54 protein-coding genes (2 of these 54 cut by a window edge) are annotated in these 56,691 nt (G+C 61.8%); 24 read left to right on the forward strand and 30 right to left on the reverse strand.

Going from position 1 to position 56,691, the window contains the following annotated elements; all coding sequences use genetic code 11:
- Positions 1-30, reverse strand: partial view of an Sjogren's syndrome/scleroderma autoantigen 1 family protein gene (locus tag FGW20_RS06650; protein WP_301677304.1) — the 5' end (the start) only. Its footprint begins 345 nt before the window's first position; 30 of the gene's 375 nt are visible here — the first part of the coding sequence; its start codon is at positions 28-30; the stop codon falls past the left edge of the window.
- Between the two features lie 66 nt (positions 31-96).
- Between FGW20_RS06650 and FGW20_RS06655 the strand changes: the two genes are divergently transcribed.
- Positions 97-360: a stationary phase-response protein gene (locus FGW20_RS06655; RefSeq protein WP_301677305.1), complete on the forward strand. Its 264-nt coding sequence runs from the start codon at positions 97-99 to the stop codon at positions 358-360.
- A 115-nt stretch (positions 361-475) separates the two neighbouring features.
- Here the strand turns inward: FGW20_RS06655 and FGW20_RS06660 are convergent, their stop codons facing one another.
- The 8 genes from FGW20_RS06660 to FGW20_RS06695 form a co-directional block, all read right to left on the reverse strand.
- Entirely contained in the window at positions 476-889 is a 414-nt protein-coding gene (locus FGW20_RS06660) for a secondary thiamine-phosphate synthase enzyme YjbQ (RefSeq protein WP_301677306.1), read from the reverse strand.
- Positions 890-1,377: 488 nt separating this feature from the next.
- Positions 1,378-3,807, reverse strand: coding sequence for a DNA gyrase subunit A (gyrA, locus tag FGW20_RS06665; RefSeq protein WP_301677307.1), 2,430 nt, complete (start codon positions 3,805-3,807; stop codon positions 1,378-1,380).
- A complete protein-coding gene (gyrB, locus tag FGW20_RS06670; RefSeq protein WP_301677308.1) occupies positions 3,797-5,767 on the reverse strand; it encodes a DNA topoisomerase (ATP-hydrolyzing) subunit B in 1,971 nt (656 codons plus the stop codon). The genes gyrA and gyrB overlap by 11 nt, the downstream gene beginning before the upstream one ends.
- A gap of 197 nt (positions 5,768-5,964) precedes the next feature.
- Positions 5,965-6,279 (reverse strand): hypothetical protein, encoded by a 315-nt coding sequence (locus FGW20_RS06675; protein WP_301677309.1) that lies wholly within the window; start codon positions 6,277-6,279, stop codon positions 5,965-5,967.
- Positions 6,280-6,840: 561 nt separating this feature from the next.
- The gene (gene cbiQ / locus FGW20_RS06680) at positions 6,841-7,656 is read right to left on the reverse strand and encodes a cobalt ECF transporter T component CbiQ (protein WP_301677310.1); all 816 of its coding nucleotides are present in this window, start codon (positions 7,654-7,656) and stop codon (positions 6,841-6,843) included.
- On the reverse strand, positions 7,653-8,486 hold the full coding sequence (locus FGW20_RS06685) for an ATP-binding cassette domain-containing protein (RefSeq protein ID WP_301677311.1): 834 nt from the start codon (positions 8,484-8,486) through the stop codon (positions 7,653-7,655). The genes cbiQ and FGW20_RS06685 overlap by 4 nt, the downstream gene beginning before the upstream one ends.
- Before the next feature lie 111 nt (positions 8,487-8,597).
- The gene (locus tag FGW20_RS06690) at positions 8,598-8,888 is read right to left on the reverse strand and encodes a hypothetical protein (RefSeq protein ID WP_301677378.1); all 291 of its coding nucleotides are present in this window, start codon (positions 8,886-8,888) and stop codon (positions 8,598-8,600) included.
- Positions 8,888-10,054: an NAD(P)/FAD-dependent oxidoreductase gene (locus FGW20_RS06695; RefSeq protein WP_301677312.1), complete on the reverse strand. Its 1,167-nt coding sequence runs from the start codon at positions 10,052-10,054 to the stop codon at positions 8,888-8,890. The genes FGW20_RS06690 and FGW20_RS06695 overlap by 1 nt, the downstream gene beginning before the upstream one ends.
- A gap of 602 nt (positions 10,055-10,656) precedes the next feature.
- Between FGW20_RS06695 and pth2 the strand changes: the two genes are divergently transcribed.
- On the forward strand, positions 10,657-11,019 hold the full coding sequence (gene pth2 / locus FGW20_RS06700; RefSeq protein WP_301677313.1) for a peptidyl-tRNA hydrolase Pth2: 363 nt from the start codon (positions 10,657-10,659) through the stop codon (positions 11,017-11,019).
- Complete coding sequence (gene truD, locus FGW20_RS06705) at positions 11,016-12,287, forward strand: tRNA pseudouridine(13) synthase TruD (RefSeq protein WP_301677314.1); 1,272 nt, start codon at positions 11,016-11,018, stop codon at positions 12,285-12,287. The genes pth2 and truD overlap by 4 nt, the downstream gene beginning before the upstream one ends.
- Before the next feature lie 34 nt (positions 12,288-12,321).
- Here the strand turns inward: truD and FGW20_RS06710 are convergent, their stop codons facing one another.
- Positions 12,322-13,002, reverse strand: a complete 681-nt coding sequence (locus tag FGW20_RS06710) for a RibD family protein (RefSeq protein WP_301677315.1) — start codon at positions 13,000-13,002, stop codon at positions 12,322-12,324.
- 143 nt (positions 13,003-13,145) lie between these two features.
- Here FGW20_RS06710 and FGW20_RS06715 point away from each other — a divergent pair, with 143 nt between their 5' ends.
- Positions 13,146-13,778, forward strand: coding sequence for a CDP-alcohol phosphatidyltransferase family protein (locus FGW20_RS06715; protein ID WP_301677316.1), 633 nt, complete (start codon positions 13,146-13,148; stop codon positions 13,776-13,778).
- A 351-nt stretch (positions 13,779-14,129) separates the two neighbouring features.
- Here the strand turns inward: FGW20_RS06715 and artA are convergent, their stop codons facing one another.
- Entirely contained in the window at positions 14,130-14,954 is an 825-nt protein-coding gene (artA, locus tag FGW20_RS06720) for an archaeosortase A (RefSeq protein ID WP_301677317.1), read from the reverse strand.
- A 125-nt stretch (positions 14,955-15,079) separates the two neighbouring features.
- Between artA and FGW20_RS06725 the strand changes: the two genes are divergently transcribed.
- The 4 genes from FGW20_RS06725 (at position 15,080) to mreA (ending at position 19,009) form a co-directional block, all read left to right on the forward strand.
- Positions 15,080-15,394: a transcription factor S gene (locus FGW20_RS06725; protein WP_301677318.1), complete on the forward strand. Its 315-nt coding sequence runs from the start codon at positions 15,080-15,082 to the stop codon at positions 15,392-15,394.
- 377 nt (positions 15,395-15,771) lie between these two features.
- Positions 15,772-17,670, forward strand: a complete 1,899-nt coding sequence (gene acs / locus FGW20_RS06730) for an acetate--CoA ligase (RefSeq protein WP_301677319.1) — start codon at positions 15,772-15,774, stop codon at positions 17,668-17,670.
- A gap of 42 nt (positions 17,671-17,712) precedes the next feature.
- On the forward strand, positions 17,713-18,276 hold the full coding sequence (locus FGW20_RS06735; RefSeq protein ID WP_301677320.1) for a TATA-box-binding protein: 564 nt from the start codon (positions 17,713-17,715) through the stop codon (positions 18,274-18,276).
- A gap of 352 nt (positions 18,277-18,628) precedes the next feature.
- The gene (gene mreA / locus FGW20_RS06740) at positions 18,629-19,009 is read left to right on the forward strand and encodes an MreA family transcriptional regulator (RefSeq protein WP_048113275.1); all 381 of its coding nucleotides are present in this window, start codon (positions 18,629-18,631) and stop codon (positions 19,007-19,009) included.
- Here the strand turns inward: mreA and rpiA are convergent.
- Positions 18,998-19,681 carry a ribose-5-phosphate isomerase RpiA gene (gene rpiA, locus FGW20_RS06745; protein WP_301677321.1) on the reverse strand — a complete coding sequence of 228 codons (684 nt, stop codon included), beginning with the start codon at positions 19,679-19,681 and terminating at the stop codon, positions 18,998-19,000. The genes mreA and rpiA overlap by 12 nt on opposite strands.
- 21 nt (positions 19,682-19,702) lie before the next feature.
- Positions 19,703-20,494 carry a 5'/3'-nucleotidase SurE gene (gene surE / locus FGW20_RS06750; RefSeq protein ID WP_301677322.1) on the reverse strand — a complete coding sequence of 264 codons (792 nt, stop codon included), beginning with the start codon at positions 20,492-20,494 and terminating at the stop codon, positions 19,703-19,705.
- Positions 20,495-20,577: 83 nt separating this feature from the next.
- Here surE and FGW20_RS06755 point away from each other — a divergent pair, with 83 nt between their 5' ends.
- Both FGW20_RS06755 and FGW20_RS06760 read left to right on the forward strand, forming a co-directional pair.
- Complete coding sequence (locus FGW20_RS06755) at positions 20,578-21,465, forward strand: ATP-grasp domain-containing protein (RefSeq protein WP_301677323.1); 888 nt, start codon at positions 20,578-20,580, stop codon at positions 21,463-21,465.
- A complete protein-coding gene (locus FGW20_RS06760) occupies positions 21,462-22,391 on the forward strand; it encodes a hydantoinase/oxoprolinase family protein (protein ID WP_301677324.1) in 930 nt (309 codons plus the stop codon). The genes FGW20_RS06755 and FGW20_RS06760 overlap by 4 nt, the downstream gene beginning before the upstream one ends.
- Positions 22,392-22,441: 50 nt before the next feature.
- On the opposite strand, the gene FGW20_RS06765 is transcribed toward FGW20_RS06760, so the two are convergent.
- The gene (locus FGW20_RS06765; RefSeq protein ID WP_301677325.1) at positions 22,442-23,041 is read right to left on the reverse strand and encodes a hypothetical protein; all 600 of its coding nucleotides are present in this window, start codon (positions 23,039-23,041) and stop codon (positions 22,442-22,444) included.
- Positions 23,042-23,483: 442 nt separating this feature from the next.
- Here FGW20_RS06765 and fdhF (FGW20_RS06770) point away from each other — a divergent pair, with 442 nt between their 5' ends.
- The 4 genes from fdhF (FGW20_RS06770) to FGW20_RS06785 all read left to right on the forward strand — a co-directional run bounded on the left by fdhF (FGW20_RS06770) (position 23,484) and on the right by FGW20_RS06785 (position 30,228).
- The gene (gene fdhF / locus FGW20_RS06770) at positions 23,484-25,550 is read left to right on the forward strand and encodes a formate dehydrogenase subunit alpha (RefSeq protein WP_301677326.1); all 2,067 of its coding nucleotides are present in this window, start codon (positions 23,484-23,486) and stop codon (positions 25,548-25,550) included.
- A 2-nt stretch (positions 25,551-25,552) separates the two neighbouring features.
- Positions 25,553-26,704: a Coenzyme F420 hydrogenase/dehydrogenase, beta subunit C-terminal domain gene (locus FGW20_RS06775; RefSeq protein WP_301677327.1), complete on the forward strand. Its 1,152-nt coding sequence runs from the start codon at positions 25,553-25,555 to the stop codon at positions 26,702-26,704.
- 213 nt (positions 26,705-26,917) lie between these two features.
- Positions 26,918-28,987, forward strand: coding sequence for a formate dehydrogenase subunit alpha (fdhF, locus tag FGW20_RS06780; RefSeq protein WP_301677328.1), 2,070 nt, complete (start codon positions 26,918-26,920; stop codon positions 28,985-28,987).
- 2 nt (positions 28,988-28,989) lie between these two features.
- Positions 28,990-30,228, forward strand: a complete 1,239-nt coding sequence (locus tag FGW20_RS06785; RefSeq protein WP_301677329.1) for a Coenzyme F420 hydrogenase/dehydrogenase, beta subunit C-terminal domain — start codon at positions 28,990-28,992, stop codon at positions 30,226-30,228.
- Positions 30,229-30,912: 684 nt separating this feature from the next.
- Here the strand turns inward: FGW20_RS06785 and FGW20_RS06790 are convergent.
- Both FGW20_RS06790 and FGW20_RS06795 read right to left on the reverse strand, forming a co-directional pair.
- Positions 30,913-31,407, reverse strand: a complete 495-nt coding sequence (locus FGW20_RS06790; protein WP_301677330.1) for a hypothetical protein — start codon at positions 31,405-31,407, stop codon at positions 30,913-30,915.
- A gap of 173 nt (positions 31,408-31,580) precedes the next feature.
- Positions 31,581-32,552, reverse strand: a complete 972-nt coding sequence (locus tag FGW20_RS06795; RefSeq protein ID WP_301677331.1) for a DUF1616 domain-containing protein — start codon at positions 32,550-32,552, stop codon at positions 31,581-31,583.
- Positions 32,553-32,724: 172 nt separating this feature from the next.
- On the opposite strand from FGW20_RS06795, the gene FGW20_RS06800 reads away from it, so the two are divergent.
- Positions 32,725-33,285 (forward strand): flagellin, encoded by a 561-nt coding sequence (locus tag FGW20_RS06800; RefSeq protein ID WP_301677332.1) that lies wholly within the window; start codon positions 32,725-32,727, stop codon positions 33,283-33,285.
- Entirely contained in the window at positions 33,263-33,841 is a 579-nt protein-coding gene (locus FGW20_RS06805; protein WP_301677333.1) for a flagellin, read from the forward strand. Before FGW20_RS06800 ends, FGW20_RS06805 begins: the two co-directional genes overlap by 23 nt.
- A 9-nt stretch (positions 33,842-33,850) precedes the next feature.
- Here the strand turns inward: FGW20_RS06805 and FGW20_RS06810 are convergent, their stop codons facing one another.
- Entirely contained in the window at positions 33,851-34,537 is a 687-nt protein-coding gene (locus FGW20_RS06810) for a metal-dependent hydrolase (protein WP_301677334.1), read from the reverse strand.
- 89 nt (positions 34,538-34,626) lie between these two features.
- On the opposite strand from FGW20_RS06810, the gene FGW20_RS06815 reads away from it, so the two are divergent.
- A complete protein-coding gene (locus tag FGW20_RS06815) occupies positions 34,627-34,818 on the forward strand; it encodes a hypothetical protein (protein ID WP_301677335.1) in 192 nt (63 codons plus the stop codon).
- On the opposite strand, the gene FGW20_RS06820 is transcribed toward FGW20_RS06815, so the two are convergent.
- From FGW20_RS06820 to FGW20_RS06845, 6 genes are all read right to left on the reverse strand, one after another.
- Positions 34,803-35,516, reverse strand: a complete 714-nt coding sequence (locus FGW20_RS06820) for a DUF5714 domain-containing protein (RefSeq protein WP_301677336.1) — start codon at positions 35,514-35,516, stop codon at positions 34,803-34,805. The two genes, FGW20_RS06815 and FGW20_RS06820, sit on opposite strands and share 16 nt — an antisense overlap.
- Before the next feature lie 46 nt (positions 35,517-35,562).
- On the reverse strand, positions 35,563-37,404 hold the full coding sequence (locus tag FGW20_RS06825; protein ID WP_301677337.1) for an ABC transporter ATP-binding protein: 1,842 nt from the start codon (positions 37,402-37,404) through the stop codon (positions 35,563-35,565).
- A 99-nt stretch (positions 37,405-37,503) separates the two neighbouring features.
- Positions 37,504-38,190, reverse strand: a complete 687-nt coding sequence (locus tag FGW20_RS06830) for an amino acid ABC transporter permease (RefSeq protein ID WP_301677338.1) — start codon at positions 38,188-38,190, stop codon at positions 37,504-37,506.
- An 8-nt stretch (positions 38,191-38,198) separates the two neighbouring features.
- A complete protein-coding gene (locus FGW20_RS06835; protein WP_301677339.1) occupies positions 38,199-38,954 on the reverse strand; it encodes an amino acid ABC transporter ATP-binding protein in 756 nt (251 codons plus the stop codon).
- A gap of 3 nt (positions 38,955-38,957) precedes the next feature.
- Complete coding sequence (locus FGW20_RS06840; RefSeq protein WP_301677340.1) at positions 38,958-39,635, reverse strand: amino acid ABC transporter permease; 678 nt, start codon at positions 39,633-39,635, stop codon at positions 38,958-38,960.
- A 104-nt stretch (positions 39,636-39,739) separates the two neighbouring features.
- Positions 39,740-39,892 (reverse strand): hypothetical protein, encoded by a 153-nt coding sequence (locus FGW20_RS06845; RefSeq protein ID WP_301677341.1) that lies wholly within the window; start codon positions 39,890-39,892, stop codon positions 39,740-39,742.
- On the opposite strand from FGW20_RS06845, the gene FGW20_RS06850 reads away from it, so the two are divergent.
- Both FGW20_RS06850 and FGW20_RS06855 read left to right on the forward strand, forming a co-directional pair.
- Positions 39,886-40,806 carry a beta/alpha barrel domain-containing protein gene (locus FGW20_RS06850; protein ID WP_301677342.1) on the forward strand — a complete coding sequence of 307 codons (921 nt, stop codon included), beginning with the start codon at positions 39,886-39,888 and terminating at the stop codon, positions 40,804-40,806. The genes FGW20_RS06845 and FGW20_RS06850 overlap by 7 nt on opposite strands.
- A gap of 4 nt (positions 40,807-40,810) precedes the next feature.
- Positions 40,811-41,845 carry a 6-phosphofructokinase gene (locus FGW20_RS06855; RefSeq protein ID WP_301677343.1) on the forward strand — a complete coding sequence of 345 codons (1,035 nt, stop codon included), beginning with the start codon at positions 40,811-40,813 and terminating at the stop codon, positions 41,843-41,845.
- Between the two features lie 18 nt (positions 41,846-41,863).
- Here the strand turns inward: FGW20_RS06855 and FGW20_RS06860 are convergent, their stop codons facing one another.
- Both FGW20_RS06860 and FGW20_RS06865 read right to left on the reverse strand, forming a co-directional pair.
- Entirely contained in the window at positions 41,864-43,009 is a 1,146-nt protein-coding gene (locus FGW20_RS06860; protein WP_367617927.1) for a DMT family transporter, read from the reverse strand.
- Between the two features lie 42 nt (positions 43,010-43,051).
- Positions 43,052-43,852: an ABC transporter substrate-binding protein gene (locus FGW20_RS06865; RefSeq protein ID WP_301677344.1), complete on the reverse strand. Its 801-nt coding sequence runs from the start codon at positions 43,850-43,852 to the stop codon at positions 43,052-43,054.
- Between the two features lie 315 nt (positions 43,853-44,167).
- Here FGW20_RS06865 and FGW20_RS06870 point away from each other — a divergent pair, with 315 nt between their 5' ends.
- Together FGW20_RS06870 and FGW20_RS06875 are read left to right on the forward strand one after the other, a co-directional pair.
- On the forward strand, positions 44,168-44,416 hold the full coding sequence (locus FGW20_RS06870) for a DUF2795 domain-containing protein (RefSeq protein ID WP_301677345.1): 249 nt from the start codon (positions 44,168-44,170) through the stop codon (positions 44,414-44,416).
- A gap of 171 nt (positions 44,417-44,587) precedes the next feature.
- Positions 44,588-45,262 carry a glycerophosphodiester phosphodiesterase gene (locus tag FGW20_RS06875; protein WP_301677346.1) on the forward strand — a complete coding sequence of 225 codons (675 nt, stop codon included), beginning with the start codon at positions 44,588-44,590 and terminating at the stop codon, positions 45,260-45,262.
- Positions 45,263-45,277: 15 nt separating this feature from the next.
- On the opposite strand, the gene FGW20_RS06880 is transcribed toward FGW20_RS06875, so the two are convergent.
- Complete coding sequence (locus tag FGW20_RS06880; protein WP_301677347.1) at positions 45,278-45,976, reverse strand: alpha/beta hydrolase family protein; 699 nt, start codon at positions 45,974-45,976, stop codon at positions 45,278-45,280.
- Positions 45,977-46,127: 151 nt separating this feature from the next.
- Here FGW20_RS06880 and FGW20_RS06885 point away from each other — a divergent pair, with 151 nt between their 5' ends.
- Positions 46,128-47,183 (forward strand): S1C family serine protease, encoded by a 1,056-nt coding sequence (locus FGW20_RS06885; RefSeq protein ID WP_301677348.1) that lies wholly within the window; start codon positions 46,128-46,130, stop codon positions 47,181-47,183.
- A 339-nt stretch (positions 47,184-47,522) separates the two neighbouring features.
- On the opposite strand, the gene FGW20_RS06890 is transcribed toward FGW20_RS06885, so the two are convergent.
- Positions 47,523-48,110: a nitroreductase family protein gene (locus FGW20_RS06890; protein ID WP_301677349.1), complete on the reverse strand. Its 588-nt coding sequence runs from the start codon at positions 48,108-48,110 to the stop codon at positions 47,523-47,525.
- Between the two features lie 241 nt (positions 48,111-48,351).
- On the opposite strand from FGW20_RS06890, the gene FGW20_RS06895 reads away from it, so the two are divergent.
- The gene (locus FGW20_RS06895) at positions 48,352-50,100 is read left to right on the forward strand and encodes a PAS domain-containing protein (protein ID WP_301677350.1); all 1,749 of its coding nucleotides are present in this window, start codon (positions 48,352-48,354) and stop codon (positions 50,098-50,100) included.
- Between the two features lie 634 nt (positions 50,101-50,734).
- Here the strand turns inward: FGW20_RS06895 and FGW20_RS06900 are convergent.
- From FGW20_RS06900 to FGW20_RS06910, 3 genes are all read right to left on the reverse strand, one after another.
- Complete coding sequence (locus tag FGW20_RS06900) at positions 50,735-51,088, reverse strand: type II toxin-antitoxin system PemK/MazF family toxin (RefSeq protein WP_301677351.1); 354 nt, start codon at positions 51,086-51,088, stop codon at positions 50,735-50,737.
- A 96-nt stretch (positions 51,089-51,184) separates the two neighbouring features.
- Entirely contained in the window at positions 51,185-52,027 is an 843-nt protein-coding gene (locus FGW20_RS06905) for a PKD domain-containing protein (protein WP_301677352.1), read from the reverse strand.
- A gap of 97 nt (positions 52,028-52,124) precedes the next feature.
- Positions 52,125-54,188, reverse strand: coding sequence for a copper-translocating P-type ATPase (locus FGW20_RS06910; protein WP_301677353.1), 2,064 nt, complete (start codon positions 54,186-54,188; stop codon positions 52,125-52,127).
- A gap of 423 nt (positions 54,189-54,611) precedes the next feature.
- On the opposite strand from FGW20_RS06910, the gene FGW20_RS06915 reads away from it, so the two are divergent.
- Positions 54,612-56,691 carry the 5' portion of a PAS domain S-box protein gene (locus FGW20_RS06915; RefSeq protein WP_301677354.1) on the forward strand. Its footprint extends 320 nt past the window's final position, so the window shows 2,080 of its 2,400 coding nt (coding positions 1-2,080); it begins with the start codon at positions 54,612-54,614; its stop codon lies beyond the right edge, outside the window.

A 56,691-nucleotide genomic window follows, 5' to 3' on the forward strand; every position in this document is an offset into this window, starting at 1 on the left:
CATGACTTCGTCAGCCTGATCAGCCGTCATTTTGTTGAACTCCCTTAATGAACTTATATATGTCTGGATGCCATTAATAATAGAGGGGTAATTCTAATGGCAAGTCCAGACGAAACAATACGGATCTGCATCCAGATGCTGCAGAATATCAGTGAGGATTCCACCATTCCAAGAAATATCCGGCGCGTCGCAGACTCGACCAAATCGATTCTCCAGGATGACTCCAGGAGCATTGGTCTTCGCGCCGCAACCGCAATCTCTATGATCGACGAGATCAGCAACGATCCGAACATGCCGGTCCACGCGCGGACTCGCATCTGGGAACTGGTATCTCAACTCGAAACGGTACCTCTTGACTAAATCACTCATTCTTCCCGAGCGATTCCGGTGAAGGCCGGAAGCAGGGCGATACTATCCGGGTTGCCGGCAACACTGTACCCCTTTTGCCCGTCTTGCGGTAATCGGGCCGTGTACCTCAGCCCGTGACAGTGACGTAGACCGTCCGCTCGCGTCTCGACCGCACGTCGAGTTCCAGGAGGACGATCTGTTGCCAGGTGCCGCACGCGAGCGCACCGCCGATGACCGGGACGGTGAGCGACGGGCCGACGATCGCTGCCCTGACGTGGGAGCGGCCGTTGCCGTCGCCCCACGCCGCATCGTGGGCGTAGGGGATATCGGCCGGGGCGATGACCGAGAGCGCCCGGGAGAGATCGGAGAGCACGCCCGGCTCGTACTCAATGGTGGTGACGGCGGCGGTCGAGCCCGCGACGAAGACGTTTGCGAGCCCTTCCCGAACACCGCTCTCGGTGACTGCCTGCGCCACCCTGGGCGTGAGGTCGACAATCTCCCCCTCGCCGTGCGTATCTACTTTTATCGTCGTACGAAACATCACAGACACCTCATCCGAACGTCCTGTTGTCCTCCGGCCGGATAAAACCCGCGGAAAAGATGGTGGTACGGCGTGCCAGATCCGGCACGTTACGGGGACGGTTCCCGGTGCGGAGTGCGACGGGTCATGGGGCCGGAGCATGAGCACCGCAGGTGCGGGGAACGACTGCCGGGAGCGTAGCGGACGGCGGGAGTTTGAGCACCGCAGGTGCGGGGGAGGAGGCCGGAGGCCAGGAGGAGTGCGACGGGCCATGGGGCCGGAGCACGAGAAAAAAGGTCGTCCCGGGGACAGGCCAGGTCTGGCACCAGCCTCATCAGGGAAAGGATGAAGATCGGAACAGGGTTTCAACAGAGCCGAATTCTAACCTTTTTGGGAGGGTCTCGGCTCGAGACCGTGCCCTTCAGTCCGTTGCATCCTCTGTTTACCGGTCTCACCGGGCCGAGAAAAAGAAGTTTTTGTGGTATTTTCAGGCTGGGGATGAAGAGGCATCACGCCTCTTCCCCGTTCTCCTCGGTATCCAGGATCGTGAACCCGATGACTCTATCGCCTTCGTCGAGTTTCATGACCCGGACGCCGCGGGTGCCGCGCTTCTGGATCGAGATCTCGGAAACCTTCGTCCGGATCACGATGCCGGACGCACTCATCACGATGATCTCGTCGTCGTCGGAGACCGCCATCGACCCGATGACGTTGCCCGCCCGGGCGTCGACGACGATGTTTCGCACCCCGAGCGTACCCCTGCCGTGGCCGCGGAACTCGTCGAACTCCGTCCGTTTCCCGTAGCCCTGCTCCGTGATGGTGAGGAGATGATCCTCCTCGACCACCGCCACCGCCTGCAGCGCGTCGCCGTGGCGGAGTTTGATCCCCCGCACGCCCATGGCGTTCCGGTGAACCGGGCGGACGGCCTCCTCGTGGAACCGGAGGCTCTGCCCGAACTTCGTCGTCAGGATCAGCTCCTGGTCGCCGTCGGTCGCCTTCACGTCCACCAGCGCATCACCGTCGCGGAGGTTGATGGCATTGATCCCGGTCTGCCGGGGCCGCGAGAACTCGTCGAGCGCCATCTTCGCGACCGTTCCGCTCCTGGTCGCAAAGAAGAGGAAGCGGTCGGGCCGGAACTCCCGGACCGGGATCACCGCGGTCACCCGTTCTTCGCCGGCAAGGTTCAGGAGATTGACGAGGGCCTTGCCTTTGCCCGTCCGCTGCCCCTCAGGAAGGTCGTAGACCTTCAACCAGTACATTCTCCCCCTGTCGGTGAAGCAGAGGAGGTTATCGTGCATGTTCGCGACGAAGACCCTCTCGACGCCGTCGTTGTCTTTCATCGCCATGCCGATGATGCCGCGCCCTCCGCGCCGCTGGTTCCGGTAGGTGTCGAGGTCGATCCGTTTTACGTAGTTCGAGGAGGTGAGCGAGACCAGCATCGGTTTATCCTCGATGAGGTCCTCCCTGTCGAACGCCTCGGCTGCCTGCGCAATCCGGGTTCTCCGTTCGTCGCCGAAGCGCGCACCGATATCGACGAGTTCTTTCCTGATCTCGGCGAGAATGCTCGCCTCGCTCGCCAGGATCGCGGACAACCGCTCGATCTCCGCCGCAATTGCATCGCGCTCGTCCAGGATCTTCTGGTGTTCGAGTGCCGCAAGCCTCCGGAGTTGCATCTTCAAGATGGCATCCGCCTGCACCTCATCGAGCGCAAACTTCACCACCAGGGCCTTCTGCGCCTCTTCGGTCGTCCCGGAACCCCGGATGGTCGCGATGACCGCGTCGATGTTGTCGAGCGCGATGAGGAGGCCGCGGAGGATGTGCATCCGATCCTCGTTCTTCGTGAGGTCGAACTCGGTCCTCCGCCGGACCACGTCCACCCGGTGCTTGAGGAACTCGTGGATGATCTCCTTGAGGTTCAGGGTTCGGGGCTGGCGTTCGACGATTGCGAGGTTGATGACGCCGAAGGACGACTCGAGCGCCGTGTGCTTATAGAGGAAGTTCAGTATCACCTGGGGCGCGGCTCCCCTCTTGAGTTCGACCACGATCCGCATACCGTCGCGGTCGGACTCGTCGCGGATGTCGCCGATCCCCTCGATCTTCTTGTCGCGAACAAGGTTCGCGATATGCTCGATCAGGCGCGCCTTGTTCACCTGGTAGGGGATCTCGGTGATGATGATCTGCTGTGTCCGGCCCTCTTCCTCGATCTCCGCGACGCCCCTGACAACGCACTTTCCGCGACCGGTCAGGTAGGCGTCGCGAATGCCCGCGGTGCCCATCATGATCCCGCCGGTCGGGAAGTCCGGTCCGGGCATGACCTGCATCAGCTCCTCCGTGGAGATGCCCGCATCGTCGATGACGCGGCAGATCGCCTCGCAGACCTCTCTGAGGTTGTGGGGCGGCATGTTCGTCGCCATGCCGACGGCAATCCCGCTCGACCCGTTGACGAGGAGGTTCGGGATCCGGGCGGGGAGGACGTTGGGCTCCTGGAGCGACTCGTCGAAGTTCGGGACGAAGTCGACTGTCTTCTTGTCGATATCGGCGAGCAGTTCCTCCGAGACCTTCGTGAGCCGGGCCTCCGTGTAACGCATGGCGGCTGCGGAGTCGCCGTCGATCGACCCGAAGTTCCCCTGGCCGTCCACCAGCATGTGGCGGTAGGAGAAGGGCTGGGCCATCTTCACCATCGTGTCGTAGATGGCCGAATCGCCGTGCGGGTGGTACTTACCCATCACGTCTCCGACAACACGGGCGCTCTTCTTGTAGGGCTTGTCGCTCGTGTTGCCCATCTCCCACATCGCGAAGAGGGTGCGGCGATGAACCGGTTTCAAGCCGTCTCTCGCGTCGGGGATGGCGCGGCCGATGATCACGCTCATCGCGTAGTCGATGTAGCATGATTTCATCTCCTCCTCGATGTTGATCGGGACAACCCCTTCAGATGTCAAGGTTGCTCACCTCCTTTGCATGCCTGCGGATGAAATCTCTCCGGGCGTCAACGTTCTCTCCCATAAGTTTCTCGAATATCTCGTTCGCGTAAGCAGCGTCCTCGATCTGCACCTGTTTGAGGACCCGGTTCGCCGGATCCATCGTGGTGCTCCAGAGCTGCCCGGCGTTCATCTCACCAAGACCCTTGTACCGCTGGAGCGAGACGCCTTTCTCGCCCCATTCGGCGAGGGTTTTTCGCATCTCCTCTTCGCGGTAGACATATTGTTCCTGTCTGCCCTTCGCCACCCGGTAGAGAGGCGGCTGGGCGATGTAGATGTAGCCGTTCTCGACGAGCCCCACCATGTAGCGGTAGAAGAACGTGAGGAGGAGCGTCCGGATGTGCGCTCCGTCGACATCGGCATCCGTCATCAGGATGATCCGGTGGTACCGGGCCCGTTCCGCATCGAAACTGTCGCCGACTCCGGTGCCGATAGCGGATATCAGCGCCTGGATCTCGGCGTTCTTCAGGATCTTGTGCTCCGACGCCTTCTCGACGTTCAGGATCTTCCCTCGGAGGGGGAGGATCGCCTGGAACTTCCTGTCCCGCCCCTGTTTTGCGGAACCGCCTGCAGAATCTCCTTCCACGATGTAGAGTTCGCTCTTTGCCGGATCGCGCTCCTGGCAGTCGGCGAGCTTCCCGGGGAGGCCGGTCGACTCCAGCGTGCTCTTTCGCCGGGCGAGTTCGCGCGCGTTCCTGGCGGCTTCCCTGGCCCGGGCGGCTGCCATCGCCTTGTCCACGATCGTCTGGAGGGTTTTCGGGTGCTCCTCGAAGTACTCGGTGAGCGACGAGTAGACGAGCGAGTCCACGATTCCCCGGACGTTGCTGTTCCCGAGGCGCATCTTGGTCTGTCCCTCGAACTGAGGGTTCGCCACCCGGGTGCTGATGACGGAGGCGAGCCCCTCCCTGACGTCTTCACCCTTGACCTGCGCGTCGTTGTTCTTGAGGAGGTTGTTCCTGCGTGCTGCGCTGTTGATCGCCCGGGTGATGGCGCTCCGGAACCCTTCGAGGTGGGTGCCGCCCTCCCGGGTGTTGACGCTGTTGACGTAGGTGTAGATCGTCTCCGAGTATGAGTTGTTATACTGCAGGGCGACCTCGACCTCGACCAGGCTCTCGGGATCGCGTTTCTGGAAGTAGATGATATCGTCGTGGAGGCTCTCTTTCCCCTCGCCGAGATGAGCGACGAATTGCCGGATCCCGTCCTCAAAGCAGTAGGTGACAGAATCCCCGGTGCGCTCGTCCCGCAGAACGATCGTGAGGCCGCTGTTTAAGTAGGCGAGTTCACGGAGCCGGTGATCCAGCACGTCGTAATCGAACTCGACGGTCTCGAAGATCGATCGGTCGGGCTGGAACGTGATCCGGGTTCCCTGGAGCCGTTTGTAGTCGAGCTGTTGTCCGTCCAGGGCGCCGTATCGCTCTTCGTACCGCACCTCCATCTCGTGCTCGGTCTCCGGGCGGCTCGCGAGCGGCTTTGCGACCAGACCCTGCCGGAACTGCATCTCGTAGACGTTGCCGTCCTTGAAGACTGTTGCATCAAGCCAGCTTGCGAGAGCGTTGACGACAGAGACGCCGACACCGTGCAGCCCGCCGGACACCTGGTAGGTATTCTTGTCGAACTTTCCACCTGCGTGGAGCACGGTGAGGACGATCTCGAGTGCGCTCTTGTCGTATTGGTGCATGAGGTCGACCGGAATACCGCGCCCGTTGTCGTCAACCGAGACCGAGCCGTCCCGGTGAACGGTTACGAGGATCCGGTCGCAGAACCCGGCGAGCGCCTCGTCTACGGCGTTGTCCACGACCTCGTAGACAAGGTGGTGCAGCCCTCGGCTGTCCGTGCTGCCGATATACATGGCGGGCCGCTCCCGCACAGGCCTCAGGCCTTCCAGTACCGTGATGTGTGATGCATCGTAGGTATCAGTCATCTGTGACCTCCGCTGAACAAGCGGTGTCCTGAATCGCAGCAAAATTCACAGTATATATTGGTTTTATAAGCACTTATATTGTATGGCTCTGAGAAATCCTCTGATTTGAGGATATCCTGCAACTTTACGATTAGATGGGGCTCCGATGCAGGTGTGCCCGGGAAGCCCCGGTTATGGACGGAGAGCATACGCTCCCGTTAATCGTATTTTCCCGTATCCGGATCGGGTATCCCGAGTTCTTTGTCGACCGCGATCGCGAGCCGGTTGAGAACCCGTTTCACGTCGGCCGCATCTTCCTTGTCCAGTGTGCCGGGCTGGTGCCAGATCACCTGTTTGCGGAGCCGCTCGACGAGTTCCTCGATCTCGGTTCCCCGGAACTGCTCCGGCACCATGAAGTCGTTGAGATGATCTGCGGCGCCGTAGAACGCTCGCTCGGGAGGCAGACCGAAGTGCCGTGAAAGCAGCATCAGGTTGACGACGAACCCTCTGCCGAATTCGCTCTTTGGGGGCATACTATCCCTATACATCGCCGGGGAATATGAACGATCTGGTTTTTCTCGTATGTCGAAGGTGTCCCGGGAAACGGTTCCGGGTCTGCGATGTTGCTCATGCTTCTGCATTTGCATTCGGTTGTCTCTTTTAATTGCACCTGGCACGGATTTCGAGGGGGCTGCGCACTTCGCACCTGGCGGTGCTCACGCTCACTGTGTTCGCGCCTCTAAGCCTCACGGCCTCTCGTGCTCCCGCCCCCGCACCTGACGGTGCTCAAGCTCCTATCCTACGCGCAGTCTACATCCCGTGCACGGCTTCCCAGTGACTATCGCCATTTGGGGAGGGGCTGACGGGGAGGGGGGAATATTCCCCCCTCCCCTGTCCCCACCCCCCTGCGTGGCGATAGCCACCACGGTCCACTGGATCGGGCTTTTCCTCGCTATAGTTGCATTGTTGTCGTTGGTATCCCGGAATCGCTTTGACGAGAAGAGGTAATGCCTGCAACACGCAAGTAAGCCATTTCAGGCTCTGGACGCTTCAACAGGGACCGAATTTGATTGGCAAGGTAACATCGCACTCACCTACGGCTGCCCATAGATCAGCACCGTCGAAAGCACGATGAAACCCAGCGTCGCGGCGAAGAAGACGGTCTCTCCGGTGCGGAGGGGTTTTTTCCTGATATACAGACTGGCGTTTGCCCCGTATCCCCGGCAGAGCATGCTCGTGTAGGTGCGCTCGCCCTGCTCGTAGGACCGGATGAAGATCGTCCCGACCGTGTAGCCTACCTGGTGCAGCCGGTATTGATAGGGGAGGGTGCGGTCGAGGGGATCGAAACACCGGGTCGCCATTGCGGTCCGTATCCTCGTAAACATCTCGGCAAAGACGAAGATGTAGCGGACCGTCATCACGAGCGTGAGGGTGAACTCCCGGGGCAGGCCGAGCCTCCCCGCCGCCTCGATCATGTCCTGCATCTTTGTCGTCGACGAGAGCAGGATGATGAACGATACGCTGACGACGAACTTCACGAGGAGGATCGACGCGAACTCCACCGACTCCGCGTAGACCTCGATCCCGAAGGGAAGGGTCGCAACTGTATGGAAAACATCGTAATATGGATTTTTTACGAATACTTGGAACGCGACCAGGAAGATGCCGAACAGCAGGATGAGCGCGAGCCTTTTCAAATAGATAACCGGTGAGAGGCGCGATGCGGCCCAGAGTACGGCGACGAGAGCGAAGAGGACGGCACCGACCGCGTAGACCCTCGTCGAGTACGGCACGGCTACGATGGCCACGATGGCGGCGAGGGCTATGAGGAGTTTTATCCGTGCATCCAGCCGGTGGATGATGCTTGTTCGGTAAGCATACCTCTCGATGAAGTAGAGGTCGTCGATCATGCTCTTCTCACGTAGGCGTCGAGGAACGACTTCTTCGCGTCCTCGTAGGTGTAGGCCATCTCGATGGCGACGCCGTTCTCCCGGAGCGACCGGATCAGTTTCGGTATGGGCGGCACGTCGAGCCTTGTCCGGGTGAGGAGTTCCGGCCGGGTGAAGACCTCTTCGACCGTCCCGGAGCCCACGATCGTTCCCCTATCCATTACGTAGATGTAGTCCGCCATCTCCGCAACGAGGCCGAGATGATGGGTCGAGAAGACCACCGTCATACCGTACTCCTCGGGCAGCCGGTTGACGAACGCCACGAGATCGGCGACACCCTGCGGATCGAGCCCCGCGGTCGGTTCGTCGAGCACCAGCACCTGCGGCTCCATCGCGAGGATGCCGGCAATGGCAACCCGTTTCTTCTCGCCGCCCGAGAGGTGGTGCGGCACGCGCTCGCGCAGGTCCTCGATCCCGAGGAGGTGCAGGGCCTCCTCGATGCGGTGGGTGACCGTCTCGTCGTCGAGACCGAGGTTCGTCGGGCCGAACGCAACGTCCTGCTCCACGGTGGGGGAGAAGATCTGGTCGTCGGGGTTCTGGAAGACAAGCCCGACAAGTTTGCGCACCTCGCGGACGTTCTCCCTCGTGATAGGCTCGCCCCTGACCAGCACCTCGCCGGACGTGGGTTTGAGGATGCCGTTGAAGTGCTTGAAAAGCGTGCTCTTCCCTGCACCGTTCGGCCCGATGACGGCGATGCGGGACTTTCGCTCCGCAACGAAGTTCACGCCCTCGAGGGCGCGGACGTCGCCGCGGTAGATATGGGTGAGGTCGCGAGTCTCGAGCAGGTGCATGATGGCAAAATGTGGGTTTTCAGGTATCTAGTTATCGGGCCGTGCGGAGACCCTGGCAACGGTGAATACCAGCACCAGCGCCAGAATCGTGCCGATCACGGCCGCAAGCATTTATCCGGGCTTATCCATGCCGGGGATGTTGTAGTCTGGTATGAACGCTTCGTACGAGAAGTCGTTCTCGGTCGCGGCGATTGCCTGCTCCTCTGCGGTGCCGGCGGCGACCACGGCGACCACGGCGACCACCGGTATCTTCTCCTCTCCCACCGAACGCCGTGGCCACCGCCGGGCGAGAGCGATGAAGATGAGGGCGATGACCCATTGGTATAAATGCGTCAGGATATGCTCAGTGCACCTGATTGTATTGCTTCTTTGTGCAAATACTGTCAGGCAATACGCCAGCATCAATCAGTGAGAATCCGGCGTACCCCTGATGCGAAAAGTATGCCCATTGCCCTGGCCAATGCGGGTTTCAGGGCGAGTTTGCGGAGCAGGGTGCCCGGCCGATCCATGTCGCCGTGCTCCACGATCGTCCTGATGAGGTCCGGGTTGTCGAGGGCCCGGCAGAGGCGGTCGATATCCTCCGGGGTCATCTTCTGCCGCATGCGAAGCGCCTTCATCCCGATATCGAGTTCTTTCCCGAAATCATCCTTCCAACGCCGCTCGTAGTCGCGGAGGCTCCCGTCGTCGAACGCCCCGCGCGCTACGCACTCCGCCGCGACGGCGGCGGCGTGTTTCGCCGACCGGATGCCGGTGTAGACCCCTCCGCCCGACGTGGGCTTCGCGAACCCCGCCGCGTCGCCGACGAAGAGTGCCCGGCGGCCATAGGTCTGCGGCATGACTCCGAGCGGGATGACTCCGCTCGCGAGGTGGAGCGAATTTTGCCCGTACCGGGAGATGAACCGGTCGAAGTGGTCTTTCGCGTGCTCCCGGGCACAGAGGCCGATACGTGCCCGGGTCGCCGAGACCGGGATCACCCACCCGAAGAAATCGGGCGAGGCGTTGGGGTGGAGTTCCACGTAGCGCGGGTCCATCTCGTGGGGAACCTCCGCCTGCACCCCGGCGAGGTAGAGCACAGGGCGCTGCAGGCCAAGCATGCGGGCGACGGAACTCCGCGGCCCGTCGGCGGCGATCAGGAGGCGGAACGGGATCTCCTCGCGCCCGCGGACGCCCCGGGTCAGGAGTGAGGAGCCGCTGATGCCCGACGCGCTGGTCTTCAAGCGGAACTCCACCCCGGCGTCCGCCGCCTTTTTTGCCATCTCCCGGTCGAGGAGGCACCGGTCGACGACGTAGGCCTTTGTGACCCCCGCATCGAAGAGGAGTTCCCCCCCAAGACCCGAGACCATCCGGGCGCCGGTCACCTCGTTTGTGATCGGGCGTTTCGAAACATCGCATTCGGTAAAAGCAGATGCGGAGAGCAGTCCCGCGCACTGCACGGGGTAGCCGATCGTTCCGTGCTCCTCGATACAGATCGTCTTGAGCCCCTCCTCCGCGCACGCCCGCGCCGCGGCGCTCCCGGCAGGCCCCGCGCCCACAACGACAACATCCCAGACCAGAGTATCATGCCCCACACACGTGAGTTTCCGGTGCCGGTTGCCTGTCCCTGTGGTGCAGGCCGGCGGGCCGGTTCCTGAGTAGAGTGGACGTTCGGTGACTTAAAAGGGAGCGGATGGGGTGGGGACGTTACATGTCACATCCAGGCATGCGATCCATAGGGAGTGCGACGCCTGGGAACGCAATAGACCGGTCGCCCGAAATAGGGGGAGGTCTTCGTTTTTTTGTGGGTATTAGCGGGAAGATAAACCGTGGGAAATCCCGTAGAGTGGATCTTGGGAATATCGCCGTTGGGGGGTGGGGACAGGGGAGGGGGGGCATGCCCCCCTCCCCGTCAGCCCCTCCCCTATGGCGATATCCAATGGAAATCCGTGTACTGGGGTTTGCAATGTTCCAACGAACGGCTGGAGTATATAGGCACAACCCCCTCTGGTCCCTCGCTGCACGGCTCTCCACATGGCCTAGAGAGGTGCGATCGTGTGCCCCCCGCCCCCGCACCTTCGGTGCTCCTGCTCCGTTCCGTCGGAACGTCGCACCCTCCGGCCCATCGCACCCCATGGCCCGCCAACCTCGTCTCCACAGCTGCGTATTTGACGGATCATGCCCCAAGTAGTACGAAATGCCTGATATACGGGAGTTCAAGTGGAAGCAGTGCCTGATCGTGCGCGGCGACATCAAGATGAGTTGCGGCAAGAAGTGCGCGCAGATCGCTCACGCCGCCATCGGGGCATATGAGAAGGCCGACAAACTTGCGAGGAAGGCCTGGTTCGACGAGGGGCAGAAGAAGGTGGTGCTGAAGGCTTCGGCCGAGCGGCAGCTTTTTGAACTCAAGACGATCGCGGATCGGGCGGGCATACCCGCGTCGATCATCCAGGACGCCGGGATGACCGAGATCCCGCCGGGAACCGTGACGGCGCTCGGCCTCGGCCCCGCCCGCTCCGAAGACCTCGACCGGATCACCGGAGACCTCTCCCTGCTATGATGCCCTCACCCCATCCTCTCGAGCAGGACCTCGGGATGCGCTACTACGCGTCCGATGCTCCCGGTATCGGCGGGCGGCTCCGGGCCAGCCCCGCCGACTTCGTCGTCGATGAACTCCCGCTCCCGATCGCCGACCCGGACGGCCCCTACCTCATCTGCAGGCTCACCAAGACGAACTGGGAACTCCAGCGGGCGGTCAAGGAGATTGCAAAGCGGCTCAGCGTCAGCCACCGGCGGATCGCCTGGGCAGGGACGAAGGACAAGAACGCGGTGACCACCCAGCTCATATCGATCTACAACCTCACGCCGGAGGCCGTCGGACAGGTGCACCTTGCGGACATCTCGCTCGAGGTCGTCGGGCGGTCGCAGCACGCGCTTTCCCTCGGCAGCCTCGCGGGCAACCGGTTCGATATCGTCATCCGCGACTGCATCGAAGACGGCCTCCCGGCGCGGGTGCAGGCGGCGACGGAGGTGGCGTCCACCGGGATACCGAACTACTACGGGCTGCAGCGGTTTGGCGTCGTCCGGCCGGTCACGCACCTGGTCGGTGAGAGGATCCTCAAGGGCGACTACGAAGGCGCCGTGGTCACGTATATCGGCCGGGCCTACCCCCGGGAGCCGGAGGAGGTCGGGCGCGCCCGGACGCATTTTGCCGAGACCCGCGATGCACGAGCGGCGCTCGCCGACCTCCCCGTCCGGATGACCTACGAGCGAGCGATGGCGAACCACCTCGTCGCGAACCCCGGCGACTACGCCGGCGCGCTCCGGGTGCTCCCCCCGAAACTCCTCTCGCTCCTCGTGAGCGCATACCAGTCCTACCTCTTCAACCGCGCACTCTCTTCGCGCATAGACGCCGGCATGTCGCTCACCGAGCCTGAACCTGGCGACCGGCTCCTCTTTTCAGGCGGCCGCGAGGATATCGTCTCCGTGCGGAACCGGCAGGCGGCCCTGATGCATGTTCGCCGCGGTCGGTGCCGGATCGCCCTGTTCATCCCCGGAGCCGAACCGGTAGTATCGCACGGGCCGATGGATGAGATCCTGCAGGAACTGATGACCGAGTCGGGCATCGATGCCGGGGACTTCGAACGCGCCTCCCGGTTCGTGAAGACGGCGTTTGCCGGTGTTCTGAGACCGATCAGCCTCTCCGCCGACGTGGAGACGGACGTGTCCGGTGTGGACGTCCGGCTCAAATTCACGCTCCCTCCCGGCCACTACGCGACGACGGTCTGCCGGGAGTACATGAAGGCCGATCCGTACGTGATGATCTAGGCTTCAGTGTCAAAAAAGGATTATTCGTGGGGGACTAGGTGGAATACAACACGTCCCACTCGGTGACCAGGTTGCTCCCGCACATGAAGTGGCGCTTTAAGGAGAGCCGGAACATCTCATCTTCGGTCTCGATATGCATGCCCCCGACGAGCGACGGGGTGTCGGCGCCGCCGACGATGAACGGCAGGTGAATCAGGCGTATCTCGTCGACGAGGCGGTGGTTCAGCATCGACCAGTTCAGCGTCGGCCCTCCCTCGATCATCATTCGGTCGACGCCGTAGTCTCTTTTCAGACTGCTCATCAGTTCCGGCAGGTCGACGTCTTTCTCGCCAACGACGACGACGTCGACGCCGCGTTCGCGGAGCCGGGCAACATTCTCCGCCGGCGCGGCCTCGCTGACGGCGACGACCGTTTTTGCGTCAGGCCCGAGGACGTTTGCGTCCGCCGGGATATCCGCCCGGCTGCTCGGAATGACGCGGAGCGGGCTTTTTCCCTCGACTAGCCTGACCGTCAGGAAGGAGTTGTCGATCCTGATGGTGTTTGCCCCTACCATGATGGCGTCGTATTCCGCCCGGGTCCGGTGAAGGAGGAGTTCGGTTTCAGGAGCCATATACTTCATGAGGATCTTGCTCGAAGCCCCGCGTTTCAGGGTGAGTTTCCCGTCGACGGTGATCTCCGACATCATGAGCACGTGCGGCCTGTCGTGTTCTGGCATTGGAATTCGTTCCCGGTGATCTATCTGGCGGGAGCGTTTATGAATTTGGTGATTTTAGCCCGTAAACGGTATTCCGGGTGAAGTGTTGCGCTCTCGTCCATCAGAGCAAAGGTTAAACTCCTTTCGAGCAGATAAAATATGCGATGAATATAACCTCCCTGCGGCCGAAATTCATCAAATATACGGAGCCAATCGCGTCGTTTTTTATACGGCTGGGTGTTACGCCGAACCAGGTCTCGGTGCTCTCCGTGCTCTTCGGTTTTTCGTGCGCACTTGCCTTTGCCGGTCGGCACTTCCTCGCAGGCAGCCTGCTCCTGTTCGTCTCGGCGATCCTCGACCTGGTGGACGGCAACGTCGCCCGGAAGAATCACACTGAGAGCCGGTTCGGGGCGGTCTTCGACTGGATCGCCGACAAATACGTCGACGCGGCGGTCATCCTCGGCGTGGGGTTCTCCGGCATCCCCATTGTCAGCCATCTCATCGACGTCCCGCCGGTTGCCGACTTCGGTGTCGTGGGGCTGGCGCTCGCGGGATCGCTGATGAACACCTTCATCAAGCCGGTCACATACGCGGAGATCGGGTATTCCGAGAGGATCGCCGGGAAGATCGAGGATCCCCTTGAAGGAGTCGGTTTCTTCGGCAGGCCCGAGACGATCCTCGTGCTGGTTCTCGGCGGCGTGACCGGACTCCTCTGGGTCTCGGTGCTCCTCATCGCGGTTTGCACGAACCTCTCCGCGATCCAGCGGGTCTTCTACCTCTACCGGCGGTATTCCTGACCGGCTCGCAGATCTTTTTTGGGCCTTGAGGAAGCGTGGCGGATGGGCGTTGCAGCCCGCATCCCGACGCTGCTCAAACTGTGCCCCTTCAACTTTCGCGGCTTCGCGTTCTTCGAAGACCTTCGGTCTTCTCAAACTCCGGATGTCCCATCCGTCGCACTTCGCGTGAGGCCGTATCATCGCCTATAAACTGTTAGCTCACGCGAAGTGCGACTGGCCGAAGGGTGCGACTGCCGGAACGGCAGGAGCATGAGAAAACGCGAAGCGTTTTCGGGGCAGGAGCATGAGAAGACCGAAGGTCTTCGAAGAACGACACTCAGGATGCGGCTGCCGGGCACTTCCCGCCCGGCATCAGCGTTTGGTCTTCCCAGCATTTGGCCGGACAATCCGCTCCACTTCGTCGCGGTAGAGCCGGTAGAGGTTCTCGGCGAGGGTGCCGAGCTGGGGCAGGATCATGAAGAGAGCGTACGCGAGGATCACGAGAAAGATGAGCGCCCCAAGTTCTGCCATGACGTTGTGCGCCCAGAAGAAACTCTCGTACCCGAATTCACCGTTGCCGGCGATATCGGGGAGGTAGGGGAACCACTGTTCGGTGTAGGCCGTGATCACGAAGACGTTCCGTACGATATTGAGGATGTAGATCGTCGGGAAGACAATGAAGAAGCCGGCGATCTTCTGCTTCAATGTCGACTGCACGCCCCAGGCGACCCCGAGCATGATCGCGATGCTCTGGATGCCGGTGCAGGCAAGGATGATCTCGGTCTGGAACCCGTTGCGCTCCATCAGGTTCCAGGCCTGGAAGGTTACGGGGTAGCCGACCGCTGCGAGCGCCGCCGAGGTCTGGTCGGAGACGACAGCAATCAGCCAGTCCCCGAGTGCAGGTATGTAGCCGAAGGGAGCGTAGATCAGGAATGCTACGGCAGCTATCGTCGAGATCTGCATCACCCGGGGGTCATCACGGAGCAGGTATTTTCCGGTGATGTAGAGGAAGGGTACCGAGAGGACGGCTATCGCCGGGTACATGAAGTTATTGAGGGAGAAGTAGTGGGGGAGTTCGAGGAAGAGATATCCGACGATACTTGCCCACCCGCCGAGTGCAAAGTACTTCCTGAACCTGCCCGGGATGAGAAAGACGAGAAAGCAGATGCAGGAGATCAGCACCAGGTAATCCTTCATCCTTTACCCTTCGGCGTATCCGGCTATAATTATTTGTGCACCAGTTCAGCCCGGGTCGCCTGTCGTGCAAACTGATCGTGCGGCATGACCAAGAATTAATTGCGATTGCCGCCCTATTCATTATAATGATGTTCTGTCCACAGTGCAAAGGTCTGATGATATCGTCTGGTGGTCAGCTGAAATGCAAAAAATGTGGCTATATTCGGGATATTGATGACTCGGACCGGTTAAAGAAGACAGACAAACGCGTGGAGAAAGAGATCACCATCGTCGACGAAGAGGACAAGATAGCGACCCTCCCTACCGCGACCATCAAGTGCCCGGAGTGCGACTGCACGACGGCTTTCTGGTGGCTGCGACAGCTGCGTGCGGCGGATGAGAGCGAGGTCAGGTTCTTCCGGTGCACCGCCTGCGGCAAGACCTGGCGCGAGTACGATTAGGCTGGAGCCGTTTAATTGATGTTGCCCCTTTAGGGGCGTATTTTTCTTCCGATCGCGGTTTGTACTATGTAGCGGCATCTGTCCCGCGAACCCATTTTCCTACAGGTTCCACTTTTCACTCGCGCATCACATTCTGCTTTCGGGAGCCACCTGTTGTTCGCCTGCATCGTTCTCAGGGATTCTGCGGCGCGCGGGCCCGTTAGGATGCCCGCGTCCACGAGCGCATCAAGTATCCACAATGTCCCGTGGCATTCCCCTCCTCCTGGTGCGGTCCCGGCAATCATTCCCGGCCACGACCGCTCTGCCGAATCCGTCCTCTCAACCAGAATGTTGATATATAATATACATTATTAATAATGTATAATTGAGGTACACGGATGGCGGAAAATTTTGATATCAAACTCGAGGAGGCGAAGTACTATACCCCCCAAGCCCACTGCAGGGAACAGTCCTGGATCGGGGACTACAACCAGGCCTACCAGGAGTTCCTTGCGGACCCTGACGGGTTCTGGGACTGCGTCGCCAGAGAGTTAGAGTGGTTCCAGCCCTGGGATCGGGTGAAGGAATGGAACTACCCCTACGCCAGGTGGTTCCTCAACGGCAAACTCAACATCACCCACAACTGCCTGGACCGCCACGTCTACGATCAGCGGCGCAACAAGGTCGCGATCATGTGGCGGGGAGAGACCGAAGAGGAGGAGCGGATCCTCACCTACCGCCAGCTCTTCCAGGCCGTCTGCCGGTTCGCAAACGGCCTGAAGCGTCTCGGTGTCGGGAAGGGCGACCGCGTCTGCATCTACATGCCGGTGGTGCCCGAACAGATCGTCGCCATGCTCGCCTGCGCCCGGATCGGGGCGATCCACACGGTCGTCTTCGGCGGGTTCGGCGTCAGTGCACTCAACCAGCGCATCACGGGCACCGATGCAAAGGTGGTCGTCACCGCCGACGTCACCTACCGGCGCGGTAAGGCAATTCCGCTCAAGAATATCGTCGAGGAGGCGGTCGTCAACGCGCCCTCCGTCGAGCGGATCGTCATCCTCCGGCGCGACGACGACAAGCCCGTGGAGCTCCACCCTGAGATGGAGGTGGACTACTACAACCTGATGGAGGGCGTCGAGCGGGAGTGCCCGGCCGAACCGATGGATGCGGAAGACCCACTCTTTATCCTGTATACGAGCGGCACCACCGGATCCCCGAAGGGCATCGTCCACACCTGCGGGGGCTACATGGTCGGCACCTACTACACCACCCGCAACGTCTTCGACGTCAAGGACAACGACATCTACTGGTGCACCGCCGACCCCGGATGGATCACCGGCCACAGTTACGGCGTCTACGGCCCGCTCCTGAACGGCGCCACCTCCCTCATCGCCGAGGCCACCCCTGACTACCCGGACCCGGGCACCTACTGGGACCTCATTGAGGAATACGGCGTCACCATCTTCTACACCGCCCCGACCGCCATCCGGATGTTCATGCGGGTGGGCGAAGAGTGGCCGAACCGCTACAACCTCTCGTCGCTCCGCATCCTCGGGTCGGTCGGCGAACCGCTCAACCCGGAAGCGTTCGAGTGGTACTACCACATCATCGGCAAAGGCCGGTGCCCGATCGTGGACACCTGGTGGCAGACCGAGACCGGGATGCACATGGTGACCACAATGATCGGCGAGCCGATGCGTCCCGGATTCGCCGGAAAGCCGATCCCGGGCGTCGTCGCGGACGTCGTCGATATGGCGGGCAACCCGTGTCCGCCGGGCACGGGCGGCCTCCTGGTCGTTAAGGAGCCCTGGCCGTCGATGATGCGGACGATCTGGAACGACGACGAGCGGTACTGCAAGTACTGGAACACCATTCCCGGATGCTACACCGCGGCCGATCTCGCGGTGAAGGACAAAGACGGCTACATCATGGTGATCGGGCGCTCCGACGATCTGATCGTCGTCGCCGGGCACAACATCGGGACGGCCGAGGTCGAGAGCGCGCTTGTCTCCCACGAAGCCGTGGCGGAGGCCGCCGTCATCGGGAAACCCGATGCCCTAAAGGGGAACAGCATCAAAGCCTTCGTCATCCTCAGGAACGGTCGCGATCCGGGTGAGAAACTGAGAAACGATCTCGTCTACCACGTCAGGATGACGCTCGGTCCCATCGCCATCCCTTCCGAGATTGACTTCGTCGAGTCGCTCCCCAAGACCCGGAGTGGTAAGATCATGAGGCGAGTCTTAAAAGCACAGGAACTGGGTATGGACCCGGGTGATATATCGACCCTGGAGGAGTAGAAAACCAACTCTTTATATACCTTTTTTAAGCATGCTATATATATGAATGAGCACAGACCAGAGGAGTCCCTCAAGATAGAAAATATCGTCGCTTCCGCGAAAGTGACGGAATCCCTTGATCTGCCTTCTCTTGCGTCCCGGCTGAAGGACGCGGAATACAATAAAAAGCGGTTCCCCGGCGTCGTTCTCCGGATGCAGGACCCGAAGATCGCCGCGCTCGTCTTCGGTTCCGGTAAGGTCGTCCTGACCGGTGCGAAGAGCATCGACAGCCTCTCGCGCGGCCTGGATATCCTCGCCGACCAGTTGCGGGCGCTCGGCATCGACATCCCCGAGAACCCGGAGTATAAGATCCAGAACATCGTCACATCCGCAGACCTCGGGACGCCGATCAACCTCAATAAGATTGCCGTGGGCTTCAACCTGGACAAGATCGAGTACGAGCCCGAGCAGTTCCCCGGGCTCGTCTACCGGCTCGACGATCCCAAGGTGGTCGTCCTCCTGTTCGGGTCCGGCAAACTGATCATCACAGGCGGCAAGGTTCCTGAGGATGCCCAGCGTGCGGTACAGCGGATTCTCTCCGAACTATCCAGTCTCGGTCTTATCTGAAACCCGTTCGATAGCCCTCCTTTTTTTAAATGATTATAAGGGCCTCCGGGCCGTTGGTGCCCCCCAAGGGCCGTTTCGGATCCCGACGGAACCGGGTAGCCACTGTTTTACCGGCCGGTGACTTGACCGCTGTCTTTTGGCCTCCCTGCCATCCCGTTCGCCATCTCTCTTCTCCGGAGAGCGCCGTCTTACTGCCTACGAAAGGGCGATCCGGTGAAGAAAAGACCGTTCTCACAGGTTTGATGGTTCATCTATTCACTTAAAACAAACACAATCGCCGGATCTCCCATTGAAATAATAATATTTTTATAGTTAGATTTAAAACAATAGATAACTATCTGATGGTGAATGGATGAGGTCCGATAAGGTACGGTATTTTACACCACGCGATGAAGAACTCGCCGAACTCCTGATGGGTATCGGTATCAAACGAAACGTCTCCAAAGTGCTCGTATACCTGGCAAATACCGAGGAAGCGACATCCCGGGACATCGAGCGCGGCACCGATCTCCGCCAGCCCGAAGTCAGCATCGCCATGCGCTACCTCAAAGAATGCGACTGGATCGATACCCGCGAGAGCAAGTCGGAGAGCAAGGGAAGGCCGGTGAAGATCTACACGCTCTCGCGCTCAATAACGGAGATCATGGATACAATCGAGAAAGAAAAGAAGAAGGAAGCCCGGCATCAGTTAGACCTTATCCAGAAGATGCGGGAATGCATCTCAATGCAGTGACACGACACTGCAACCCGTCTCCTCACCGACAATAACCGTTATCTTTTTTCCGTAGGCACAGAACAGGCCGCACTCCAGTGCACCGGGGATCGAGGCGATCTCTGCCTCCAGGTGTCCGGGGTCCGCGATCGTCCCGAAACTGCAGTCGACGATGAAGTTGCCGTTGTCGGTGACGACCGGTCCGTCTTTCTTCACCCCTTCCCGGAGGACCGGGTCGGCGCCGAGCGCCGCAATCCGGCGCGAGACCGCCTCCACGGCGAACGGGAGCACCTCGACCGGCACGGGCGCGTCCAGGGTCTCCACCATCTTTGTCCCGTCGACGACGATGACCGCTCTTTGTGCCGCGTCGCAGACACACTTCTCCCGCAGAAGCGCGGCTCCGCGCCCCTTGATCAGGCGGAGAGCCGGGTCGATCTGGTCGGCGCCGTCGATGGCGATATCGAGTTCGGGGTGCTCGTCGAGGCTCGTGAGGGGGATGCCGTACCGGCGTGCCCGGATGGCCGCCTGGTAGGACGTCGGGACGCCGGCAATGGCAAGCCCGTCCTCTGCTATCCGCTCGCCCAGCCGTTCCATCGCGAAGAAGACGGTCGACCCGGTGCCAAGCCCGACGACCATCCCGTCCTCGACCTCTTCCGCCGCCCGGTAGCCTGCGTTCCGCTTTGCTGCACTCATGCTGTACTCTTCTCCTCCCGTTCAGATATGCATGCCGTCGAAGATGGCCTTGAGTTCGTCCGCGGCGGCATACGCCGTGCAGTCGAGGGTGATCGGCGTGATGGAGACGTTGCCCCTCTGCACCGCGTGCACGTCGGTGCCCTCCTCCGCATCCTCGTACAGCGGCCCGTCGATCCAGTAGTAGGGACGGCCGCGCGGGTCGAGGCGCTCCTCCACGCCGGTGTAGAAGAGTTTCTCGGCAAGGCGGGTGATCTCGTATCCGCCGCGCACCTGTGCCGGGATATTCACATTGATGACGTGAGCTTTTCCAGGGAACCCGTTTGCAAGCACCCTCTCGCAGGTCTCGCGAACCACCCGCTTCGCGTCGGAGTACCGGTCGGTGATCCGCGAGGGGTCGTCGAACTTGTCGCCCTGATCCTCCACCTGGAGCGAGAAGGCAAGGGACGGCACCCCCTGGTTCGACGCCTCGAGCGCGGCCCCGACGGTTCCCGAGGTCATGATCGACTCGAACGAGAGGTTCTCGCCGATGTTGACCCCGCTGACCACGAGGTCGGGGTTCAGGTGCAACGCGAACAGCCCGATGATCACGGCATCGGTCGGTTTCCCGCCGACCGAGTAGGCGGTCACGCCGTTCATCGTCACCTTTGTCGCGCGTATCGGCTCGAAGATGGAGATGGACCTTCCTACGGCGCTCTGCTGGGTGGCGGGCGCGACCACGGTGACGTCGGCAATCGGCGCGAGCGCGTCGTATGCCGCCCAGAGTCCCGTAGAGGTTATCCCGTCGTCGTTGGTGAGCAGAATCTTGGGCTTCATCCTTGTCTATAGGGATGGTTTCCGCGCATCAAAAACCTGCCCGATCGTCAGGGTCAAGTTCTTTGTAGCTAACCACTACTGCAATGAAGGTCTTTCTCGCCGAATACTCCGTATGCAACGACCCCGAGCTTGCGCCCGAGGGCGCCGCCATGCTCGCCGCCATAAGCGGGAGTTTTGAGCGGTGCGGCTACGATGTGGTGACGCCCGAGCGCCCCGACTTCGAGGGCGAGATCAAAAGACTCGCGCCGGAGTGCGACGTAGGCATGGTCATCGCGCCGGATCACCTCCTCTTCCGGTACACGCACCTCCTCGAACAGTTTACGCATAATGTCGGGTGCGGGAGCATGAACGCGGCGGTCTGCGCCAACAAACAGCGGACGGCAGATATACTCTCCCGGAACGGTATGGACGTCCCTCCCGCTGCCGGGGAAGGGAAGAGAGTCGTCAAACCGATCACGGGCTGCGGCGCCCTGGGTGTCCGGCTGACGGATGAGGAGCCGGGAGCCGGCGAGTTCGCACAGGCATACGTCGAAGGAGAGGCGCTGAGCGTGAGCCTGGTGGGGAGCCGGGTGACCGGCAACGTCTGCGAGTTCTACACGGGCGCCCCGCCGCTCCTGCTCGCCGTCAACCGGCAGGATATCTTCGTTGCGGACGACGGGAGGTTCCTCTACCGGGGGGGAGAGACGCCTGTTCATCCCGACCGCGAGGAGGAGATCGTTGATGCCGCTGTCCGGGCGATGAACGTCCTCGGGTGCCAGGGGTATGCCGGGATCGACGTCGTCGTCGGTGACCGGATCTACGTCGTGGACGTCAACCCGAGGCCCACGACCAGTCTGGTCGGCATCGCGGCCGTCATGGAGGAGGAGATCGCCGATATCCTCGTCAAAGCATCGCACGGCGGGGCCCCGGCGGAGGTGCACCTCTCCGGGAGGGTGCGGTTCGACAAGGACGGGGGGCTTCACCGGCTATGATCGGGATCGATATCGGCGGCGCGAACCTCAAGATCATCGACGGCGCCGGCGTGCATATCCACTACTGCCCGCTCTGGCAGGGCGCACCGCTCGCCGAGCTCCTCAAGCAGTATGCCGGAAATCCCGCCGCTGTGGTGATGAGCGGGGAACTCGCCGACTGCTTTGCGAGCAAGATGGACGGCATCCGGTGGATCGTCGAGGCGGTGCAAGAGGTTCTCCCCGGCGCCGTCTTCTACGGCACCGATGCAGCGTTCCACACCCGGCCGATTCCTGCCCTTGCCGCCGCAAACTGGCTGGCGTCGGCCGACTACCTGCGGGGGGACTACGCCGACGCGGTGCTCCTCGATGTGGGGAGCACCACCGCCGACGTCATCCCCTTAAACCGTTTTGAGGACCTCAGGGGGCTGACCGACACCCGGCGGCTGCAGGAACAGTACCTCGTCTACACCGGCATGCTCCGGACGAACGTCGCGACGCTGGTCTCATCGGTCACGCTCGACGGGATAGTGACCCCGGTGAGCACCGAGTACTTCGCCGCAAGCGCCGACGCCCACCTCGTGCTTGGCCACATCTCTCCGGAGGACTACACTGCTCCTGCGCCCGATGACGGCGAAAAGACCTCTGAAGCGGCACTACGGAGGCTTGCCCGGGTGGTCTGTGCCGATCTCGACGAGATCGGGAGAGATGGGGCGCTAGCGGTCGCCCGGGAGTTCTGGGATGTCCAGCGAACGCTGATCGCCCGTGCAGTAGAGCAGGCAGTATCCCGGAGCGGTGCCGGGCGGGTGATCACAGCCGGGATTGGAGCGGACCTCTTTGCCCGTGAACTCGGCGGCGTTACGCTTTATGAGGAGATCGGAGAGGTCTCGGACGCGCTGCCGGCATACGCTGTCAGGGAGGTGGCGCTACGGCGTTCCGGTGGAGACTGACCCTTCTTCTGCTTGTGGTATCGATCGCCGTCACGGCCGTATCGCTGGCGTCAGGATTCCCGTTCTTCTTTCTTTTCCTGTTCATACCGGTGATCCCGCTCTTTGGGAGATCCCCTGCTGTGAAACGCTGCCCGGCCTGCGGGTGGGAAACCGCAGGCGGCGAGCGCTTCTGCCCCTACGATGGGACGCCGCTCACGGTCGAGGGTGAAGGTGGCAAGGTTCAGCAAGGAGAGCGGTAACAGGAAACCGAAGAGGTCGGTTGCGGGGATCGTCCCGAAGTTGCGGGAGGCGTAGTTTCGGATCGTTCCCCGGTCGACGACGATCCCCATCGCCCGGAGGTGTTGCGCCACCTGGTTGAAGGGCATCTGCTGCGAGAGGAGGAGGCAGAGATCGACAATGGGCGACGCGAGACGGGTTTCGGGGTAGAACGGGGCGTCCGCATAGCAGAGGGCGCCGCAGTCCTGGCAGTAGAACCGTTTTACGAAGACCCGGATAGTGCGTTCTCTCCCGTTATCGAGTATGACGGCAAACCGCTTCGCTCGCATATCGTGCCCGATCACCTGACCCCTGCACGACGGACAGGCATCGAGATCGGCGAATATCACGCCGTCCATCGACGCGAGGGCGTTTCCCACCAGGTCGACGAGCATCGGCGGGATCGGTACTGTCTTCTTTGCTATGGCAATTCTCTCCCGTGCAATTGTATGAGTGGGTATGCATCCACCGATAATAACATCTCCCGTCAAACGGGAGCGGGCGGCATGGTGGATAGGTGCAACCCGCAGGAGAGAGCCCCGAAGAGGGGCCGGTTTTGCTCTCCCGCCGCCCTGGTTTTGGTCCCGGTACAATCGGGCTCTTGAGCGCCCGGAAATGCCGCTGATCAGGCGTGAGTTCAGCACTTATATTTGGTTCAGATCCTGATCGGGGCCGAAGTTTTACTGATTCTCATGCGTGTAAATTCCCGGCTAACGGATTTGGATTGACATTTATCCGCCAATAGTTCTGGGAAATGGTGGGTAAACCTGGTTAACTAATATAATTTAAGTAACTTAACACCAGATATTCGGCTTGCCATAGAGGTGTGGTAAAATTATGACGTTGAAGTATGTTGCCACAACGTGCCCTTACTGCGGTACCGGCTGCAGTTTCAACCTTGTCGTCCAGGACGGCAAAGTTGTTGGAACGGCACCGTACCGCCGCTCACCCGTGAACGAGGGAAAGGTCTGCCCCAAGGGGACCTACGCTCACGAGTTCGTGAACAGCCCGGACCGCCTCACGAAGCCGCTCATCAAGAAGGACGGCAAATTTGTCGAGGCGACCTGGGATGAAGCATACGACCTGATCGCACAGAAATTCAAGTCGTACAAGCCCGATGAGTTCGCGGCGCTTGCATCGGCCCGTGTCTCCAACGAAGAGAACTACCTGCTGATGAAGTTCACCCGCGGTGTGATGAAGTCCCGCCACATCGACCACTGCGCCAGGCTCTGCCATGCATCCACGGTTGCGGGCCTCGCCGCCTCGTTCGGCTCCGGTGCGATGACCAACTCCATCGGTGACATCGCCGAGTCGAAGTGCGTCTTTATCCTCGGGTCCAACACATTCGAGCAGCACCCGCTCATCGGGCGCAGGGTGATGCAGGCCAAGAAAAACGGCGCGAAGATCATCTACGCCGATCCGCGCTACACCGCGACCGCGAAGCAGGCCGATCTCTACATGCCGTTTGTGTCCGGCAGTGATGTCGCCATCCTCAACTGCATGATGCAGGAGATCATCAAGAACGGCTGGGAAGACAAGGAGTTCATCGCCAACCGGACCAAGGACTACGAGAAACTCAAGGAAGTCGTCATGAAAGACACTTACAGCCTTGAGAACGTCTCGAAGATCTCCGGTATTCCCGCCGAGAGCCTCAAGACCGCTGCCGAGTGGTTCGGTACCGCCGAGTCCGCCGCGCTCCTCTACTCGATGGGTATCACCCAGCACACCGTCGGCGTCGACAACGTCCGGTCGACCGCCAACCTCCAGATGCTCACCGGCAACCTGGGCAAGCGCGGCGGCGGCGTGAACGCGCTCCGTGGCCAGAACAACGTCCAGGGCGCCTGCGACATGGGTGCGCTCCCGGTCGTCTTCACCGGCTATCAGAAGGTCATCGACGAGTCCGCCCACAAGAAGTTCGCCGATGCCTGGGGTTTCCCCGACGGCATCTGCGAGCCGAAGAACGGGTATGAGGTCACCGTCATGATGGACGTCCTGACCGACAACCCCGGCGAGCTCAAAGCGATGTACATCATGGGCGAGAACCCGATGCTCTCCGACCCGGACCTGACCCACGTCAAGCACGCCATCGAGAGCCTGGAGTTCCTGGTCGTCCAGGACATCTTCCTGACCGAGACCGCCGAACTCGCCGACGTCGTGCTGCCTGCGGCATGTTACGCCGAGCGCGACGGCACCCAGACCAGCACCGAGCGGCGCGTCCAGATGTGGCGCAAGGCCCAGGACCCGCCTGGCGAGGCGAAGGTCGACTGGCAGATCATCAGCGAGCTCGCCGCGAAGATGGGTTACGCCGACCAGTTCCCCTACCAGAGCGCCGAGGAGATCTTCGACGAGATGGCCGCCGTCACGCCGTCCTACCACGGCATGAACTACGAGCGGCTCAACCGGCCCGAAGCACTCCACTGGCCCTGCCCCGCAGTCGACCACCCCGGCACCCCCATCCTGCACATCGGCAAGTTCTCGCATCCCGACGGCATGGGTGTCTTTGCGCCCCTCGAGTGGAAACCGCCGGCGGAAGTTCCCGACGCGGAGTATCCGTTCGTGCTCACGACCGGCCGTGTCCTCTGGCACTGGCACACCGGCACCATGACCCGCCGGTCTGCAACCCTCGACCATGAGGTCCCCACCGGCTGGATCGAGATCAACCCCGAGGACGCGCAGGCACTCGGCATCAAGGACAAGGAAATGATCCGTGCCATCACCCGCCGTGGGTCCGTCGACGTCCCCGCGAGGGTGACCAGAGACATCATGAAGGGTGTCATGTTCATGCCGTTCCACTTCAAGGAATGTGCTGCGAACGTCCTGACGAACAACGCACTCGATCCCGTAGCAAAGATCCCCGAGTTCAAGGCCTGTGCTGTGAAGGTCGAGAAGATTACGGAGGCCTGAACATGGTAACTAAAGGCGATATGTTCTACACATGGGCGGCAGACGCCGATGTGCTGAAAAAGGGGGAGTGCGGGGGTGCGATCACCGCCCTGCAGCAGTATGCCCTGAAGTCCGGCATGGTGGACGCCGTCCTTGCCGTCAAGAAGGGTGCAGACCTCTACGACGCGGTGCCGACCGTGATCACCGATCCTGCGGAGATCGCAGAGACGGCGGGATCGCTCCACTGCGGAACGCTCCTGCTCTCGAAACTGGTGAAGGACTATCTCGATAACAACAAGACCGCGAAGCTCGGCGTCACCGTCAAGGGCTGTGACACGATGGGCCTTATCGAGCTCGCGAAGCGGAATGCGGTCGATATGGATCGCCTCCTCCTGCTCGGTGTGAACTGCGGCGGCTCCGTCAGCCCGGTCCTGGCCCGGAAAATGATCGCCGACAAGTTCGAGGTCGACCCCGACCTGGTTCACAAAGAGGAGATCGACAAGGGCCAGTTCATCATCGAGTATGAGGGCGGCCATAAAGGGATCAAGATCGACGACCTCGAGGACGAGGGCTACGGCCGCCGCAGCAACTGCCGCCGGTGCCTCTACAAGGTCCCGCGCCAGGCTGACCTCGCCTGCGGGAACTGGGGCGTCATCGGCGATAAGGCCGGTAACGCCACGTTCGTCGAAGTCTGCTCCGACAAAGGCGCGAACCTTCTCGACGCCGCCGCAAAAGCCGGTGCCGTCGCCACCGAGGCCGCGAACCCGAAGGGTATCGAGATCCGCGGCAAGGTCGAAGGCGCCATGCTGAATCTCGGCAACAAGTGGCGGAGGAAGGACTTCGAAGCGCTTGCCTCCGACCTCTGGGGAACCATCGCCCGCGAGACCGGCCGGTGCATCAAGTGCTACTCCTGCATCGAGAACTGCCCGGTCTGCTTCCCGGTAGCGGACGAACTCAAAGGAAACTCCCGGATGGTCACTTCAGGAGAGGTTCCGCCGAACCCGATGTTCCATCTTCGCAGGTTTGCGCATATCTCGGACTCCTGCATCAACTGCGGCCAGTGCGAGGAACTCTGCCCGATGGATATCCCGCTTGCGCTCTTCTCCCACGCCGTCAGGACCGAGGGCGACACTACGTTCGAGCCCAAACTCGGAAAGGCACCCTACACGAACTAACCTTTTTTTCATAATGCTGTATTTCGGGGCGCATCCAGGATCAGGCTGATTTGATGCCCGGGAATGCGTGTTCAAAAGAGGATGGCTGATATTTTGCTGGCCGCCCGGTAAAATGTAGGCTCTACCCCACAGATATTCACCAAAAATGGGGATGTTAATCACTATAATTAAATATTCTGAACCTAGTACTTCTATGTATCCGAGGTTTTAACCATGGATCTCAAGTATGTACAAACCACATGCCCGTACTGCGGTACGGGGTGCAGCTTTAACCTCGTCGTGAAGGACGGGAAGGTTGTCGGCACACAACCTTACAAGCGTTCTCCAGTCAACGAGGGAAAAGTTTGCCCCAAGGGCACTTACGCTCACGAGTTCGTGAACAGCCCGGACCGCCTCACAAAGCCGCTCATCAAGAAGGACGGCAAGTTCGTCGAGGCGACCTGGGACGAGGCCTACGACCTGATCGCACAGAAGTTCAAGTCGTATAAGCCCGATGAAATCGCCTGCCTCTCCTCAGCCCGTGTCTCGAACGAAGAGAACTACCTGCTGATGAAACTGGCACGCGGCGTCTTCAAGACGCGCCACATCGACCATTGCGCCCGGCTCTGCCACGCATCCACCGTCGCCGGTCTCGCCGCCTCGTTCGGCTCCGGTGCGATGACCAACTCCATCCTCGACATCGCCGAGTCGAAGTGCGTCTTCGTCATCGGGTCCAACACATTCGAGCAGCACCCGCTCATCGGCCGCAAGATCGTCCAGGCTAAGCTGAACGGCGCAAAGGTCATCGTCTTCGACCCGCGCTACACGCCGACCGCCAAGCAGGCTGACCTCTACGCCTCCTTCTACTCCGGCACCGATGTGGCCGTCCTCAACTGCCTGATGGGAGAGATCATCAGGAACGGATGGGAGGACAAGGAGTGGGTCTCGAAGCGTGCAAAGGGATACGAGGAACTCAAAGCGACCGTGCTCAAGGATGATTATCTCCCCGAGAACGTCGAGAAGATCTCCGGCATTGCTGCTGCGGACCTCAAGACCGCAGCCGAATGGATCGGTACCGCCGAATCCTCCGCGCTCCTCTACTCGATGGGCATCACCCAGCACACCGTCGGTGTCGACAACGTCAAGTCGACCGCTAACCTCCAGATGCTTACCGGAAACATCGGCAGGCGTGGTGGCGGCGTGAACGCACTCCGTGGCCAGAACAACGTTCAGGGCGCCTGCGACATGGGTGCGCTCCCGGTCGTCTTCACCGGCTACCAGAAGGTCATCGACGAGGCCGTCCACAAGAAGTTCGCCGACGCCTGGGGCTTCCCTGACGGCATCTGCGAGCCGAAGAACGGCTACGAAGTCACCGTCATGTTCAACGTCCTGACCGACAACCCCGGCGAGCTCAAGGCGATGTACATCATGGGCGAGAACCCGATGCTCTCCGACCCGGACCTCACCCACGCAGAGCATGCACTTGAGCAACTCGAGTTCCTGGTCGTCCAGGACATCTTCCTGACCGAGACCGCCCAGCACGCGGATGTCGTGCTGCCCGCCTCCTGCTATGCAGAGAAGGAAGGCACCCAGACCAGCACCGAGCGGCGTGTCCAGATGTGGCGCAAGGCACAGGACCCGCCCGGCGAGGCGAAGGTCGACTGGCAGATCCTCAGCGAAGTGGGGGCCGCCATGGGCTACGCCGACCAGTTCCCCTACCAGAGCGCCGAGGAGATCTTCAACGAGATGGCCTCCCTCACGCCGTCCTACCACGGCATGAACTACGAGCGGCTCAACCGGCCCGAAGCACTCCACTGGCCCTGCCCCTCCGAGGACCACCCCGGCACGCCTATCCTGCACATCGGCAAGTGTTCGCACCCCGACGGCATGGGCGTGATGCACCCCATCGAGTGGAAACCCCCGGCGGAAGTCCCCGATGCGGAGTACCCCTACATCCTCACGACCGGCCGCTGCCTCTGGCACTGGCACACCGGGTCCATGACCCGCCGCTCCGAGACGCTCGATAACGAGGTCCCGACCGGCTGGATCGAGATTAACACAGAGGACGCGCAGGCGCTCGGCATAGCAGACAAGGAGATGGTCCGGGCGACCTCCCGCCGTGGCACGGTGGACGTCCCCGCGAAAGTGACCGACGAGATCAAGAAGGGTGTCATGTTCATGCCGTTCCACTTCAAGGAATGTGCTGCGAACGTCCTGACGAACAACGCACTCGACCCGATCGCGAAGATCCCTGAGTTCAAGGCCTGTGCTGTGAAGGTCGAGAAGATTACGGAGGAGGCCTGAAAATGGCAGCGAAAGGAGACATGGTCTATGCATGGGCAGCCGACGCCGCCTGCCAGGAGAGGGGCGAGTGTGGTGGAGCGGTCACCGCTCTGCTGACGCACGCGCTCGAGTCCGGCATGGTGGATGCTGTCTTTGCCATCAAGAAGGGACAGGACATCTACGATGCGGTCCCCACACTCATCACCGACCCCGCCGAGATCGCAGAGACGGCAGGTTCGCTCCACTGCGGAACGCTCCTGCTCTCGAAGCTGGTCAAGAAGTACCTGGAAGGCGCCGAGAACATGCGGATCGCTGTTCCGGTGAAGGGCTGCGACGCGATGGGCCTCTACGAGCTCGCGAAGCGCAACCAGGTCAACCTGGACAACATCCTGATGATCGGCCTCAACTGCGGCGGTTCCGTCAGCCCGGTCCTGGCCCGGAAGATGATCGCCGAGAAGTTCGAGGTTGATCCCGACGACGTCGTCAAGGAAGAGATCGACAAGGGCCAGTTCATCATCGTCACCAAGGACGGCCAGCACAAGGGCATCTCGATGGACGAGCTCGAGGAAGAAGGCTACGGCCGGCGCAGCAACTGCCGCCGCTGCAAGATGAAAGTCCCGCGCCAGGCTGACCTCGCCTGCGGGAACTGGGGCGTCATCGGCGATAAGGCCGGTAACGCCACGTTCGTCGAGGTCTGCTCTGAGAAGGGTGCAAACCTCCTTGATGCAGCCATAAAGGCCGGAGAACTCAAGACCGAGGCCGCGAACCCGAAGGGTATCGAGATCCGCGGCAAGGTCGAGAACGCGATGCTGAAGCTCGGCGACAAGTGGCGGGCGAAAGACTTCGAGGCACTCGGCGAGGGCAAGGAGCGCCTGAAGACGATCATGGACGCGACGAGCCGGTGCATCAAGTGCTACGCCTGCATCGAAAACTGCCCGATCTGCTACTGCGTCGAGTGCAGCACGAAGAAGGCTTACCTGGTCGAGCCCGGTCAGGTTCCGCCGCCCTTCATGTTCCACCTGATCCGGTACGCCCACATCTCGGACTCGTGTATCAACTGCGGCCAGTGCGAGGAGAACTGCGCGATGGATATCCCGAACGCGCTCTTCATGCACGCTCTGCAGGTTGACCTCCAGGAGATGTTCGGCCACACCCCGGGTGTGGACATGGAGCTCCCGGTGCTCGCCATGGTCGAGGAGCAGACGGAACGCAAGCGTCTCTCCGACACCGGCAGCGACCAGATCTTCAACATCTTCGAGTAAGATCTCCCCCTCTTTTTTTTGATAGGTTACGGCCCGGCAGATGCCGCCTTCTTCTCCGGTCAGCGACTATAGGGGCTCCCATAGTTCGAGGGCCATGCCTGCGGCAGGCTAACCCGGATGCTTTCGTTACGAACCGAATTACGTTGCGCATCAACCCGCGTTCATGACAAAAAAATAGCCTGGGGAGAAGATTTCCATTATCGGACCCCTTTGAAGCCCTATTTCGGCTGTCATTCTTCCCTGACGAGATTGGTGCTGAACTCGGCTCGTCCCGGGACGACTTTTTTTTTCTCGGGCATCTCCGCATGCCGTGGATCGTGGTGGCCTGCGCACCTTCGGTGCTCGAATTCCCGCCGTGCCGCCGGTCGTTTATCGCCATGGGGGTGGGGCTGACGGGGAGTGCGATGTTCCGATAGGAACGGAGCATGAGCACCAATAGGTGCGAGGGGGTCTCCCCCTCCCCTGTCTCGCGCGAAGAACCGCATATCTCAGGCTCCACCCCGCCCGCGCTTCGCGCTCCTCCCCCTTCCTGCGGGCGGGGGCAGTCATGGCGATAAGCGATGGTTCGGAGAACCTGAGCTAGAGCACCGAAGGTGTGAACCCGGTGGAAAGCCGTACCCCGGAGTGCGGCCATCTGGAACAAGCAGTGGGGTTCCAACAAAGCTGAAAAAGAGAGATTTCTGCTCACGCCGTAGCGTGAGAAAGTGCCGGGATGGTACTCTGATCGGAGAAGGTTTCCTCGTGGCCGTCAGGGAACCGGACCACTGTCAGGTCGGGGGAGAAGTCAGCCTCGACAAGCGGCGCAAACCAGTAACTGTCGAGGATCGCCTGTGCCCCGGTGAGGTCGAGGCCCGGTGTCGAGTAGGTTTCCCTGTCGTCGACATCACTGGTCTTTGCAAACCTCGTAACAGAGAACGCGGCAACGTCGCTCTCGGCCGAGGCCACTGTTACGGGAACCCCCAGTGCATCCTCGAGCGCGGCCTTCAGCTCCTGCTCCGGTTCGGCAATCTTGAAGAATACTGCGATCCTCTCGATCCACGAGAGGGTGTAGTTAAAGGTGATCTCCGCACTCCCGTCCTCTTCCACGACAATCACAAGATTGTCTGCACTAAAAGCCCCGGCCGGTGCCGCCATAAATGCCAGGACCAGGAGGGAGGCGACCAGAATTTCGCGTCTCATTCGTGTACCTCAAACAGCCATACGCCGTTTGCATGGATAAATATTTGGAAGAAGCCTCCTCTATCTCACGGCATCTTCCAGCCGCTTCATCCGCGGGCGGCGGGTGGGAGACCCGGCCCGGACCGCGGGGGCCGCGCCCCGCGAGTCCCTCTCCCGGCAGGCATCGCTCGCCGTCAATGCACCCGCAGCCAGAGGTGCAGGTTGCGGTAACCGGCGTCGGTGAGATTGTTTCTGGGGATGTTTTGGGGCGGCGCCTCCTTGAAGAGGAGGAACTCGATCCGGTTCGTATCCGGATCCATGATCCGGAAGGTGTAGGGCTGCTCCACGGTCCGGTTGTGCGGCACCGTGACGGAGAACCGGTCGAGGGGTGCCGCGGAGACGACCGTCGACTGGTTTGTCGCGTTATCGAACCTGCTCTCGACGGCAAACGTCTCCACCGTGTAGGTGATATCGCGGTACTCGTGGTTCCCGATCCCGATGATGACCGTCTGCGGCGTTCGGGACATGAATTCGGTCGGGTAATCGGCCGCTTTTCCTCGTGGTCCGAGGATGTAGAACTCGGTAAACTTCTCGCCCTCTTTCGGGACCACGACGATGAAGACCGTCGTCGCGACGGCCACGAGGACGGCGGCAATGAGGACAACGCTCAAGACCCGATCGAACCGGAATGTAGAATCTCCGGAGAATTCTTTCCGTATCGAAGTCCGGTGCGTGCTGAAGGGAACTGCAAAACGGCTCTCTTCCGGGAGTTCCCGGCGCCGGAACTGGGTGATAAGGGCGATGACGAGACTGAACGCCAGGAGGGTGATGGCGAGGGGGTCGAATCGGATGTCCCAGGGCGTGTAGTTGAGCATGAGGGCGAAGAGCGGTGCGATTGGTATGGAAAGCCCGATCGAGAGGGCGATGCGGTCTAGTCCGGCAAGGTCGCCCCTTGCCGGGAAGAGTGCCGCAGTCAGGAGGTAGCCGGGGATGAAGAGGATGAACGGCAGGACGAATACCACGCGGAGGAGACTCTCACTAATGAGCGGCGCATGCATGCCTGCAAGGGCGAGCAAGACGCACAGGTAGATGCTCTTTAAATCCACCGGGATGGTGCGGGGGTCCAGGGAACCCATGAGGAGCCTTGCGGTGGTTTCGGACGTCATTCTGTTACCCCATGAAAAGCATGCTATAAATAGGTTCTCCGGGCGCAGACTCCTGCTGCAGCAGCCGTCCACTTCGGTTCTGCCTCTACCAGGGCAGTGAGCGGCGTGTTTGCCCGCACGTTCCGGGAAAAATCAGCATCTTTTAATCGAATCGTGACCAACTCGAATTCATATGCCCCCGGGAGACTGTGACGATCGGGCGTTCACCGGACTTGAAGCGGCCATCGTCTTCATCGCCGTTATCGTCGTTGCATCGGTCTTTACGTACGTCGTTCTCGGGATGGGCATGACCACGTCGCAGAAGAGCCAGGAGACGATGCATGCCGCTCTCGGCGAAGCCGGTTCCGCCCTCCGCCCGGGACAGTCGGTCATCGCCAAACTGGATAACGATCAGGGTCTCATCAGGTTCTTGGAGTTCGATCTTGAGACTGCGACCGATCTCGCCGTCATCGATATGGGGAGCATGACCTACACCATCACCACGAAGGATGTCTTCGTCACGTTCCCCCCCGGCGACGACCGCGTAACCGTCACCTGGCGGTATCCGGAAGATGGCGGACCCCTCCTGGAGTCGGGGGAGGTTGTCACGGTGAGACTGGAGATGGAAAGCGTGGAGGTTGGGCGAGGAGATACGTTCACCCTCCAGATAACCGCTGCAGGGGGGGCAACCGCTGCGCTGACCAGAGATGTTCCTGCGGGTATTGCGAAGAATGTCTACGTCGAACTCTTCTGATGCCGGGTTCACCGGCCTCGAGGCTGCGATCGTACTCATCGCGTTCGTCGTCGTTGCAGCCGTCTTTGCGTATGTCGTCCTGGGGGCGGGCATCCTTTTCTCCGAGGAGAGCCGGTCAACCGTTCATCAGGGCATCCGGGAGGCCGGGTCGAGTATCACCGTGACCGGTACCGTCTACGGCGTCAGCAAAACCCCTGGAAAGGTAAATTCCATCCTTGTCCCGGTCAGCCTCACTGCCGGTAGCGAGCCGATCGATATCACCACGATATCCGTCCGCCTGATCGGGTCCTCGCATAAGGAGGTGATTGACCGGAATGAGCCTCTCATCGATGCCGTTCCTATACATGGCCACTGGAGCGTCCAGGAACGGTTCAACGCCGACTCCGATCACCTTCTCGAGGCTGGAGAGCAGTTCATACTGAATATCACACCGGACGGCAAGTCGGATTGCAAGCCGTATCGGACGTTTGCCGTCGAGATCAAACCGGCGGGCAGGGTAGCGCTCCGGGTGGAGAGGACGGTGCCGGGCAGTATCACCGCGATCACCCGGCTTTGACTAACGGCGCTACCCGGCGTACAAGAACTCCTGGTACCGTATCACCCCGATAACCCCGACAGCACTCACCGCTGCAAGCAGCAGGTAATTCTCCGGCCCTGCCCCGACCATCAGGATGCTCTCCGGGCTGCCGGTTGCCCAGGCGAGGAGGGATGCGAGGGCGAGGATTCCGAGGAGCGGGACGGATACGCGGACGAGTGCCGCGGCGAGCCTGGAGATGCCGGGCCCGAAGCCGCGACAGGCGGCAAGAGCGATCCCGGCCGATGCGGCCAGGAATATCCATTCTGAGAGCGAAGAGATCTCGGCAAGGATTGCCCCGCCGAAGTAGTTGGTGAACTCGTATGGCTCGTACGGACCGAGGAGCGGGAAGTACCAGGTGACGGGCATCGCCCACATGGCGTCGAGAACCTGATGGGAAAGGACACCGGCAGTGACGGCGAGGAGCGCAAAGGATTCCCGTCTCCGGTACAGGGCGATGCCCGCAACCGCGAGGATCGTGAGAAAGAGCAGCCCGTGCCCGAAGAGCCGCCCGGAGTTGAGGGATCCCCCCAGAAGGAGGTGGCCGACCGGCTTATCGATCAGGTCGGGGAGGACGGCCCCGAGAGCAGAGAAGCCGATGAGCCGCCGGTCACCGAGGCGTCCGGCGATCGCGAGGCCCAGGACCAGGCCGAGGAACAGGTGGCAGGCGACGAACATTTTTTATAAAGATGATACGACCGGTTATAATCCTGCTGTTCGGGGTAGGGCAAACGATATGAGCGGAGAGAGCCGATAACTCCTGGATTATGGCAACGCTGGACCGGCAGGAGATCCTCATCATCTTCGCCTCGTTCCTCATCGGCAGCGCGGCGGGGTGGTGGAGCCGCATGCACTGGGATGACGGCCTCATCGCCGTCATAGCGACGCTTGCCGGAACCGTTGCCGGCTACCTTATCATCGTAACCGTTCTCCGGGCTGCGGGTCACCCGGTCGGGTAGCCGGCGTGGAAGGGGCACTCCTCCCGCAGGCATTCGCGGTTGATATCGCTGAACTCGCATTGCACCGTTTCCTCTACCGGGAGGTTCACCCCGAACCGCTCGGCAAGGAACGTGACCGCGGTGCGGATGGCAAGCCACGAGTCGCGTTTGCAGCACCGGGGGCCGCCGTGCCGGCCTATCGTCATCAGGCTGCGTGCGGTCATCTGGTTAGCAAGCGACCATTCCTGCTTTTTTAAGGGCGTTGATCCGGTGATCAGGCTCACGAAGATGCCGGTGCCGACCGCCGCCCCACAGGTGCCGTGGGTTCCGCAGGCCCCTCCCGGAACCTCGCCGGCCCTCACACGGGCCCGCCCAAGCAGTTTCCCTTTTCTCCCTGGCTCTCCCCGGTGGTTGCAGTAGGCGGCGATGAGGCACGCGGGCACGAGAAAATGGTGCTCCGGCCCGTGCATCCTGACTGCCGGATACCGCATCAGGATACAGGCGATGGCAAGCGGATCTTCAAGTTCCGTTGCGATGCAGAACTGCTCGATGAGGTCGAGCGCCTCCAGGCCGTGGCACCGGTCGCAGACGAAGTGCCCGGCTTCGCAGGCGACCGTGGTGCTCATGACCTCCCCGCAGACGGCGCACGCAAGGTCGCGGGGCTCCTCGCTGTACACGAGATTCCGGCCGCATATCAGGCATCCTGCCTTATGCTCCATGCCATAGGGTAGGTCGCCGTATCCCATAATCCTCTGGCCCGGCGGATCACGTGGCCGCGGATTGGCCGGAGCGGCGTATGCGGCCGGTATCGGGTTCCGGCGGGAGATCCGTTCCCTGCTGTTCCCGCACCCGTCCGTCTTCGATCGCGACGACGCGGTCGGCGATGGTCAGGAGCGACGGGCGGTGGGTGATGAGAATGGTCGTCCGGTTCCGGACGAGAAGCCGGAGCGTCCGGCAGATCTGCTCCTCGGTCTGCATGTCGAGCGCGGACGTGGGTTCGTCGAGGATGAGGATGGGCGCGTCTTTGAGGAACGCTCTGGCAATGGCGACTCGCTGCCGCTGGCCGACGGAGAGCTGCGTTCCGCGCTCCCCGACGATCGTCCGGTACCCCTCCGGGAACCTCATGATCTCATCGTGGATCTGCGCTTTCCTTGCGGCTTTGACGATTTCCTCGAAGGTGGCCCCGGGCCTGCTGTAGCGGATGTTCTCCTCGATGGTGGTGTGGAAGAGAAAAATATCCTGCGAGACGAGCGACACCTGCCGGCGCAGCCACCTCGGATCGAGCGACGCAAGATCGCGGCCGTCGAGGGTGATCGTGCCTTCCTGCGGCGCGAACGCCCGGAGGAGCAGGTTGATCATCGTCGTCTTCCCGGCACCGGTCCGCCCGACGATGGCGATCACCTCACCTGGATGGATGACGAGGTTTGCGTCAGCGAGAACCGGTTCCGACTCGGTATACCTGAACCAGACGCTGGAAAGTTCTATCCTGCCCAGCACCGCGGCGGGCACGACCCCGCCGCCGGCCGGCTCCCCGTCCATCGAGAAGAGTTCACGCAGGCGGGCGGCGGACGTCGCTGCGGGTTGCATGACGACGGGGAATGCGAAGAAGGTGTTGACGGTGGGCGCGAACGTCACGACGTAGACCGCGAACGTGACGAAGTCCCCGACGGTCATGCCGCCGGCGAGCACCTCGCTCCCGCCGACCCAGAAGACGGCGATCAGCATGAGCGACATCGTGCCGATCCTGAAGTACTCTGAGAGCGCCGAGAGCATCGTGTTTCTGATCCGGGCATCGACCATCCGTGCAAGCGTCCCGGAGACCCGGGTCACTTCCCGCTCCTCTGCGGCGTGCGTCTTTACGGTGTCGATGCCGGAGATCACCTCCTGGATGTCGCGGGAGACGTAGGCCTGCCGTTCGCGCTCCCGGTGGGTGGCGGCGCGGATCCGCCGGATGAAGACGGCGTTGATCAGCAGGTAGAGCGGGATGAAGGCGGCGATGACGAGGGTGAGTTTCAGACTCAGGATGCAGAGGATGGCAAGGGTGAAAGTGACGTAGAGGCCGTTTGCGACGATCAGGGGGAGGTACTGGGAGACGGTGTACTGCAGGATCTGGACGTCGTCGGAGAGACGTGACATGATGTAACCGGTCTGCTGCGACTTGAAGTAGGAGAGCGGGAAATCCAGGACATGTTCGACGAGGGCGGTCTGGAGGTTGAAGGCGTAGCCTTCCCGGAACCGGGCGGTCCAGTAGTTCCGCAACAGGTCCATACCGCCGGTGAAGAGCCCGAGCACCAGGAGGGCGGCGATGAGGGTGTCGAGCGACGAGAGGAGCCCGCCTGCCCCTGCGAGGAGTGCGTCGGAGGTTTCTGTTCCGCCGAGCAGGATGTTGTCGATGAAGAACTTGATGCTGAGCGGGAGCACGGTCTTTGCCGCCGAGACGAGAACGGTCGCTGCGAGGGCCAGTACGCCCACGTTCCGGATCGGCCGGGCGAACCGGAGGAAGAAGGCGAGATCAGGGAACCTGAGATCGTTTCTCGCCGTCACTGGCTGGCGCATGGTATCCCGGGTGAAGGCGACGGCTCTCCGGCAGCAGTCTGCGATGCTCATGGTATGGGTCCTGGTGAGGAGCGCGCTCCGGTCTTTTGCCGGGTCTCCGTTGCAGTCCCATGCCTTGCTGGCGTATAATACCTGTGCCCGAAAAAAAGGTTACAGCTGGGCCGAGGGGTTTGCCCTGACCGTCCCGGGAACGACCACTCTTTTCTCAAGGATGTTGACGGCGACGGTCGTGATCGAGACCAGCACAAGGTAGACGACGGCGACGGCCGCAAACGACTCCGTGTAGAGGAAGTACTTCGTCGCCACCTGTTTCCCCGCCCCGGCGAGCTCGATCACCGTGAGCATGTAGGCGAGCGACGAGTACTTGATCAGGTAGATGAACTCGTTTGAGAGCCCCGGTATCGCCCGGCGGAGCGCCTGCGGCAGCACAACGCTTCTGATCGCCTGCCACCGGGTCATCCCGAGCGCCTGGGCGGCGACCATCTGGCCTTCCTTGATCGATATAAGGCCGCCGCGGATGTATTCGGCGTTATACGCACTGTTGCAGAGGATAAAACCGAGCACCGATGCCACGAACGCGGTGAATGTGATCCCGATCGACGGGAGCCCGAAGTAGAGGATGAAGAGGAGGAGGAGCAGCGGCGTGCCTTTGATGAAAAAGACGTACGTCTTGCAGAGCCAGGAAATGACCGGGTGGCCATACTGCCTTCCCACCGCAATGGCGACCCCAAGCGCGAGGCCGAACGGGGCGGAGCACGCGATCAGTTGCAATGTCACGATCAGCCCCTGCATCAGCGCCGGGAAGAGAATCTCGAAGAAGAATGCCGTCTGATCCATGCTGCTCCTCAGTCATCCATCCGGGAATCTATCCGACCGATGAAGTCCTTCATCCGGGTAAACTGCGGATCGTGCAGGAGCAGGTCGGGCGACCCCTGTTCGGCAACCACGCCGTTCTCCATGAAGAGGACCTCGTTTGCAACCGAGCAGGCAAACCCCATCTCGTGGGTGACGACGAGCATCGTCATCCCGTTCCGGGCCAGTTTCTTCATGACCTCCAGCACCTCCCTCGTCAGCTCGGGGTCGAGCGCAGAGGTGGGTTCGTCGAAGAGGATGACATCCGGGTCCATGGCAAGCGCCCGGGCGATGGATACCCGCTGGGCCTGGCCGCCGGAGAGTTCGGCCGGATAATGGTCAGCCCATTCCTCCAGCCCGACCTGCCGGAGTTCAGTGAGCGCTTTTTCGTGCGCCTCTGCTTTGCCCATACCCTTGACCTTCAGGAGCGCCAGTTCCACGTTTTTCAGCGCGGTGAGGTGGTCGAAGAGGAAGAAGTTCTGGAAGACCATCCCGATCTTCTGCCGGAAGTAGTTGATCCGGGCCCCCGAGTTCGTGACTTCCTCCCCGTCGAGCCAGACCTGCCCGCGGTCGGGCGGCGTCAGCTGGTTGATGCACCGGAGAAGCGTGCTTTTCCCGGTTCCTGAGGGGCCGATGAAGACCTTCGTCTCACCGCAGTGGACGTCGAACGATACCCCGCGCAGCACCTCGGTGCCCCCGAAGGACTTGTGTATGTCCTCGACTCTCAGCACAATGTCGTTGTCGTTCATACTCTACATCGCTCCGCTTCCGAATCCCGGAATTTCTATCTTCGCCTCAAGCCTGTGCAGGAGTTTGAGACCCCCGTAGTTCAAGACGATGAAAATCCCCGCTGCAGCGAGGTAGATTGGTATCGTGATGTGCGTCTGCGTGACGATCCTTGCGGTGATGGTGAGCAGCTCCACGACCCCGATCGCGTAGCAGACCGCCGAATCGGTCAGGATGTTTGGGTACTCGTTCGACCAGCCCGGGAGCGCTATGCGCACCGCCTGGGGGAGGATGACCGAACGGATGGCGGTGAACCTGCTCATCCCGAGCGACCGTGCCGCGATCATCTGTCCTTCGCTGACCGACTGGATGGCTCCCCGGAAGATCTGGGACTGGTATGCCGCTCCCCGGAGACCCAGCACGACCGCCCCGACGACAAACGCCGAGAGATGGCCGAGCCCGATTGCCGGGAATATGCCGAACCAGAAAAGGAAGAGCAAGATGAGAATGGGGAGGCCCCTGAAGAACCAGACGTAGATTCCGACGGCCCACCGAATCGGCCGCGCCCCGTACACCTGGCCGAGCGCCATGGGCAGTCCGAGAAGGACGCCGAGGCCGAGGGCGGCGAAGACAAGACCGAGGGTAGAGGAGACACCTGAAAGGAGATACGGTAACCAGTCGATGAGAATCGGTAAAACGTCCATTTGGCTATCCCTGAATCATTGCAGTCTCTCCGACGGGAAGAACGACGCCGGGTACTCTACGCATGAATCTGACGGAGAGCAAAATAAACGTTGCCAAATCTGCCTCAGTTGAGCAGGACGGTCGTTCGCCACAGCGGGATGTTTTTATCCCCGGAGGCGGGTTCGACCGTATCCGCTGCAAACGCTCTCCACGCCACGCTCCAGGGGCTCCAGCAACACTTAAGTATGTGGGCGAGGGGGAAGGAGGGGTATGCCATCTGCACCCGATATCAGGGTTCCTCTCGATGTGCCCTCCGAGGAACAGGAGAGGTACCGGGAGAACTACCGGAAAATCACGCACGGTACCGGGAGGTTGATGCTCTTTGCCGGAGACCAGAAGGTCGAGCACCTCAACGACGATTTCTATGGCGAAGGCATCCACTCCGACGACGCCGATCCAGAACACCTCTTTCGGATCGCGAGTCGGGCGAGGATCGGGGTCTTTGCGACGCAACTCGGGATGATCGCCCGCTACGGCGAGGATTACCGGGACGTGCCCTACCTCGTCAAGCTCAACTCCAAGACCCACCTGATCAAAACCGCACAGCGCGATCCGCTCAGCTCGGAACTCCATCTCGTCCGGCAGGTCGTCGACCTCCGCGACCGCACGGGGCTTGCAATCCTCGGCGTCGGCTACACGATCTACCTCGGGAGCGAGTACGAACCGATGATGCTCTTCCAGGCGGCGCAGATCGTCAGCAACGCGCACGCAAACGGGCTCACCACCGTGCTCTGGATGTACCCCCGGGGCAAGGCGGTCAAGGACGAGCGCGATCCTCACCTGGTCGCGGGCGCGGCCGGGGTCGCGGCGACCCTCGGGAGTGATTTCGTGAAGGTGAATCCCCCGAAGGCGGGCGGCACGATCGACGCCGCGCTGCTCCGGGAGGCGGTGGCGGCCGGCGGCAGGACGGGCGTCGTCTGTGCGGGCGGGTCGCATGCCGACGCGCCGGAGTTCCTGCAGCAGCTCCACGACCAGATCCACGTCGGCGGCACGGTCGGGAACGCGACTGGCAGAAACATCCACCAGCGTCCGTTCGACGAGGCCGTCCGGTTCTGTAACGCGATATCGGCGATCACCCTCGACGATGCGGGTGTCGAGGAGGCGGTCAGGATCTACGGGGGAGGTAAGTGAGGGCATGACGACGGTCGCCATACTGACGGGAGGAGGAGACTGCCCGGGCCTGAACGCGGTGATCCGGGCGGTCGTACGGACAGGGGCGAAGCACGGGTTCGACGCGGTCGGGATCCGGGACGGATGGCACGGGCTGGTCGCCGGGAACGTCGAGCCCCTCACCGATTACTCGGTGACCGGGATCCTCCCGAAGGGCGGAACGATCCTCGGGACGTCGCGGACGAACCCCTTCAAGAACGAGGCCGACGTCCAGCGGTTGCGCGACAACATCAGGAAGTTCGGGATCGACGCGATCGTCGCGATCGGCGGCGAGGATACCCTCGGCGTCGCGAACAAACTCTCGAAGATGGGCATCCCGGTCGTGGGTGTCCCGAAAACCATCGATAACGACGTCGGCGCGACTGACTACACCTTCGGATTCGATACCGCCGTCGCCATCGTCACCGAGGCGATTGACCGCCTCCACACGACGGCGGAGTCGCACCACCGGGTCATGGTCGTGGAGGTGATGGGGCGCCACGCCGGGTGGATCGCGACCGTGGCCGGGATCGCGGGCGGGGCCGATGAGATTCTCATCCCGGAGATCCCGTTCGATCTCGACGTGGTCACCCACCACCTCCGGCTGCGCTACGAGCGGGGAAAGAAGTTCAGCATCGTCGTGGTCGCTGAAGGCGCCCAGCCGAAGGGGATGGCGGAGGCGATCGCGCAGTCCGCCCGGACGGATGAGTTCGGCCACGTGACCCTCGGCGGTGTCGGGAACTACCTGCGCGACGAACTCGAGAAGAGGCTCGACATGGAGGTGCGGGTGACGGTGCTCGGGCACATCCAGCGCGGCGGGTCGCCGACGGCGCACGACCGGGTGCTCGCGACCCGGTTCGGGGTGGCGGCGGCGGACCTCATCAAGGAGAAGGACTTTGGGAAGATGGTCGCGCTCCGGGGGAACGATATCGTCGCGGTCCCGATCGAGGAGGCGGTGGCGAACCTCAAGACGGTGGATATGGACCTCTACAAGATCGCGAGCATCTTCTACGGAGGGTAAGCGGCACCCCTGACCTCCCTACCGGCGGTGCAGGTGCCGGTGGTGGATGTCGGGCTGGTGCGGGTGCTCGTGTGCGAGTTCGGCATGGGCGTGAACGTGGGAGTGTTCCCCGGCCGCTGAGAGCGGCGGGTCACCGGCCTCGTGGTCATGGTCGTGGTGGAGGTCGTCGTGGCGGTGGCGGTGCTCGTGGACGGTTGCCGGGTGCCGGTGAGGATGGGAGTGCTTCTCGGAGACCATCAGCCAGGCTCCGAGCGCCATGACGGGTAACGCGACGTAAAAAGCGCCCGCCGGGAGTTCGGCGAAGAGCAGGAGCGAGAAGAGGACACCGAAGAACGGGGAGACGGCAAGGAGTGAACCCGCCCGGGCTGCGCCGATGCCCCGGAGGGCGAGGAGGAAGAGGATGCTCGTCAGTCCTCCGTAGCAGAGGAACCCGACGATCATGGCGGCAACAACAGCGGTCGGGGCCGGGAGGTGCTCCCCGGCGGCAACCGCGACGAGGAGCGTGGCGGTGCCGGCCCCGATCCCCTTTATGACGATGACGAGGAGAGGGTCCTTTGCCGAGAGCCGTTGCCCCAGGTTGTTGTCGACCGCCCAGAAGAGGCAGGTGAGCAGGATGCCGAGAGCCGGAAGGGAGAGGCCGAGTCCGGCGGCCGGGTTCCAGGTGAGGAGGAGGCACGATGCGGTGATGCACCCGAGCGCAACCCAGACGCGGTGGCTCACCCACTCCCCAAAGATGGTCGCGGCAATCAGCGTCGTCGCAACGGCCTCGAAGTTCAGGAGGAGGGCCGCCGTCGCCGCAGGCGTTCCCGGGAGGCTGTATACCAGGGTGACCGGTGCGAGAATCCCTCCAAAGAGCGTCACGCCGATGAGCCAGGGGATCTCGCTCCTGCCGGGCGGCGCCTCGATGTGACTCCGACGGGTGCCCGTCGCTGTTCTGGTGAGGGAGAAGAGCAGTGCGCCGCAACCGCTCCCGAGCGAGACGAGTGCGGCGAGAACGAGCGGCCTGATATCGGCGAGGAGGAGTTTCGTGAACGGGGCGCTCCCGCCGATCAGAATCGCCGTCGCCAGCGCGCAGAGGACGGGTGTCCGGTACTGCGTCAGGGTGGATCCATTCTCTACGGCGGCGGGTTTACGCGGGTACAGGAGAGTTGCCTCCGGGATGATTGAATGTCGTGAAAAAGGAGGGACGAATCGTCCCCGGTTACTTCAGGTTGTGCTCTCAGTGAGGTTGTGCTTCTCTTTGAGTTCTTCCCAGTAGGGATCGGCCTGGAGTTCCGCGATCGCCTCGTTCATGAACTCGAGGAGCGCGGTGTCGTCCTTTCTGATGGCGACGCCGAACTCCTCCATGGTCTCGACGGAGCCGATGGTCTTGACCGGCTTGCCCTTGATGATGTCCTGGATGGAGACGTCGTCGTACATGACTGCGTCGACCCTGCCTGCCTCAAGATCGTTGACGGCAAGCTGCGTGTTGGCGTAGGTCTTCAGGTTCTCAGCGGGCATCGTCCCGTTCTCGATCAGGTTATCCTCGATCCAGGTTGCGGCGGTGCATCCCTGCTGCGCCCCGATGATCACCTCCCCGGCAAGGACGTCCTCAAGCGTCACGTCCGCATCCTCGCGCGTCACGACGTCCTGGTTGACGGTCCAGTAGGGGTTGCTGAAGTTGACCGCTTCCTGCCGCGGCGGGGTGATCGACATCCCTGCGTAGACCATGTCGATCTTCCCTGCCTGGAGCGCGGGGATGATGCCGCTCCATTCCACCGGCAGGAACGTCACTTCGATGCCCTTCTGCTCGGCGATCCACTTCATGGAATCGACATCGAATCCCTGGGCGTTGCCGTCCTTATCGACGTAACTGTAGGGAGGATACGCATCGTCGATGCCGACGATGTAGGAGTCTTTCAACCCCGCCTCTCCGGTCTGTTCGGTCGTTCCGGTGCACCCTGCACCTGCGACTGCGAGCACTGCGACGATACATGCAAGCAGTGTGAGAATGCCATGCGTTTTCATAAGGAAGAATTTAGTTAGATGAGTAAAATTAACCTTTTGATTTGGCCCTGCCGAAGAGCCTGTTTAGCCGAGAGTCTGTCCAGGAAACTTGCTTGATGGGGATATCCTGTTTATTCTGCCGCAGGTTGTTTCCGGATTACGCCGGGTGTGTCCTCATCACACATGGTCTACTGGGAATTGCCGCAAGAGTCACGCCGGCTTGTTCGTTCAGAACATCTCGCACATCGCTGCTGCGGTGACGATAGGTGTTTATAGTACCGTACCCTGCCCACGGTCGACTCCCTGTGAGGAGCCGGAGATCAGGTGGTGAGGAGCATGAGAAAAGAGTCCGCCACGAGCGGGATGTCAAAAGTTGCCGGGCCCCTGCAGGAGATCGATCCGCGGGAGATCGAGATGATCATGTCCCGGATCAACTTCCCTGCATCAAAGAGGGATCTTATTACCCGGGCGCAGGATAGCGGAGCGTCGCAGGCTGTCCTCGAAACGGTGAACCTATTTCAGGAACGTCAGTATAACAGCATGGACGAGATCCGATCCGAACTTAAGAGGATCCGGCAGAGATAACCTTTTTTTTCAGCGGCCCATGTCGAAGGGGGGGTCTGCCGCCGAGTGTGCACGAAACCCCCAGAATCCGGCTTAGAACACCTCTTAAACTGTTGGTGGGCCGGTTCTGCCACCAGGCACCCTGGGCCGTGACCGCCAACCTATATCAAATCCCCGGGCGTATGCCGTGGCATGCTCATCATCGGACACCGCGGGGCGAGGGGTCTCGGGCCGGAGAACACCCTGCTGGCTCTGCGAAAGGGTATGGCGTGCGCCGATCTCGTCGAGGTCGACCTGCGTCTCACGCGGGACGGCATCCCGGTCGCGATCCACGATGCAACCGTTGACCGGACGACGAACGGAACCGGGCCGGTCAAGGGGCATACCGTCGAAGACCTGGCCGGACTGGACGCCGGCGAGGGCGAGAGAATTCCGACGCTAGGGGAGGTTCTCGACCTCGTCCGCAACGTTACGGGGCTTGTCGTGGAGATCAAGGAGCCCGGGACGGAAGCGATCATCGTCTCGGCGCTCATGGATCGAATGCCGGAACGACTCTTTTTGGTCTCGTTTCACTCCGAGAGTGTTGCCACGGCAAAGAGGCTCCTCCCCGGGGCGCAGGCGGGCTTCATCTACTCGGAGGAGACCGGCGATCCCGTCGGGCTCGCCCGCTCGGTGCAGGCCGATCTCATTCTCCCGAGGTGGGATCGGGTCTCGCACGAACTGGTGGAGGAGGCGCACGCAGCCGGGCTGCTTGTCGTCCCCTGGCTCTTAAACACCGAGGACGATATCCGTGAAGCGCTCCGGCTCGGCATCGACGGGTTTTCAAGCGACGATCCCTGCGTTTCCCGGCAATACTTGAGAGATTGACCGGGGAACGCCCGGTCAGACAAGCGTCCCCGGGAGGTGCTTGAGGAGCCACGCCTTCACCTCGACGTAGAGGCTCTCGGCTGTCTCGTCGAGGGTGTGCCCCGCTCCTTCGTAGATGACCAGCCGTCGGGGTTCGCCGGCACGCCGGTAGACCTCCTCCGAGGCGGTATGGGAGAGAACCGGATCCGCGTCCCCGTGCACCAGGAGGATCGCCGCACGGCCACCGAGGGCGGCGACCGGTTCGGTTCCGGTGGCCTGGGTGGCGATGGTGACGACGGTCCTGACCGCCGGGACGTTCGCCGCCGCCTGGATCGTCACCGCTCCCCCGAGTGAGTGCCCGACCACCCCGGCGGCCGCGACGCCCTGGCTCTCGAGATAGCGCAGCCCAAGAACCGTGTCGAAGACTGATTCCACGAGGTCGGCCGGGTGCCGGTACTGCACCCGGAGAGCGCTGATTCGGTGGTTCGGGAGATCCTGTGCCAGCCGCGGGTAGAGTCCCCGTGCCGGGGTATCGAACCCGCCGCCGGTTCCGCCTACCATGACGACGCCGGTCCGGGCTCCCTGCGCTTCGTAGTAGCGGCAGACGGTCGTCCCCCGGTCGGTCGTGATCTCCACGATGTCGTAGACCTCACTGGCCTGCGGCGTTCGCCTGACATCCGTTGGGCGCACGTCGACTCTCGCACCCTCTACTTCGATTGCAGCCGTTCCGAGCATGGAGGGCAATAGAGATCGGCCCTATTTGTCTTTTACGGCAGGGAGGTCTCCGCGCGCCCGGGTAGCAAGCAATCCGGCGTAGTCGGAACAACGTTGCTTCGTAGACCCGTGCGGAAAGTACATTACTATTAATTACAAAATATAATACACGATGGATAAAATTGGGCACAGACTCTTCCAGCATACCGGAGATTCTTCTCAGAAATCCGTTCAAGAAAGGTACGCTACAACCCCCGATTCCGGGGATTCGGATGCCGATCTCCTCGATGCCTACTCTCGCGCCGTCGTCCGGGTCGTCGAGTCCGTGGGCCCCGCGGTCGTGAGCGTGGTCGTGGGGAAGAACTCCCCCGGGTGGCGCGGCGAGCAGGTGGGAGCGGGCTCGGGCGTGGCTGTGTCGCCGGAAGGCTACATCCTGACCAACAATCACGTGGTGCAGGGGGCAGGGAGGATCGAGATCCGGACGGCGGATGGAACCTCTCATCCCGCACGCCTGATCGGCGCCGACCCGGCGACCGACCTCGCCGTGCTCCGCGCCGGTACCAGGGATCTCCCTTACGCATCGTTCGGCGACTCCGGGAAGGTCGCGGTCGGCCAGCTTGCGATAGCCATCGGCAACCCGCTCGGCTTCGACTCGACCGTCTCGACAGGAGTCCTGAGTGCTCTTGGGAGGGCGTTCCGGAGCCGGGACGGCCGCCTGATCGAGAACATCATCCAGCACACCGCTCCCTTGAACCCCGGCAACTCCGGCGGCCCGCTGGTGGACTCCCGCGGCCGGGTCATCGGGATCAACACGGCCATCATCCCGATGGCGCAGGGCATCTGTTTCTCGATCCCTTCGAACACCGCCTCGTGGGTTCTCCCGCAGCTGGTCGCCGACGGGAGGGTGCGGCGCGGCTACCTCGGTATCGCCGGCCAGTCGCAGCCGCTCCCGCAGCACCTTGCTCTGCCGCTCGGCCTCGCCGCGAACCAGGCGGTCGAGGTCGTCTCGGTGAACAGGGCCAGCCCCGCCGGGAGGGCCGGGCTCAGGCCGGGGGACCTGATCGTGGCGATCAACGATACCTGCGTGACCTGCATCGACGACCTGCACCGGTTCCTTACCGTCTGGCCTATCGCGGAACCGGCAACCCTGACGATTGTCCGGAACGAGCGGCGGATTACGCTCCCGATCGTCCCGGCGGAAGCGGTCGCGTGCACCGCCGCCGGCTAAACAGAGGCGGAACTCACAACCGAACTGGTCTTCGCGGCTTCGCGTTCTTCGCGTGAGGACCTGTCCTTCTCTTTGTACGTTATCTCACGCGAAGCCGCGAAGGACGCGAAGAGCGACATTCCGGGGCGCGAGCCCCCCTTCCCCAGGGCGATATCCCCTTGAAATCCGCGTCTGGAACGCAATTCAAAGTCTCGCATGAGCACTATAGGCGAGAATCGCAACGATTCATGAGTTTGACTGGTGCGAGCATCGTGGGCGGCAGGAGTTTGAGAAGCCGTTAGGCTTCGAGGTGCGAAGTCCGCGATAACTGCTTCCCTTCGCGGTCACTACCGGTCCCGGTCAGGAAACCCACGTTATCCGGGGCTCCCGGCGCACCGCTTTCGGTGACAGGGGACCGGGATACCCGAAGATCAGCGGCGCCACGATCTGGTGGTCGTCCGGAACCTTCAGCGCTGCAAGGAGGTCGGGGTTCTGCTGGACGAGAGCCGCCGAACCAATCCAGCAACTGCCGATCCCGAGCGCCCAGGCGGCAAGCATCATGTTCTCCGCGCAGAGCGTGCAGTCGAGGATGCTCGAGACAGCTTCCCGTGCGCCGAGGATCAGGACCAGCACCGGGGCGTTGTAGAAGATGTTGAACCCGGGATTCTTGAGCGCCGCGAGAAACTCCTCCGTCCCCGATCGAGCCTCCTCTCCGATCTTCTCCACGAGGATCGGCTTACAGTAGTCGGATACCCGCTGCATCAGGTCCCGATCCTTCACGATCACGAACTGCCAGGGCTGAAGCCCGAGGGCGGTCGGGGCCTGGATGCCCGCAGCGATGATCGCTCTCAGGGCCTCGTCCGGGACATCCCGGTTGGTGTAGTTCCTGATACTCCGGCGTTCCCGGATCACGGAGAAGATCTCGATGGACTCGGTATCCGTCATCATGGACTCCGGCTATGGCCCGCCGGGGGTATTTATACCTTGGCGAGGCGGCCCTCATGGATCTCCCCGCCTGCGGGCTTCTCTCTCAGAACCTCATGCCTGCTTTCCTAAATCCCAGGAGGTGCCGCTAAATCGCCTGTGGGGCTGAGAAAAACCCGATTTTCACCAGGTGGTCGGATGGTAATCTTTTTAATGTTCCCGGGGCACAACCACTACAGCGACTGTATTTCGGCGTCGGTGGGTAATGACGGACTCGCATCAGGATCGGGCACCCTTTGATCGCGCGGTGCTCAACGCTCTCGAAGACGGGCTTCTTGTGACAGGCGATGACCGGAAGGTCAGATGGTACAACCCGGCTCTCGCACGGACCCTCGGCATCCGGCAGACGGACGCCATTGGGATGGAGATGAGTTCTCTTCTCGACGCATACATCCTGCCGATCATCGAGGACGACGATTCCGTGCGGCTGCTCCGTAATGTCCTTGAGAATGGCGCGGATATGTCTCCTCTCCTCTGCCGTGCCCGAATCCCCGACGGCACCCGGCGCTGGCTCTCGATATCGAGTAAACAGGCTTTCTCCGTGACCGGGCAGCGGCTTATCAAGATCCGGGACACAACCGCGGATCTGAATGCGCATCATTTCATGGCCGCGCTCGACCAGTCCCCGGTGGTCGTCTTTGTGCAGGATGAAGAACTCCGTTACATCTGGTCGTACAACCAGCAACTGGGGTCCACGGATACGTCCATCATTGGCATGCGCGAAGAGGATGCCTTTCCCGAGGACGCCAAACATCTTGCCGCGCTCAAACGGCGGGTTCTTGAGACAGGAGAGACCATCCGGGCTGCGGTGACGTTCACCATCGCAGGTGAGCGGCGTGTCCGCGACCTGACGCTCAAGCCGCTTCGGGATGCACAAGGAAAGATTGTTGGTATTGCCGGGACGGCTTTCGATGTGACCGAGCGGAACCGGGTGGAGGAGGTGCTCCGGGAGAAGACGCACGAACTGAAGAAACGGATGGACGAACTCCAATGTCTGTACACCATCGCGCACCTCGTCGAAACGCCCGAGGTGACGCTCGATAGACTCCTGCAGGCGGTTGCCGATACCCTCCCTATGGGGTGGCAGTACCCGAACTATACCGGGGTGCGGATCACCGTTGACGGCTGGGATTACTATCAGGGGGATCCGGCAGATTCTCCCTGGAAACAGGAGAGCCCGATCGTCGTCCACGGCACTCGGGTCGGTGAGGTCGAGGTGCGCTACCTCGCGGAGTTTCCGGAGGGCGGCGAAGGGCCGTTCCTGCCGGAAGAGCAGATGCTGCTCGACTCCATCACGAAGCGTCTCGGCCGGATCATTGAACGGATGCGGGTGGAAGCGGCGCTTGAAAAGAGCGAGGAGAAGTTCCGGGGGATTGCTCAGCGGAGTTTCGACCTCATCGTCACGTCGTACCGGGACGGCGGACTGAACTACATCTCGCCGGCGATGGAGCGGATACTCGGGTACGCTCCAGAAGAGATGGTGGGAACTGATTGGGAGGACTACATCCTCCCGACGAGCCTTCTGGTCTGGAAAGAGGGGCGGCGGAGAGTGCTCCGGGGCGAGCAGGTCGAAGGGCTCCAGATCGAGGTCAGGCGGAAGAACGGGGAGACCGCCATACTGGAACTGAACGAGTCGCCGATCGTCGAGAAGAAAGCGATCGTGGGGTTCCAGGTCGTCGGCAGGGACATCTCCGAACGGATCCTGCACGAACGGCTCCGGGAGCAGGCGTTCGATATGACCGAACGGAATATCGCTCAGTTCGCCGTCCTTGCCGACCACGTCCGCCACCCGCTCCAGGTGATCATGGGGGTCGCGGATCTCCTCGAGGACGAGGTGGTCGCGGAGAAACTCCGGGATCAGGTTCGGCGGATCAATGAGCAGATTGGGGAACTCGACCGGGAATGGATGGAGTCACGGAAAATCCGGGAGTTCTTGAAGCGGTACGAACTCTGAAGGGTTGTTGCGGCCTCATGGTTGTTTTATAGGATTGTAATGGGCATTTCACCGTTCATGTGTGTTCCGGTGCAGATCGCCATCTCACGCGAAGTGCGCGAAGTCCGTGGAATTGTTTCGCCCTCCTTAGCACCTTGACAGTGCTCGAACTCCTTTTCCTGCGGGAAAGTCGTTCTTCCCGGCTTCGCGTGAGTTGACGGAATGCTACGTAAAATAGGTCGCGGTTTGGGGCATCTCAAGTCCCATGCACGGATTTCAAGTGGATGTCGCCATTGGGGGAGGGGTTTCAGGGGAGGGGGGCAAGCCCCCCTCCCCTGTCCCCAATTCGCACCTTCGGTGCTCAAACTCCTGTCCTTCGGACAGTCATTCCCCCCACGGCGATACTCTCACGGTCCACTGCATCGGGATATTTCCTCGCTCCACTCGCTTTGTTTGTCGCATAATGAAGGCTTTCAGCCTTCTCGAACTCCTGCCTCGGAACCCTTCCAGTTCTCAAGCTCCTGTTCTGCGAATCATCACGTAACGAATCGTAGCACGTTCCGACAGTCGCAACTCGCATCAAGTGCGTTCAGGGTGAAAATCCGTGTCCGGAAGCGCACATGAACAGAACGGCATTCCTGGGAACACCTGTTCATCACCACCGCCGCCCTCTCCTGTCGTACACCCCCGGCATGGCCTCCCGGACGGCGGCGAGCGTCTCCGGCAGGAGCGTGCCTTTCTTTCCGACGACGTCCGCCGTCCGGATGGTGGCTGCGTACGTGGTCAGGGCGAAACTCTCAGCGAAGAGGTCGAGGCCGCCCCGGGCGAAGTCGTCGAGCGAGAGGGGAACTGAGATTCCGTCGGTGGACGGGCTGCTTGAGACCGGGCAGATCAGCAGGCTCCCGCTCTCTCCTGCAGAAACAACCACCACCGGGCGCACCTTCCGTTTGCCCCCTCCCCCGAGACGCACGGGGGCTAAAACGACGTCGCCGCTGGCGTACCGTCCCATGTGCATACAGGTTTACGTCAAAACCGATAAGAGAATTGATCCGGGCCTTTATAGTAACAGGAGGAAAAGGGGAGCGTTCCCGCCCCCGGTGCGCCGTTATGGCGCCCTTCCGTTTGCTTTTCCGTTGGATTTCTGCTGCCCTTCGCGTAACTCCTTCGGATTCTTCACCTTCTCCTTCACCATCGCGGTCCGGGCATGCCCGTCACCGTTGTCGAACTTCGCCTCCTTCCCGTTGCCCGGGTTGATCACGGAGACGGCCCCGGTACCGGCGACCGGGATGGAACCGTTATCCGTCACGGCGCCGCCGGTCACCGTCAGGTTGCCGTCACCGGCGGCGAGGTCGAGGTCCTGCTGCCGATACTTCAGGATGAGCGTGCCGCCGTCCTTCATGCAGAAGTTGACCTTCTCCGGCGTTGCGTTCCCGATCGCGAACTCCGAGGGGTCCGATACCGTCGTGTTCGCGCTGTCGGTTCCGGTAAACCCGAGCCAGTCCGCGATGCTGATAAAGACGGTCATGACCCCGTTGCTCTTCTGGTTCAGGACTCTTGGGGCGACCTTCACCTCCGCTGTCTGCGGGGCGACGGTCACGTTCAGGGTGTCGCGGGCGACGACGCCCGTAGCGTTGTTCTTGACCTCCACCGCGACCGTGTAGGTGCCCGTATCGAGGTAGGTGTGGGTTGCCCGGACGGTGCCGTTCTGCTCGTCGTCCGGCACGATCTCCGCCTCGGTTCTCCCTGTGCCCCAGTCGACGGCGGCTGAGAGGTTCACCGCGTCGAAGATGTCCGTGTCGTTGCAGGTCGCGAGGATGGTGACCGGCTCCCCGGCGAGCGCGGTGCGGTCGCCCCCTGCATCGACCGTGAGGGCGGCCTGCGCGGCAGGAACCACCACGGCAAGGGCGATGAAGAGGGAGAATACATGGATTGCAGTATCTCGTTTCATGATTGGTTACCTCCGGTAGATACTGGCCCTGCTCCCCTATTTGACCACATTGAGCTTCCTGGTTCAATCGATTAGCTGGACGGTGGCACATGATCGCTCATATCCGGAGCAGCCGGGCATTGATCGCGACGATCACCGTGCTTGCGCTCATCAGCACCGCCCCTGCCGCCGGGGTGAGAAGGATCCCGGCGCCGATCAAGACCCCGGCGGCGAGCGGGATGGCGACGGTGTTGTAGCCCGTCGCCCAGAGGAGGTTCTCGAGCATCTTCCGGTAGGTCTTCTTTGCAAGGTCGATGACCGCCGCCGCGTCCCGCGGATCGCTCCTCACGAGCACGATATCGGCGCTCTCCACGGCTACATCGGTCCCGGCCCCGATGGCGACCCCGAGGTCTGCCTCGACGAGCGCAGGGGCGTCGTTGATCCCGTCGCCCACCATGGCCACACGGTAGCGCTGCTGCACCTCCCGGATCTTCTCCGCCTTCTCGTGGGGCAGAACTCCGGCGAAGAACTCATCGAGATCCAGTTCCCCTGCCACCCACGCGGCGACGTCGCGGTTGTCCCCGGTCAGCATCATACACCGGACGCCCATCTCTTTGAGCCGGCGGATCGCCTCCCCCGACTCCGGCCTGATGATGTCGGCGAGCGCGAGCGCTCCGGTGAGTCGGTCGTCCTCGAGCAGAAAGACGACGGTCTTGCCCTGCCGCTGGAGCGTCTCAATTCCACTGTTCCCGGTATTGATGCCCCGCTCCGTGAGGTAACCCGGACCGACCACCCGGACGGTTCGGTCGCCGATCGTCGCCTCGACGCCGACCCCCGGGATTGCCCGAAACCCTTCTACCGTGAGCAGGGCGATTCCCTGTTCCTCCGCGCTCCGGACGATGCCCCTGGCGATCGGGTGCTCGGAGTGTGCCTCAACCGATGCGGTCGTCCCGACCACGTCCTCCTCTGCCGCGCCGCCGAAGGCGAGGACGTCCGTGACACCGAATACCCCTGTCGTGAGGGTCCCGGTCTTGTCGAAAACGACCGCCGTGAGGTCTTTTGCCCGCTCGAACGCACTCCGGTCCCTGATCAGGAACCCCGACTTTGCGGCAAGCGCCGTCGAGACCGCGATCACGAGTGGGACGGCGAGGCCGAGCGCGTGGGGGCAGGTGATGACCATCACGGTCGCGGCCCGCTCCACCGCAAATCCGGTCCCCTCCCCGAGGGCGAACCATCCCGCGAACGTCACCGCACCGACCGAGAGGGCGATCACTACCAGGAGGAACGCCGCCCGATCCGCGAGGTCCTGCGTCCGCGACCTGCTCTCCTGCGCCTTCCGTACAAGGTCGATCACCTGCGCAAGATAGGTCTCCGCACCCGTCCGCTGGACCTCCACGACGATCGAGCCCTCGCCGTTGACCGCCCCGCCGATGACCTCGTCATCCGGGCGCTTCTCCACCGGGCGAGACTCCCCGGTGAGCATCGCCTCGTTGACGCTCGTCGTGCCCTCGATCACCGTGCCGTCCACCGGTACCTTCTCTCCGGGCCGGACGAGAACCCGGTCGCCCGGTTCGAGCCGGTCGACGGGCACGTCGTCCGTCCCCCCGTCCCGGAGCAGGTGCGCCTCAGAGGGCATGACCCGGACGAGTTCCTCGAGCGCCCGCGACGCCCCGAGAACCGAGCGCATCTCCACCCAGTGCCCGAGGAGCATGATGTCGATCAGGGTGGCGAGTTCCCAGAAGAACCCCTCTTCGCCGACGATACCGAGGACGACCGCCGAACTGTAGACGTAGGCGACGGTGATCGCGACGGCGATGAGCGTCATCATCCCGGGCATCCGCGCCCGGAGTTCGCTCACGATGCCGGTAAGAAACGGACGGCCGCCGTAGAGATAGACCACGGTCGCAAGAGCGAGGAGCAGGTAGTCCGAGCTCGGGAACCGGATGACTATCCCGAGAAGTTCCTGAACCGGCTCCGAGAGGAGGAGAATCGGAATCGTCAGTATCGTCGAGACGACGAACCGCCGCCGGAAGTCGTCGAGGGCGTGGCGGTGCGTGCCATGCCCGGGCCGGTGGGTCCCCGGTGGTTTCTGCCGGCTCGCCTCCGCCAGTTGTGTTTCGTGCTGTCGTCCGGCGTGCTCGTGATTGTGGTCCGTATCAATACCTCCCTGCGCCTCGAACACCTTTCTTCGTCGGTTCCGCCCCGCGTGCGGCGGTGCCGGAGTTTGTCCGCCGCCTGACGATGGCATCCGCCAGTAGCAGGAGATGCAGGTCGTTTGGGGATGTAAATATACCGGCTATGGGGGCACGAGAGACCCACATGAACCCTCGCGTCCCGGGACTGTCGGTCACGGCGCAGCTGCAAGAGCAGTTGACTCGCGTATCCGCCGCCGGAGAGATCGCAGACCTCCCGGAGGAAATGGACATATTTATAAATTCAGGAGGATAGCATACTGCTCGTAGCCGGATAAATTTATCCACAGGAGCAGCAAGTCTCCTCAGATTTCTCTAAAGACGGTCCAGATCCGTTTGAATCGCCTGGGAACATTTTATCTATGTAGAATATAGAAGTCCCCTGAGTGTAAATGAGAGGGTGATCCTGGTCAATGCACGTACGCAAGCCCGCATGCGGCGATATTTCTGCGCACACCGCTATTCTGGATGCGCTCGATGAGGGGCTGCTCGTCGTCGATTCCGATAACCGGGTAGCCTGCGTCAACAGGCACCTCCGCCACCTTCTCGAAATCGATCAGGACGCTGTCTGCGGGACGGATGCAGTTCAATTTTTCCGCCGGACGCTGGCGCCCCGAATCTACGAGGATTCAGGGAGGGCAATGATCCTGGCGTCCCTCTCCGACCTCTCCCGGGCTGCAAACGTCCTGTGCACGCTACGATCGTCCAGCGGTGCAGAAGAGCGGGTCTGCTGCTCATGCAGGGTTGTTGAAGAAGGGCCGTTTCAGGGCATGCGGATCATCCGCTTCTCTCCCGAACCCTTCGAGATCCAGGGCTGCCCTGTTCCCGGCGCCCTGGTTCCTCCGGGCGGCGGTCAGGAGAGGCTCATGGATACTCCCCAGCAGAGGCGGATGGAAGAGATCCTGCGGGAGAGCGAGGACCGGTACCGGTTCCTCGTCGAGAACCTCAACGAGGCCATCGGGGTGATCAACAGGGAGGGCGTTGCGGTCTTTGCTAACCAGAAATTGGCCGAAACCATCGGCTACCCGGTCGCCGAAATCATTGGAGAGCCGGTTTCTCTCTTCGTCGACGAGGTGGATGCCGGGTGCCTGGTGGAGTACCTGCAGAACCTGGACCTGAACATGCGCGAGGTCTTTGAGATCGATCTGATCCGTAAAGACGGTGGTCGCGTACATACGCTGATGGCAACCACCCCGATCGTCGACGCCGACGGCACCTGCAGAGGATTCCTTGCCGGGATTCAGGATATCACCGCCTTAAAGCAGATGGAGGCAAAACTCCGGGAGAGCGAGGAGAAGTATCGATTGCTCGTTGAACTCTCCGCTGAAGCGACCCTGATTCACCGCGACGGGAAGATCATATTCACCAATCCCGCCGGCATGAGGCTCCTCGGCGCTTCACGCCCGGAAGAAGTCCTCGGGAAGGCTATCCTTGATATCGTCCACCCGGACGCCCGGGAGATTGTCGAGGCCTTCTCCGCGCGGGATCTCCAGGGAGAGGAGACGCCGCTCATCGAGCTGCTGGTTGTCAGGCTTGACGGGACGACGGTCCCCATCGAGGGGAGGGGCACCCGAACGGTTTTTGAGGGGCGGCCCGCGGTTCAGGTCGTTATGCGGGACGTCACCTACCGCAAGCAGGCAGAGGAGCAGGTGCAGATACGGAACCGCCACCTCCTGCTGCTGAACAGGATCATCGGCACATCAGCATCGGCCCGGACATCCGACGAACTGCTTGAGAAGGCGCTCAACCAGACGCTTGACCTGCTCGATTATGACAGCGGCGCCGTTTACCGGATCGATGCCGGGCAGCGGGAGGCAACTCTCCGGTGCCGGCGCAACATGCCGGATGTGTTCCTGGAGCAGGCAGAGGAGATCCTGGGAGTGTCGTTTGCTGAAACCCTCGCGGCCGGCCTCCCTTGCTACCTTGAGCAGGATCGCGGCCCGAGCGCCTCCGGGTCGCATCTCCTCCGGGAACTCGGGCTTGCCGCACTCGCCTGCATCCCGCTCGTCGTCGAGTCCGACGTCGTCGGGATGCTCCTCCTCGGGAACAGGGAGAGGGGATCGTTCTCTCATGACGAGCACGCTCTCCTCGAAGCGGTCGGCCGGGAGATCGGGATCGGTATCATGCGAGGGATGCTCTACCGGAGGCTTGAGGTGGCGAACCGGGAGGCGAACCTCTACCTCGACATCCTCACTCATGATATCCGGAACGCCGACAACGTCGCAAACATCTACGCCGATATCCTCATCGACGAGCTCGAGGGGGAGGCGGCCCGGCATGCCCGGAAGTTGAAGGACGGGATCAGGAAGAGCATCGAGATCACCGCAAACGTCGCTACCATCCGCAAGATCCACGAGACCCGGGCCGGACTTACGCCCCTTGATCTCGATAACGTGATCAGGGAGGAACTCGCTCACTTCCCCGACCTCTGTATCCACTACGATGGGGTACCGGTGACAGTTCTCGCCGACGATCTCCTGCCCCAGGTCTTCA

It is taken from the genome of Methanoculleus methanifontis, from assembly GCF_030464365.1.
GTDB lineage: Archaea > Halobacteriota > Methanomicrobia > Methanomicrobiales > Methanoculleaceae > Methanoculleus > Methanoculleus methanifontis.

Coding starts and splice junctions, on each gene's coding strand:
- FGW20_RS06655 (WP_301677305.1), top strand. CDS start 97: ATGGCAAGTCCAGACGAAACAATACGGATCTGCATCCAGATGCTGCAG.
- FGW20_RS06660 (WP_301677306.1), bottom strand. CDS start 889: ATGTTTCGTACGACGATAAAAGTAGATACGCACGGCGAGGGGGAGATT.
- gyrB (WP_301677308.1), bottom strand. CDS start 5,767: ATGACTGATACCTACGATGCATCACACATCACGGTACTGGAAGGCCTG.
- FGW20_RS06675 (WP_301677309.1), bottom strand. CDS start 6,279: ATGCCCCCAAAGAGCGAATTCGGCAGAGGGTTCGTCGTCAACCTGATG.
- cbiQ (WP_301677310.1), bottom strand. CDS start 7,656: ATGATCGACGACCTCTACTTCATCGAGAGGTATGCTTACCGAACAAGC.
- FGW20_RS06685 (WP_301677311.1), bottom strand. CDS start 8,486: ATGCACCTGCTCGAGACTCGCGACCTCACCCATATCTACCGCGGCGAC.
- FGW20_RS06690 (WP_301677378.1), bottom strand. CDS start 8,888: ATGCTGGCGTATTGCCTGACAGTATTTGCACAAAGAAGCAATACAATC.
- pth2 (WP_301677313.1), top strand. CDS start 10,657: ATGCCTGATATACGGGAGTTCAAGTGGAAGCAGTGCCTGATCGTGCGC.
- truD (WP_301677314.1), top strand. CDS start 11,016: ATGATGCCCTCACCCCATCCTCTCGAGCAGGACCTCGGGATGCGCTAC.
- FGW20_RS06710 (WP_301677315.1), bottom strand. CDS start 13,002: ATGCCAGAACACGACAGGCCGCACGTGCTCATGATGTCGGAGATCACC.
- FGW20_RS06715 (WP_301677316.1), top strand. CDS start 13,146: ATGAATATAACCTCCCTGCGGCCGAAATTCATCAAATATACGGAGCCA.
- artA (WP_301677317.1), bottom strand. CDS start 14,954: ATGAAGGATTACCTGGTGCTGATCTCCTGCATCTGCTTTCTCGTCTTT.
- FGW20_RS06725 (WP_301677318.1), top strand. CDS start 15,080: ATGATGTTCTGTCCACAGTGCAAAGGTCTGATGATATCGTCTGGTGGT.
- acs (WP_301677319.1), top strand. CDS start 15,772: ATGGCGGAAAATTTTGATATCAAACTCGAGGAGGCGAAGTACTATACC.
- FGW20_RS06735 (WP_301677320.1), top strand. CDS start 17,713: ATGAATGAGCACAGACCAGAGGAGTCCCTCAAGATAGAAAATATCGTC.
- mreA (WP_048113275.1), top strand. CDS start 18,629: ATGAGGTCCGATAAGGTACGGTATTTTACACCACGCGATGAAGAACTC.
- rpiA (WP_301677321.1), bottom strand. CDS start 19,681: ATGAGTGCAGCAAAGCGGAACGCAGGCTACCGGGCGGCGGAAGAGGTC.
- surE (WP_301677322.1), bottom strand. CDS start 20,494: ATGAAGCCCAAGATTCTGCTCACCAACGACGACGGGATAACCTCTACG.
- FGW20_RS06755 (WP_301677323.1), top strand. CDS start 20,578: ATGAAGGTCTTTCTCGCCGAATACTCCGTATGCAACGACCCCGAGCTT.
- FGW20_RS06760 (WP_301677324.1), top strand. CDS start 21,462: ATGATCGGGATCGATATCGGCGGCGCGAACCTCAAGATCATCGACGGC.
- FGW20_RS06765 (WP_301677325.1), bottom strand. CDS start 23,041: ATGCTCGTCGACCTGGTGGGAAACGCCCTCGCGTCGATGGACGGCGTG.
- fdhF (WP_301677326.1), top strand. CDS start 23,484: ATGACGTTGAAGTATGTTGCCACAACGTGCCCTTACTGCGGTACCGGC.
- FGW20_RS06775 (WP_301677327.1), top strand. CDS start 25,553: ATGGTAACTAAAGGCGATATGTTCTACACATGGGCGGCAGACGCCGAT.
- fdhF (WP_301677328.1), top strand. CDS start 26,918: ATGGATCTCAAGTATGTACAAACCACATGCCCGTACTGCGGTACGGGG.
- FGW20_RS06785 (WP_301677329.1), top strand. CDS start 28,990: ATGGCAGCGAAAGGAGACATGGTCTATGCATGGGCAGCCGACGCCGCC.
- FGW20_RS06790 (WP_301677330.1), bottom strand. CDS start 31,407: ATGAGACGCGAAATTCTGGTCGCCTCCCTCCTGGTCCTGGCATTTATG.
- FGW20_RS06795 (WP_301677331.1), bottom strand. CDS start 32,552: ATGACGTCCGAAACCACCGCAAGGCTCCTCATGGGTTCCCTGGACCCC.
- FGW20_RS06800 (WP_301677332.1), top strand. CDS start 32,725: ATGCCCCCGGGAGACTGTGACGATCGGGCGTTCACCGGACTTGAAGCG.
- FGW20_RS06805 (WP_301677333.1), top strand. CDS start 33,263: ATGTCTACGTCGAACTCTTCTGATGCCGGGTTCACCGGCCTCGAGGCT.
- FGW20_RS06810 (WP_301677334.1), bottom strand. CDS start 34,537: ATGTTCGTCGCCTGCCACCTGTTCCTCGGCCTGGTCCTGGGCCTCGCG.
- FGW20_RS06815 (WP_301677335.1), top strand. CDS start 34,627: ATGGCAACGCTGGACCGGCAGGAGATCCTCATCATCTTCGCCTCGTTC.
- FGW20_RS06820 (WP_301677336.1), bottom strand. CDS start 35,516: ATGGAGCATAAGGCAGGATGCCTGATATGCGGCCGGAATCTCGTGTAC.
- FGW20_RS06825 (WP_301677337.1), bottom strand. CDS start 37,404: ATGAGCATCGCAGACTGCTGCCGGAGAGCCGTCGCCTTCACCCGGGAT.
- FGW20_RS06830 (WP_301677338.1), bottom strand. CDS start 38,190: ATGGATCAGACGGCATTCTTCTTCGAGATTCTCTTCCCGGCGCTGATG.
- FGW20_RS06835 (WP_301677339.1), bottom strand. CDS start 38,954: ATGAACGACAACGACATTGTGCTGAGAGTCGAGGACATACACAAGTCC.
- FGW20_RS06840 (WP_301677340.1), bottom strand. CDS start 39,635: ATGGACGTTTTACCGATTCTCATCGACTGGTTACCGTATCTCCTTTCA.
- FGW20_RS06850 (WP_301677342.1), top strand. CDS start 39,886: ATGCCATCTGCACCCGATATCAGGGTTCCTCTCGATGTGCCCTCCGAG.
- FGW20_RS06845 (WP_301677341.1), bottom strand. CDS start 39,892: ATGGCATACCCCTCCTTCCCCCTCGCCCACATACTTAAGTGTTGCTGG.
- FGW20_RS06855 (WP_301677343.1), top strand. CDS start 40,811: ATGACGACGGTCGCCATACTGACGGGAGGAGGAGACTGCCCGGGCCTG.
- FGW20_RS06865 (WP_301677344.1), bottom strand. CDS start 43,852: ATGAAAACGCATGGCATTCTCACACTGCTTGCATGTATCGTCGCAGTG.
- FGW20_RS06870 (WP_301677345.1), top strand. CDS start 44,168: ATGAGAAAAGAGTCCGCCACGAGCGGGATGTCAAAAGTTGCCGGGCCC.
- FGW20_RS06875 (WP_301677346.1), top strand. CDS start 44,588: ATGCTCATCATCGGACACCGCGGGGCGAGGGGTCTCGGGCCGGAGAAC.
- FGW20_RS06880 (WP_301677347.1), bottom strand. CDS start 45,976: ATGCTCGGAACGGCTGCAATCGAAGTAGAGGGTGCGAGAGTCGACGTG.
- FGW20_RS06885 (WP_301677348.1), top strand. CDS start 46,128: ATGGATAAAATTGGGCACAGACTCTTCCAGCATACCGGAGATTCTTCT.
- FGW20_RS06890 (WP_301677349.1), bottom strand. CDS start 48,110: ATGATGACGGATACCGAGTCCATCGAGATCTTCTCCGTGATCCGGGAA.
- FGW20_RS06895 (WP_301677350.1), top strand. CDS start 48,352: ATGACGGACTCGCATCAGGATCGGGCACCCTTTGATCGCGCGGTGCTC.
- FGW20_RS06900 (WP_301677351.1), bottom strand. CDS start 51,088: ATGGGACGGTACGCCAGCGGCGACGTCGTTTTAGCCCCCGTGCGTCTC.
- FGW20_RS06905 (WP_301677352.1), bottom strand. CDS start 52,027: ATGAAACGAGATACTGCAATCCATGTATTCTCCCTCTTCATCGCCCTT.